Below are 57,671 nucleotides of genomic sequence, written 5' to 3'. Positions count from 1 at the left end.
CGCCAGAACCATTGAGTACCTGTTGCAACACTGACTGCATTGGCAAGGTTTCCAGCCAGTATTCCAGGCCAGGACCACAACTCGGCACCTGATCCGGTGGCAGATTCTGTAACCAGACATGCCGGGCAGCAACGCCCACAGACCATAAAATACTCAGCGAACCTAGCAAGGCATAGAGCCGCTTCATGATATTGGATTTAGGGTTATGCAGACATGCGATGAGTGAGATGATCCCCAGTCCAATTAATCCCACACGCTGAAACACACAGAGTGGACAAGGCGCCAGGCCCTGTACATGCTCAAGATATAAGGCAAATGCCATTCCAATGACAGCAGCCAAAAATAACATACCACTCACGAAGCGATAACCCCATTGCATGGTGAATCCTCTTATTTTTTATCGATATTGGGCTAAATAATCAGCAAAACTGACGCTGCTATCTTGCTCGAGTTGCTGTTGTTGCTGCAATGACTTTTGTGACATTTCTTCAAAATAAGCCAGTGTTTCCGGGCTAAGCTGGTGTGCTTCATAAACACTGCTATGTTGCTGAGCCAGATGCTGGCCAAAGTGCCACATACTGCCTTGAGTGCGTGTATCGCCCACCACCAGGGCAGATAAAGTTGCATCAACTTCATCGACCCGGATCTGCATCATCTTCATGGCATTGCTATACAGGTCGGTTGCATAGGTCTGATTGAGCAGCTCGGCCAGAGGCTGCATGCGTTGCAGATGTATGGCACACCAGTCTTCAATCGGATAGCATTGACCATCTGCCAGAATTGCAGCATTCGGCGCACGGCCACGATTTACCACTTCGGTCTGATTCTGCTCAATGATCTCCTGCTCCTCACCGAAAAGTGCTGGACTGTCCTGCAATAAACAATACAAGGCCACCACTTCCAGGAAGCCGGCGGTGTCTTCATTGATGCCAATCGGGCTATATGGATTGACATCGACTGCCCGCAGCTCGACATAGGCAATCCCGCGATTTTCCAGCGCTTGAGATGGGGTTTCACCCTCTTGTGGCACCTGCTTCGGACGTACCAGACTGTAATATTCATTTTCGATTTGCAGCACATGATCATTGATCTGAGTCGGCTGGCCATCTGCTGCATTTAGTCCAAGACGACTAAAGGGTTTATACGGCGTTTTGACTGCTTTTTGCAGTCCTTCTAGATAGTCTTGCAAGTTATTATAGTGAATGCCGAGCTGTTTCTGGGCTGAGTTCTGGTAGCCAAATCGTCCCATACGCAATGCTGTCGCATAAGGGGTATACAGGGTGCCTTTTACCAAGGGCAATAGATGATGATCACGACCGGTCATAAAGCACTGGCAGACTGCCGGACTGGCACCGACCAGGAACATCACCAGTGGGGTCAGACGAATAAAGTTACGGATCAGCCCCATATAGCGGTGGCTGCGATAATCCTGCAGGCTTAAGTCCTTGAGTGCTTCATCCTGCTCCTGCTGCTGTAAGGCTTCGAACAGATGATCCGGGAAAGACAGGTTATAATGCACCCCTGAAATGGTCTGCATACGGCGACCATAACGCACCCCCAAGCCATGACGATACAAGGTTTTAAATAAGCCGATATTCGAGCTGCCATACTGCGCCAGCGGAATACTTTCATCGCGGCTATCCAGCATGCAGGGCATCGACATCGGCCAGAGTTTTTCCTCATTTTCCAGATGACGATGCACAATCGCGTGAATATCAGTGAGATAGTCCAAGGCTTTTTTGATCGTGTCCTGCGGCGGCGTAATGAACTCCATTAAGGCTTCAGAATAGTCTGTGGTGATATGTGGATGAGTCAAGGCTGAACCCAAGGCACGCGGATGCCCTGCCTGTGACAGGAAACCATCACTCTGCATACGTAAGCTTTCACGCTCAATACCACGCAGCATGCCTTTGATGAGTGACGACTCTACCCAGGTCGGTAACACATTTTGGGAAGTCGGTTCAGGTTGACTCATTACAATCTCGCTTAAAGGGGCTAAACTATTAAATTAAAATCATCAGTTTAATCAGTATACCGTGATTTCATGCCGGCACATGACAGGCCGCCTACTTTTCAGGCAAACTATTGATTTTTAATTTGGCAATTTTTTAACACAAACTTCCTCTATAAGACATGTGAAATTTGTGATTTTATAATTAAATGAGCAGAGGCAAACAATAAAGCATATGAATTATCAAGATTTTTTAGACTTCTGGTTTTCCCCGGCCGCAGAACCGAACTGGTTTGTTAAAAGCGCCGCCTTTGATGCCTTACTGGCTGAAAAGTTTAGTGTCTTGCATCGGCAGGCCGCACAAGGCGAATTATGGACCTGGCGAGAAACGCCAGCAGGCCGGGTGGCCGAAATCATTATCCTGGATCAGTTATCCCGTAATTTATATCGCAACGATCCACGTGCTTTTGCTCAAGATGGTATGGCTTTGGTCCTGGCGCAGGAAATGATCCAGCTAAAACTCGATCAAGCGCTTGATCCAGTCTACCGCCGTTTTTTATACATGCCCTTTATGCACAGTGAGTCAGCACGTATCCATGAAGTGGCATTGCAGCTGTTTGAAGCGCTGGATAATCCAACTGTATTGGACTATGAGCTAAGACATAAAGTGATTATTGACCGTTTCGGACGTTATCCGCATCGAAACCAGCTTTTAGGCCGGGAATCGACCGCGGAAGAATTAACTTTCCTGACCCAGCCAGACAGCAGTTTTTAAGAGTTTTTAAACCCCGCTGTCTGGACTGGATCATTGCATCAGGAGATCGAACATGAAATATACCCTCTGCGGGCTGGGTCTCATTGCGGTAGTGGGTCTGAGTGGCTGTGCAACGACACCCTCAAAGCCTTTAAGCTTTGATCAGTTAGGTCAATATAGTACCACGCCCCTCAACAGCAGCACCTATCGCATCAGCTTTCAGGCTCGTCCCAATATGAGCTTTGGTACTGCTGAAGAAATCACCCTGCTCAAAGCCGCGCAGACCACTGTACAAAATGGCTTTCAGTTTTTCAGGGTACTGAATGATCCAAGTAACCGCACCCAGCAACCACCACGGCAGGCCGTCGTCTATCCGGCACCGAGCTATTATCCCTATGGATATTACCGCCGTTATCCGGGATTCTGGCCAGATCCATTCTTTGATCGGCCTTATACTGTCACCCTGGATCCTGCTCAGGTGGCCTATACCATTGAATGCTTTAAAGCCGGTCAGGCACCCAGTGATGCTTTCGATGCGCGCTTGATTTTACAGTCACTTGGGGCTAAATATGGTCTAAGTCCATCCGGCGCACTGCTGCAACCGCAACCGGCCAATCCCTCTTGACAGGATGATCTATGCAGACAGAGCCTATCTCCCCGAGCTTACAACGCAGTAAACGTTTTGCGACCATCGCGCTGGTGGTCGCGGTACTGATCTGGTTGGCACTCATGCTTGCTGCCAAGCTGCTGCCCGAATATGTCTGGCTGATTCATATCCTGATGCTCTCTGCAGAAGCCGGTGTGGTCGGTGGTCTGGCTGACTGGTATGCGATTACCGTACTGTTCCGTAATCCTTTTGGCCGCTTGCCGATCCCGAAATTTTTACGTGACCATACCGAAATCATTCCCCGCAACAAGGCCCGTATTGCAGAGTCGATGGGCCGTTTTGTGCAGGAAAATTTTCTCTCTCCGCAAATTGTACAGCGCAGTCTGGCCAGTACCGACCTGAGTCTGGCCGCGGGGCGCTGGCTGGCCAATCCACAGAATAATGCCCAGGTCACCCAGGTGATCCAGCAAACCGTGCCTAAAGTTTTTGAATTTGTCGGGCAGGAACAGATTGCCGGATTTATCCAGAATAATAGCGTGCAATGGGTCAAGAACACCCAGATCAATACCCTGGCCAGCGAGATGCTGCGCGCCGTACTCGAAAATGATTTCCATCAGGATGTACTGCAACGCGGCCTAGACGTGGTACATGCCTGGATGACCTTACATCCTGAACAAACCCGCGAGCTGACCCGTAACCTGTTTAAGGAAATGGGCGTGTGGAAATTGGCCAAAGGTGCTAGCTGGATCGGGATTGACGTGCAGCAACGCAGTATTGATTCCGTGATCGGGCGCGTTGAAGCCATGCTGGCCGACCCGGATCATCCTTGGCGGCTTAAAATTGAGGAAACTGGACATCACTGGATGTTGCAACTGGCCGATAATGACAGTGACGCCAGCCAGCGCCTGAATGAAACCAAGGATGCCTTGCTCGATAGTCCGCAAGTGCTGAATTTTATCAGTGGTGCCGTGGTGATTTTATGTGATGCCATTAAAGAGGATTTGCAAAAACCGGATTCCGGTATTGCCGAGAATCTCAGAATTGCGATTCAGCAGGTCGGAGAAAATATTATCTCGAATGCTTCAGTACGTGAGCTGCTGAATAAACGTCTTAGCGGGATCGCGGTGGATCTGAGTGATCAGTACAGTGAAAAAGTGATTCGTTTTATTAGCGAGCGCATTCACGAATGGGATTCGACCGAAATGATCGACAAGATTGAAAATGAAGTCGGTGGTGACCTGCATATGATCCGGGTCAATGGTGTCGTGGTCGGTGCCTGTATCGGTCTGGTGCTCGGGATTATCCGGGCGGCGGTGGAGCATCTGATTTAAAAACCCTTTTCTCTTTGATACAGCTTGGCTCTTCAACAGATTCAGGCTGTTTGGGGACAGAATAAAATCAGCCCAACCTTAAAAATAAAACTTGCCTGCCCTATTTTTACATCGGCGTTTTTAAAAGGCTGAAACCCTTACTATTGTCAGAGTTGTTTTAATCAATCACTTCGGTGCTTGAGGGCCGGACATATCCACCAATAGTCCGGTAAATTTGCGGACAAAAGGTAATAAGGTCACCACGATTGGAAAGGCAATTGCCCAGGAAATCATCCAGTTGTGAAACCAAAGTGGCATGAATCCATCAATCCAGCCTAAATTGCGCAGCATATTGATCATGGAAATGATACCACTCATCAGACCAGACAAGATAAACGGCACAATAATCAGTGCCCATTTCGCCGGAAGTTTAGGAATATTGCCAATAATGGTCGGATGTTGTTGCGAATCCACGGACTGCTCTTTTTCTATATTTTAAGATCACTAATATAAGCCAAATTTTATACTTCTGAAGGTGCATTTTTATTAAAATTGATGTTATTTTCACCCGATTGATCACATTCTCCCAAAGACCAGATTGTAAAAAATCTGTGGGGTGATCGTATAAATTTTATTCCCTAGAAATGCTTTTACCTAAAGAGCATGAAATTTGCTATATTTGCTGTTTTTCTGCGACATTTATTTTCGACTGATTATGAACACGGCAATCCAAGCAGCTCTAGAACATGCAGTGCAATCCCTTCAAGCTGAAGGTGTCCTCCCATCTGACTGGAAAAACAGCAGTAGTTTGACGCGTACCAAAGACCGAACACACGGTGATTTCGCCTCAAATATCGCGATGATTGCCTCTAAAGCTGCGGGTATGAAGCCGCGTGATTTAGCAGAAAAAATGCTTGCTGTTCTTCCTGAAGTGGCGGATATCAGCAAAGCGGAAATCGCAGGTCCTGGTTTTATTAACTTCTTCCTCAATGCAGACCAGCGCTTTGTGGTACTCGATCAAATTCAAGCACAACAAGATGCTTATGGTCGCACCCAGGTCAATGCGGACAAACGCATTCAGGTTGAATTTGTCTCTGCCAATCCGACCTCTAGCCTGCACGTGGGTCATGGTCGTGGTGCCGCGTATGGCATGACCGTTGCCAATCTTTTAGAGGCAACTGGTGCCAAAGTAGATCGCGAATACTATGTCAATGATGCTGGCCGTCAAATGGACATTCTGGCCACTTCAACTTACCTGCGTTATTTAGAGTTAAATGGTCAGGAATTGGTCTTCCCGAAAAATGCTTACCAAGGCGACTATGTCAAAGAAATCGCGCAAAGCATTATTGACCAGGATGGCGATGCTTATGTCCGCCCGGTTGCGGATGTGTATAAAGATGTACCGGAAGATGTACAGTTTGCAGCTGAACTGGATGCAGATGGTAACAAAGTGGTGGTGTCTGGCGACAAAGAAAAGCACATTGATGGTTTGATCTTTAATTCTCAGGCGTTGATTGGTACAGGCTACCGTGTCTTCCTACAGGCAGCACTCAAAGCGATTCTGGATGATATTAAAGATGACCTGGGCGAATTTGGTGTCACTTTCAACCAATGGTTCAGCGAAGAATCATTAACCGACAAAATTGAAGAAGCCTTACAGACCTTAGATCAACGTGGTTTCCTGTACGAAAAAGATGGCAATATCTGGTTCAAGTCGACTGAATTTGGTGATGAAAAAGACCGTGTGGTGAAACGCCGTAATGGCCAGACCACCTACTTTGCCTCTGACATTGCCTATCACCTGAATAAATTACAACGTGGCTATACCGATATTATTGATATCTGGGGTTCAGACCACCACGGTTATATCGCACGTGTAAAAGCAGCGATTGATGCGATGGGCTATGACTCGAAGAAATTAACGGTGCTTCTGGTTCAGTTTGTCAGCCTGTGGCGCGGTGGCGAGATGGTACAAATGTCATCTCGTTCAGGTCAGTTCGTGACCTTGCGTGATCTGCGCAAAGAAGTCGGCAACGATGCTGCACGTTTCTACTATGTGATGCGTAAATCTGAACAACACATCGATTTCGATCTAGACTTAGCGGTGTCGCAAAGCAAAGACAACGCTGTATATTACATCCAGTATGCGCATGCCCGAATCTGCCGTATGTTAGAAAAAGCGGCCTCTACAGGCGTGAATTTTGACGCTGCGGCAGCGCGTACTCTGGCGGCCCGACTCGAGCTGGATGCTGAAACTGAAGTTCTGGCTAAACTGGCTGCCTATCCAGAAATTCTGGTGCGTGCTGCAAACAGCCATGAGCCACATCAAATCGGCAACTACCTGAAAGAGCTGGCAGCCTTGTTCCACGGCTGGTACAACGACAATAAAGTACTCGGTGATGATGCTGAACTGACTCAGGCGCGCTTACTGTTATCAGTGAACGTACGTCAGGTATTGCGTAATGGCTTAGAACTTTTAGGTGTGTCTGCGCCTGAGAGCATGTAAGCAAAGCACCGCTTTGCATGCTCGCAAGGCGAAAGCTTCGCTTGAGTAAGCATGTATAGATTGTTTTGCATGCTCGCAAGACAAAAGCTCTACTCGAGGCCACAACGAAAACTGTTGTTTTAGCTGTTCAAAAAATACCTGGCTAGATTCTGCCAGCTATTTGAAAAAATAGCTCAAGTATAAATCTGGTGTGCAGTTTGATCTAAATAATGACATTTGGATCTTAATCACATAGGATGAAATAATAGTCAGGCATAACCACTGTTATGCCTTTTCTATGAGGCAACCCCATATAGAGGAAATCCCAAGTGTTTGGAAAAACGCAACGCGGTGTATCTGAAAGACCGAATAAGCCTAAAAAGCCACTGATTCCGACCTGGCTCGGCACACTCGTGATCATTTTAATCGTGTTGAGTTTTTTAATGGCACTGATGTTGTGGAAGCCATGGGAACCGGTTAAGCCTAAAACTCAAACGACTGCAGCATCTGTCCAGGAAGAAGACACCAATAAGGATTACCGTTTTTACGATTTGTTGCCACAACAACAAGTAACTCCGATTCCTGAACAGGCGGTACCTGAAGCTAAAAGACAGGATACTGTGGTGATTGTAGAAGCACCTCGACCTGAAGTTCCTGAAGCTGCAGCAAGCACTGAACCTGGCTTAGAAGTCAGCGAAGCACCGGTTGCAGCTTCGGTCAGCTATATTCTGCAAGTACGCAGTTTTGATGATCCGGATCAGGCCGATGCCCGCCGTGCGGAAATTATTCTGAATGGCCTGTCTGCTGATGTGATCAGAAGCGTAGAAAATGGCAAAGTCTGGTATCGCGTGGTCTCAGGCCCTTATGACTCGGCTGATGCGGCACTGATTGCCCAGCAGACCTTGCAACACAGTGGCATTGATTCGATTGTGGTGAAACGCTAAAGATTTAAATGAGAAAAAGCGCCTTATGGCGCTTTTTTTGTATCCTTCCCCCTTTGGAAAAGGGTGAGGAGCATTGCTCCGCAAGGGAGGATTTATATCATTCAGGATTAATCCCCCTCGATCCCCCTTTGAAAAAGGGGGAGGATACAAGAGGCTAAAATCTTTAAACCCTATGCCCCAATGCTTCACCCATATTCACCAAAGAATTGGCCTTGAAAGCGGCATCCCACTGCATTTTATGTTCTTCAAATAAAATCACTGCAGTTGAACCGAGGTAGAACCGGCCCAGTTCCGCACCTTTTTCCAGGAACAGATCATGCTGGTTTAACTCGATCCGACCAGAAGGTTTAACCTTGCCAGTAGCCACCGTTTCGATACCGGCCACAATCATCGCACCAACCAAGACCACGGCCATACGGCCAATTTCAGTATCAAACAGGCAGACCATGCGTTCATTGCGGGCAAACAGACCCGGAATGTTTTCTGCCGTGACCTGATTGACCGAGAACAGTTCCCCTGGTACATACAAAGTTTCAGTCAAAGTCCCTGCAAATGGCATATGCACACGGTGATAATCACGTGGTGACAAATATACTGTCGCAAATTCACCATTCTTGAAGGGTTCAGCCAGTTGCGGGTCAGCAATCAGCGCTTCTACAGTAAATTTTTGACCTTTGGCCTGAAACACATCGCCATTTTCAATTTTACCCAGCTGGGAAATCGCCCCATCTGCAGGTGAAACAATGCTGCTGGCATCTGGATCAACTGCACGAATCCCTTGTTTCAGGGCACGGGTAAAGAATTCATTAAATGATTTGAATTTCAAGGCATTGGCCTGTTCAGCAATCGACATATCAATGCCGTACTGTGCCTTAAAGGCAGTAATTACAGCCGTTTTGATAATCGGGTTTTCGCTGGCAGCAATTTTGCCGACCACACGAGACAGGCGATGTTGCGGTACTAATCGTTGAGCTTTAATAAAAAACTGTTGTTTTAAACGTGATGTGATGCTCAAGATGGCACCTCCCCTGTAGCGATTGGACTATTGAGGCGATTGCCCCATTCACTCCACGCACCATCATAGGCTCGAATTTTCCAGCCCAGTAAACGGCCCAGAATATAGGCCAAACCTGAGCGATGATGGGACTGGCAGTACACCACAACCGGCTGAGTCAAATCAAAGCCCAGTTGTTCCAGACGCTGCTGAGTACGTGGTAAAGGCTGCAATTTTAAATGATTTTGCCGGTTAAGTGCAGTACTCCATTCAAAATGACGTGCTCCCGGAATATGACCGCCGCGGCGCGCTGCCAGACGCAGGCCAGTATATTCATCTTCAGTGCGGCAATCCCACAGTTGAACTTGTTCATTTTCAATGAGCTGGTGTAATTCATCATAGCCAATCTGAAACTCTGATTTTTGCTCGAGATTGACAGGAACTAAATGACTCACCGGGCTAAATATTTCCTGATCGGACGAGGTTGGCAAACCTGCACCTAGCCAAGCATGAATCCCGCCATTCAATAGGCTGGTATTTTCAAAACCCAGACAATGCAGATTCCAGAGTAAACGCCCGGCCCACGCCCCGCCCTCATCATCATAGGCCACCACATGATGCTCAGGCGAAATATTCAGATAAGCAATGAGGGCCTGCAAGCCGTCGATGTCCGGCAATAAGCCCATGCTATGTTCTTCCTGACGAACCAGCAGCTTGGGTTGCAGATGCAGGGCATGCGGAATATGCAGTTGCTCGTATACCGAAGCCCGGCTGAGGTCAACAATACGAAGCTTTTCATGGCCCAGATAGGGAACTAAATCTTCTGCCTCAATCAGCAGGCCAAAATTAAAGGCTGAAGCGGTCATCGGTATCATGGCTATTCTTGGTCAAATTACCTTGATCTTAGCACAGCTCATTTTTAGCTTTATGCGGTTTCTTTTAAGATGATTAGCAAGAATTTAGATAAGCTAGCCCACAAAAACCGTCCGGAATAAAAAAACCGCCTCTACAGAGAAGCGGTTCTAAAATTGCGCATGTCTGAAATAGACTTAGGCAGGTTCAGTAATCTCGAAAACCTGACGCAGATAAGCCAGGAAAGTATCATTATCGGTCATGGTTTTGCCCGGGCTGTCTGAAATTTTTGCCACCGACTGACGGTTACATTCCACCAGTTTCAATACGATATTTAAGGGGGTTTGGCCCATGTCGTTGGTCAGGTTGGTGCCAATCCCGAAACTGACCTGAAAACGGTCTTTAAAGTATTGATGCAGTTTCCAGGCTTTTTCCAGATTCAGGCCATCACTGAAGGTCAGCATTTTGGTTTTGCTGTCAATTTTCAGTTTTTTATAATGTGCATAGGCCTTGTCGCCCCAAACATAGGGATCGCCACTGTCATGACGCAGGCCATCAAACAGTTTGGCAAAATACAGGTCGAAATCACGCAGGAAAGCATCCATACCGACCACATCGGTCAGGGCAATGCCTAAATCACCACGATATTCTTGTACCCAGGTTTCCAGCGCAGATTTCTGGAAATTACGCAGACGTACATCAAGCGCCTGAAATGCTTGCAGGAATTCATGCGCCATGGTGCCAATCGGGGTAATGCCCAGTTCCTTGGCCAACAGCACATTACTGGTACCGCGGAATACATGCGGTGCAGCTTTGTTGAATTCTTCCACCACATGCTTTTGCCATTCGAAACTATAACGGCGACGCGTCCCAAAGTCCGACACCAGAAATGGCGGATCCTGTGGATTTTGCGATGCATCATATTGTTTCAGTAATTGCGTTTTTGCCTGTAAACGGCGCTCACCTTCAGCCATGACTTCAGGGCTACGAATCCGGCTAAAATACAGTTCATTGACAATTGCCAGTACGAAGATTTCAAACATCATCGCCTGAACCATCGGGCCTTCCACTTTAATGTCTAAACGGCCTTCGCTATCGATACTGGCCTGAATGAAACGGCGTTTGAGCTGAAACAGTTCCAGATAGTCGACGAAATCACTCTTGATAAAACGCAGGCTTCTTAAGTATTGCAACTCGTCTTCTTTGAAGTTGAGCTGACACAGCAGATCAAGTTGATGATTGAGATCATCCAGAATATCCGTCAGCGGATAGACCGTGTCTTCCAGATTACGACAACGGAAATGATAGACACTATGCGTTTGCGGAAACTTGTGTAATACCACTTGCAACATGGTGAATTTGTACAAGTCAGTATCTAACAGAGAACGGATAATTGGAGCCATAATTAAGGAAATATCGCTGTGCTTATCTCTGCATTAAAGCATAAAAATTCATGCAATATTGCAGGATTTACGTACAGCCGGCTGAAACTGCGACAAAAGTATCAGGCCATAAACCGTTTTATTTCTGAGGCTGGGCCTGGGTTGTGTCCTGTCCCTGAATGATTTTCTGGAGCTGTTTTTCCTGACCAATCACCCGGGCAAACTCGGCTGTGGTCTTTTGTCCGCTTTTCTCGGCCTGAGCATCACAGTCGACCTGATGCAGCTGTCTGGCAATGGCAAATTCCATTTTAAACAGTGCCCCCATCAATGCGGTATTGCCCTTATTGTCTCGGGCGCAGCGGTCAGCGCCGTGTTTAAGCAAGCTCGTTACAATACTCTGATGTCCATAATAGGTCGCCATCATCAGTGGTGTATAGCCATCACTATTACGCACATCGGCTGGAAAACCGTGCTTTAAAAATTCATTGATCACTTCGTCATTGCCGGTTTTGGCCGCGGCAAAGAACAATGCAACCAATTCCTGTTGCGAGTTCATCGGTGTAGTTGCAACACTTTTAACGGAAGACAGATCTTGTGCGCTGCTCAGGTTTGCAAACATGGCACCCAAGGCAAAAATACTGGCTAAAACTGCATGCTGCATAACTTTCATGATGGACTCCAACAGAAATCGAGTAGAGACATGAATCGAGTCTGATTCAGTTCAAATGAGAGAAAATGAGTAAAACCGGGTGCCTGTAAAACTCCCCCTAGGGTGCAGGAAAGGTTTGGAGTTTTACAGGACTTTCTTGAGGTGACGTGCTAGACCCTAGTCACCAATTTGTCGGACTAATCCAAATTAGTCTTTCAATTGCGCTGCTTTGGCTTTCACAGTCGCAAGATTGCCCTTCACTGCTTTGGTCATACGCGTACCATAATCCGCATCTGCCTTGTAGAAGTAAGACAACATGATGTGCTTGGTTTCAGAATCTTTGACATTGCCAAGATCTGCCGCCAGGTTCATGATTAAATCGTCTTTTTCTTTGGCCGTATATGAACGGTAAAGCTCACCCGCCTGCTTGAAGTTTTGCTCTTTCACACCAATTTGCTGAACTGTGCCGGCAAGTGGGGTCTGAACTGCACGCGCTTTTTCAGTTGCAGCTTTTGGCTCTTTACGGCTTGGTTCGTAGTTCACATCAGAATCACGCTCGCTCACATTCATATAACCTTCCTGGTTGTTGTTGTTCACGGCAACGATTGGACGGTTTACAGGAATTTGCTGGTGATTCACACCTAAACGGTACATTTGTGTATCTGAATAAGAGAAGATACGGCCCTGCAGCAAACGGTCTTCAGATGGTTCGATGCCCGGCACCAGGTTACCCGGTGCAAATGCAGCTTGCTCGGTTTCATTGAAGAAGTTCTTCGGCATACGGTTCAAGGTCAAGGTACCGACTTTGGTTTCTGGAACTAAATCGTTTGGCCAGATTTTGGTTGGATCCAGTGGATCGAAATCAAACTTGCCAAGGTCTTGAGGGTCCAATACCTGGATATAAAGATCCCATTTCGGGAAGTTGCCTTTGTTGATGTTGTTGTAAAGATCATTGGTGAGGTGATTGAAATCTTTACCTTGCTGTTCCGCTGCTTCTTTAACGTTCAGACCTTTGACACCCTGTTGAGAGCGGAAGTTAAATTTAACGTATTTATATTCGCCTTTGTCGTTATACAGTTTGTAGGCATGAACACCAAAACCATCCTGTTCGCGGTAGCTGGTTGGTACACCTTGCTTGCCATACACATAAGTCAACATGTTAGTTGCCCATGGTTGACTAGACAGGAAATCAAACACACGGTTGGCATCTTGAACGTTGTTGACCGGACTTGGTTTCATCGCGTGAATAAAGTCCGGGAACTTGATCGCGTCACGGATAAAGAATACAGGGGTCTGGTTACCAACTAAGTCCCAGTTGCCTTCTTGGGTATAGAATTTGATGGCGAAGCCATGCGGATCACGCAAGGTTTCTGGAGAACCTTTACCGTGAATAACTGTCGACATACGCACAAAGACCGGGGTTTTGGTTCCCGCTTTGAACAATGAAGCAATGGTCAGATCCGACAGATCTTTGGTGGTAACGAATTCACCATAAGCCCCTGTACCACGCGCATGTACCACACGCTCTGGAATACGCTCACGACCAAAACGTTGTAATTTTTGTACCAGCTGAACGTCCTGAAGTAAAACAGAACCATTTGGACCAGCAGTGATCGAGTTTTGGTTGTCACCGACTGGTGCGCCATTGTCTTTAGTCAAAGGAGCCGCTTGTGCAGCTGTAACCGTTGCAAGCATTGCAACCAGTAATGAACGCTTAAACATTTCTAAATCTCTCAATTTATTACCTTTCCTGCATGGGCTAAGATATAGAAAAACCAAATATTGTTAAAACGGATTATTCTCATTACTTTAATCGTTTTATTGAATATATAAAAATTAATCAATTATTTTTCAGGTGTTTGTAGTCCAAAAAATCAGCATTTATTCCTTTAACAGATTGTATTCTTGCTACAATTACGCCCTTCCATAGTCATCAGTAAATATGTGAAATGCGTGCGTTATTACAAAGAGTTTTAGAAGCTAAAGTCGTGGTAGACGGTGCAGTCAGCGGTGAAATCGAAAAAGGCATTCTGGTTTTTTTAGGTCTTGGCAAAGGTGATGACCTGGAAAAAGGCAAAAAACTGATTGATAAGATCTTGAAATACCGATTCTTTGATGATGAACAAGGCAAGATGGGCTGGAATGTCAGTCAGGCCAACGGCGGGTTGTTACTGGTTTCGCAATTTACCCTGATGGCGCAGACTCAAAAAGGCCTACGTCCAGATTTTGGCCCGGCCATGCCGCCGGCTGAAGCAAAAGCCTTGTATGAACAGCTGGTAGAATACGCCCAAAGCCAGTTTGAGCATGTACAAACCGGTATTTTTGCAGCAGATATGAAAGTGCATCTAGTCAATGATGGGCCGGTGACTTTTAATTTAGAAGTTGAATAGCGACACTATTTTCCACATTAAAAAACCCTCAGATTGAGTAATGCAGATCAGACAGGAAACTGTCTGGTTTTTTATTATTGTTATTCATAATGATATGGGGTAGCTGGAAACCTCAACCATAACGGTCTGGGGCATCAGCTGTATTGCACCGCAAGATTAGAAAATAACTGTTTCTGCAAAAGATTTAAAAAATTAAGGAGCTTAGATCTAAACTCCCTAACTGGCTGGCATTACCCAGATTGAAACCGGCTGAATCTGCCCTCAGCCCTCCTTGAAAAAGGCGGGCGAGTCAGGAGCAGCGTTTTATTTGCCTGTTTTCTCTTTAATAAACTGGCGTGCCATTTTAAATTTTTCTTTGACCGGCTTTGGCAGTTTTGGTGGAATCATTTTCGCCACCTGGTTAAACCAGACCAGCAAACCAAAGTCACCTTCCATTTTGATAGTACCGCTTTGCATACCGGTCATAAACGCAGTCGGGTCGCCTTTAACCAGGGTCTTTACGCCCTGCTCACTGTCGGCAAACTGCAACACAAAATCTGCCTTTTCCGCATCGCCTGAAACCGTATCAATCTGGCCATTATTGACAATGATCTGACGCGCCATACCCTCATCTGTGCCAATCTGGATCCGGAATTGACGCTCATGTACCAGTTCAATAAATTTCGGGCTGGTACGTGCCAACTGCTTCATACGTAAAGCTAAACCTGCAACCAGCAAGTCCAGTGGATCAGTGCTCATATCGACTAAAGGAAGTTTTAACACAGGAATGGACGACAGTTTCATGGAGGATGCCTATTCTAATTGTACGAAAATTGATAAATATCCTAGCATAATTCTTGGCTAGGTTGATTAAGCAGTTTGTATCATATTTCTAAGCTAAAAAATGCACCCGTGGGTGCATTTTTTCTTTGCGATTTGTAGACTTAACGGCTCGAAAGCTGCTGCTGGTCATCTTCATAGACTGGCGTATGTTCGATACAACGGCGTTTTGCCAAGGCACGCTCTGCACGACGGTCTTCACGCAATAATAAGAAAGTGACCACCATCATGACTGCTGTCAATGCACTCAGATAACTATAGGTCATTGGCAGATCAAACCAGGCTTGTGTGCCTACACGAATCATCTCAATCAAGCCCCAGACCAACATCCCGGCTGCCATAAAACTCAACCAGCGACGATAAGGCGAGAAGAACACAGCAACTACAGCTGCAGCGACTAAACTGAAGCCCACGATCGTTGCTAAATTCGCTGTTACCATATAAACCCCTCCATCCAAATAGATAGTTTGCCTGTTTGATATTGCAACGGTTCTATCTATTGAATTTCGTTCAATCAATAAAATGGAATCTGTTGATTTGTATCTCTATGCCTGCATTATGCTGAGTTTTTTGCATAAAAAAAGTCCTGTGATCTGGTCTCACGACATACTTTGTCGCGATATTATATTGTCATTACATTTTTTGCTTTTGGCATTTTTGTGGATCAATGACTGCGTCAATGTTGGCGTGTCATTACAAAATTATCAGGGCTGTTATTGACTGAAAAAATTATTTTTCCGTTTAAGATGATCGATGTTTTTATAGTCAACCTTATCTGCTGGCTTGGTCACCTTGGTCCAAAGGCAATCAAAAAACGCGACCCTGAGGTCGCGTTTATTCTATCAAAAAGAGTGTTTATGCCTGATTCAGGTCTTTATCGTGTACCCCGAGCAGATACAGTACCCCGTCCAGTCCCACACTGGAAATCGCCTGAGTGGCATTTTGACGCACCAGTGGCTTGGCACGGAAAGCCACACCGAGTCCTGCAATCGATAACATTGGCAAGTCATTGGCACCATCACCGACTGCAATGGTCTGTTCCAGGGAAATTCCCATCTCTTTGGCAATTTCGCCAAGCAATAAAGCTTTACGCGCGCCATCAACAATATGACCTTTGACTTCACCCGTGACTACGCCATCCTGAACATCAAGCGCATTGGCATGTACTTCATCAATATCCAGTTTGCCTTGCAGATATTCGGCAAAGTACTGAAAACCACCCGACAGAATTGCAGTACGGTAACCCAATGCTTTTAAAGTCGAAATCAGGCGTTCAGCACCCTCGGTAATGGTCAGGCGCTCGGCAATTTTCGGCAGTACCGATGCATCCATGCCTTTCAATAAAGCCACACGGGCACGGAAACTGGCCTGAAAATCAAGTTCACCTTGCATGGCGCGTTCGGTGATTTCAGCAACCTGCGCACCGACTCCTGCTTCAATCGCCAGTTCATCAATCACTTCCTGTTCGATCAGGGTCGAGTCCATATCAAAACAGACCAGACGGCGGTTACGGCGATAGGCATTGTCTTCCTGAACCGCAACATCGACATTCAGTTCACTGGACAAACGCAAACAGGCAGCACGCATGGCTGCGGCATCCAGCATTTGTCCTTTTAAACCAAATTCGATACAGGCACGTTTCGGACCGGTACTGCTGCCATCCAGGGCCGGACGGCCAGACAGACGGGTTACGGTTTCAATATTAAAACCCTGAGCCGAGACAATCTGGGTCACGGCCTGCAAATGAGAGGCATTTAATTCAGGGGCCAATGCCGTTACGATATAACGTGTGCGCCCACCCTCTTTGACCCACTGATCATATTCAGTCGCAGAGATCGGTTTAAAGCGCACAGTTAACCCGATATCATGTGCTAGAATCAGGATTTCCTTCATGGCTAATGCTGTCGCCGTCTGGTCATCAGACGCTACAACAATACCTAAGGTTAACTGATTATGAATAACCGCTTGCCCCACATCTAAAATCTGTAGGGAATGGGCGGACAAAACCTGCATTAATCGTGTAAATTGATTAGGCTGGTCAGGTCCTAAAAATGATATAAGAATGATTTCTCGCATGAATTGACTCGGGTCTGAGCTACAACTATTGTTAGAATCATAATCGAAATTGAACAGAATTGCCTTGGAAGTTTACGTTGAATGCGCCTAGACAAGGGCTATTTGCTAGCCTATTGATTGTAAGTTTTGCTCTGCATACCTTTTTACTGGTATTGGCAACCACTCACCAACTGAATGAAAACCGCACCAGTCAGGGGCAGCTGATCACCAGTCAACTGGTGACAGACAGCCTGTCTGAGCTGGAACCGGCCAATCGTGTTTCTCTGGCTTTGCTGGCAAATCGTTATGCGACCAACCCGAGTGTGGCTTCGATTCGAATTCTGGATGCGAAAGGTCAGGTTTTAGCAACCGGCGGACTGACCAAAACTCGCGATGGTGAAGTTTTTGTCCGTGATGCACTGCAAAACGAGAAAAAAGTTGGTCTGATTGAAATCACCCTGATTGAGCCAAGTATGGGTGAAATTCTGCGGACGCAATGGCTGGCGATTCTGTTCTCTTTCATTATTCATGCTTTGATTTGGGTGGCATACCGCGCGATCGCGCGTCCTAGCCGAACCGAATATCTGGCACGCATTAACAATGAATCCCGTTTAAAATTCGAGATTCAGACCCTGACCCAAGCTCTGGAACAGGAAAAGCACAATGCTGCGCTGGCCATTGCCCAAGCCCAGCAGGCAGTAAAAAATAAAGCCAAAGAAAAAGAACATAAGCCAGCTGTACTGGAAAGCGATAGCCTGAGCTTGAATATCCAGTTCTATGATCCAAAACAGTTACTCGATAGCGTGAATAAAACCGTATCGGTGCCTTATTTCAACCTGTGTCAGATTTTCCTGAATAAAGCCACTGAACTCTGTGTGCAGCGCTACAAACTGAATGGCAGTGATATTAGTACTGTGCATAAATTTGATGAAAAAGGTGCCACTATCAGCATTGCGGCAGACAAGCCAAATGCCTTGGCCTGCCTGACCATGATCAGTGCGGTATTCCAGTTACTCTCGGAGGTACTGTATAAACGCTATCGTGAAGAAAAACGTTTTGTACTGCAAACCCGTAGTGCAATTGCGTCTAAAGTCGAGGAGATGCAGCTCAGCTCGGTGCAGGCCTCTGAGCGTCTTAGCCAGCACCTGGTCGCAAAAGAAAGTGCCTTACATGTCCCGAATAGCTTGCTGAAAGATGTGAGCGAACATTTCCAGCTGGTCAGTATGCCGAATCCAACCAATGTCCTGACCCGTCATGCCTTTGTGGTAAATGGCATGGATGCAGAAACGGCTGAACTGGCACAGACTTTTAGAACCGAGATTTTAAAATCCAAACAGTCCAAAGCCTCATAAAGGTTGTACAGTACAAAGCCCGACTTTAAATCGGGCTTTTTTATGCGCAGAATTTTTAAGCTGTTACTCGTCAAGTTCTATTATTCAGCGCCTTGCAGCAATTAAAATCACTGCCGCATTTTAAAACTCTAGCTGTCTGTATCCAGATTTTGCTTTGGCTCTAATGTCGTTACCCTGCTTTTGGCTGCCCAATAGGTGGCCAGAGCTGGCCCTGAAATATTGTGCCATAAGCTAAAGATTGCACTGGGCAAAGCCGTAAGTGGAGAAGCTGCAAAATGGGTCGCAGCCAAAGCCACACCCAGACCCGAATTCTGCATTCCCACCTCAATCGATACCGCACGACAGTCTATTTCCGCCAGCTTAAAGATACGACTGGCCCAATAACCCAGCAAATAACCGAGACCATTATGCAAGACCACAATCCCCAAGATCAGTAGTCCAGATTGCAAAATCTGAGCTTTGCTGCCGGCAATAATTGCTGCCACAATCGCGACAATGGCAATCACAGAAATCAGCGGCATCACCTGAATATAGGCATTTACTTTTTGCTTGAGCAGACTCCGTACAATCAAGCCCAGAAGAATTGGAAATAGCACCACTTGTAGAATCGACACCAGCATGGATAAGGCATTGATCTCGATCCATTGGCTGGCCAAGAGATAAAAAATCGCAGGGGTCAGAATCGGAGCCAATAAGGTTGAGACGGAAGTACAGGCCACAGACAGAGCAGTATTGCCTTTGGCCATATAGGTAATGACATTGGAGGCAGTACCACCCGGACAGCAACCGACCAGTATCACCCCGATCGCAATTTCCGGCGGCAACTGGAACAATTGACACAAGAGAAAAGCCAGACCCGGCATCACTACAAACTGGGCCACGACCCCAATCCCGACAGCTTTCGGACTTTGTAGCACACTTTTAAAATCGCCTACGGTCATGGTCATGCCCATACCAAACATGATGATGCCCAGCATCCATGGAATATAAGCGCGTAACCAGACAAAGCCCTCGGGCAGCATTAAGGCAATGCCGGAAAACAGCAGCACCCATAAAGCAAAGGTTTTTTGGACAAATTGGCTAAACTGGAGCAAGGCTGACATGGGGTTCATCCAGGGGTACAAAGGGAGAATAATAACAAGATAAAACAGGCATCTCTCAATACCAGAAATCTGAAGATTTAAATGCGCCGAAGATCAAATAAATATCCGAAGCGCATCATGATAAAATTTTAAACCGGCTGAACGATATCTTTGGTATAGATGCGTTTTACCCCATGCGCCAGCATATCTTGCCAGGCATGTTGCAAGGAACCATTCAGATCAATGCCCTTGCTGGCATCGGCAATGACATAGGTCTTAAAGCCCAGTTTGCAGGCATCGATGGCGGTCCAAGCCACACAGAAATCGGTAGCAATCCCAACCACAAATACCGTATCAATACCACGTTCACGCAGATAGCCGGCCAAACCGGTTGTGGTTTTCTGATCTGCTTCCATAAAGGCGGAATAACTGTCAATCCGGGAATCAAAACCCTTGCGGATAATCAGTTGCGCTTGCGGTAAATTTAAATCCGGATGCAACTCGGCATCTACTGTCCCCTGCACACAATGCTTTGGCCATAAAACCTGAGTGCCATAATCCAGCTGAATGCTGTCATAAGCCGCTTTAGCGGGGTGATTGTCTGCAAAAGAAATATGGTTTTCTGGATGCCAGTCCTGCGTCAGGATAATATTTTGAAAATACTGCCCCAATAAATTGATATTGGGGATAATCTGGTCAGCATTGGCCACTGCCAGATTACCCCCTGGGGTAAATCCTCTTTGTACATCTACGACCAGCAAAGCGATATTATTTTGCATGTATTTTCATCCATTGAAATCTCGATTTATGTCCAAGCATAGCGCAAATTGTTATCGGATTTTTAGAGCGACTGCTAAAAACCCTGTGACTGCATATTCTGATTCTGCCTGTTTTTAACCGCACTGCGGATTTGATTCCTTGAATTTTAAACACAAAAAAGCCTGCAAAAGCAGGCTTTTTCAAATCTTGGCCTATTACACTTTGGTACGGTTCACCAGGAATAGCATACACAGTGCAGAAATGATGATACATGGGATTGCGGCTGTAATTACCCCTGCGGCACCAAAACCTGCCACCAGGAGCTGACCTGCGATGACTGGGCCTAGCATGGCACCAATACGACCGACTGCAGAAGCAACACCGACACCGGTACCGCGCACTTCTGTTGGATACACGATACTACCGAAGGCATAAAGTACACCCTGACAGCCAATTACGAAGGCACCTGCCAATGCTGCTGCCATATACATCTGGTTCAGTGAGCTTGCACCATTTAGTGCCAATAGACCTGCAAGAATACCGCCGTACATCAACAGGATCACATACGCTTTTTTCCAGCGATCGGTCAGCATACCCAGGATAATTGTACCAATCGTCGCCGTGACCATGAAGTAGAACTGTGCGGTTGAACCATCCTTACGGCTAAAGCCAAGTTCCATAAACAATGAGGGTAACCAGCTCAACATGATGTAAACCACCATCAGCGTAAAGAAGTAGCTGATCCAGATGCACATGGTACGTAACAGGTTGTCCGAATTAAACAGGTCCTTAAATGAACCTTGTGGTGCAACGGCAAGTTCTGCTGCAGTTTTGTTCTGTGTTTTCAGGTATTCCTTCGATTCAGGCAAAAATAGCATCATCAATGGAATTGCAAAAATCGGTAACAAGCCGCCCAGATAGAAAACATTTTTCCAGTTGGCACCAAATTCAGTCGCAGCAATTAAAGATAAAATCGCAGCACCCACAGGCATACCGCAATACATCAAGCCGACTGCACGACCACGATTTTGCGGCGATACCGCTTCAGAAGCGAGTGTGATGAGAATCGGCATCGCACCGCCCAGACCTGCTCCGGCCAGAAAACGTACTGCCAGCAGACTGTTAAAGCTATTGACCCAGACTGTACATAAAGTGAATATGGCAAATGTTGCTGTCGACCAGATCAACACTTTCTTACGGCCGATACGGTCTGCAAATCGACCGCCGATCAGTGCACCGGGTAATAAACCCAGAATCCCTGCACTAAAAAACACACCCAACTGGGAACTATCGAGACCGAAGTGCTCACGCACACCGGCTGCAGCAATACCAGCAGCCTGAATATCCAAGCCTTCAATCACCGCTATCAGAAAACAGATCGCGACCGTGACGATAGCATGCTTATTGTCTGATTTTTCCATTGGATTATCCTTGTTCAATCAGCGTTACAAAAGAAAGACCATCATCTATGAGCCTGAGCGCAGAAATAACTATCAATAAGTTGAACGTTTTACTTGGATATCCCCACAGCAGCTGAAGCAGCTCCATCTAACAGACCTTGCGATAAAGTCGCAAAAGCAATTAATCAAAAAGTTTTAAAATTCAAAATTTATACTTTAAGACTTATACATCAAGTTAAAAAACCAACCGATTAGAAAAATATCATGCAATTCATTGATATTAAAAAAAGATTAATCGATTCAATTTTTCAATCTGTTTACATCAGCTTAGCCCCCAGACAAAGATGTTTTACATATAGGTCCATCCAATAAAAATATTAATTCAGCAGCTAAAGACAACGAAATTCACGACTTGGCCGAGATTTTTACTCAAATCGAGCTAATTTTGCAGACAAAATTCCATAATATCTTGCTGAGCCGGGACTTAAGTCGCAGTTTGACCACAGTATTTCGCCGGATAAATCATCTAATTTATTACTTGATTGTTTTCAAAAGGCTTTGTATAAAGAATTGAGTGGCTTTGACTAAAGCATATTGTTCTTATGCGTTTGATCAGTCATAATTTGCATAAGCAATCTTCAATTCAGCGCAAGTCCATTGAATTTGCTATAAATCAAAATACAAATCCATCCCAATTTATGTTTTCTCATTCCTTTCGGATGGACAAATAGGATAGTTTTTTAAAATGACTCAGCAAGCACAGACCATTCAAGGTTCCATAGTCGCAATCGTCACCCCTATGTTTGAAGATGGCAGCGTAGATTGGAAGGGTCTCGAGAAGCTGGTTGAATGGCATATTGCAGAGGGCACCAACAGTATTGTTGCCGTTGGAACGACAGGCGAAGCCTCGACCCTGAGCATGAGTGAACACACCCAGGTGATCAAAGAAATCATTCGTGTGGCCAACAAACGTATTCCTATTATTGCCGGCACAGGCGCAAACTCGACCCGTGAAGCCATCCAACTTACCCGTGAAGCCAAAGAACTCGGCGCCGATGCTGCTCTTCTGGTGACGCCTTATTATAACAAACCGACCCAGGAAGGCCTGTACCAGCATTATAAAGCTGTGGCTGAAGCGGTTGATCTTCCGCAGATTCTGTATAATGTCCCTGGCCGTACCGGTGTCGACATGCTGAATGAAACCGTGATTCGTCTGGCCGATATTCCACAAATCGTCGGGATTAAAGATGCGACGGGTGATGTACCGCGTGGTGCTGAACTCTTGCAAGGTCTGAAAGACAAAGACATGGTGGTCTACTCAGGTGATGATGCAACGGCATATCAGCTGATGGGTCATGGCGCCAAAGGCAATATCTCGGTCACAGCGAATGTGGCTCCGAAAGCCATGAGTGAAGTGTGTGCCGCTGCCATTACAGGTAATGCTACAGACGCTGAACAGTTAAATGCTCAGGTTGCAAATTTACACAATATTTTATTTTGCGAATCAAACCCAATTCCTGTGAAATGGGCACTCCATGACATGGGCTTAATTGGTACTGGCATTCGCCTTCCATTAACACCACTTGCAGAACAATATCGCGCTCCGCTTCATGAAGCACTGGTCGAAGCGGGCGTTATTAAATAAAAGAGCACAAGATTATGCAATTACGTTTAGGACTTAGCCTTACACTTTCAGTATTCAGTTTGGCAGGTTGTAGTTCAATGGCCTTTAATAACGGCACTTTAGACTATAAAGAAACTACAACTCTGGACGCTTTACAATATCCTGAAGGCGCCATGGTACGTCCTGCAACGCCATTGTATCCTGCTCCAACAGTCGATCCGCTTGCAATTGAAAATGCACCGAAGCTTGAAAACCAGCGTGGCAACCGTTTTGCCTTGCCACGCCCTCAGGCCCAGACTGAAAACACCGCTCAAGCTGAGCTGACTGAAAGCAATGCTGTTGGTAAACCACAGTTGGTCACAGACGGAAATCTTAATCCGCTGCTTAAAATTGACGGAAATTCTGCTACAATTTGGCAATATACGCTTGCCACCCTCAGCAGCCTGAATCATAGCATCGTTGCGCAGAACAAAAATCGTTACGAAGTCACGATTCGGGTCGACCAGCAAACCTATCTATTAAGATTATCTTCTGTCGGTTCAAGTAATAACCTCGCTGTGTTCAATGCCGATAACAGTTTTGCCGACCGTGAAAAAGCCGCAGAACTGCTCAACCAGATTTACCAAAATTGGCCAGCCTAGACATTTCTAGGCATTTTTTTTTGTAAAAGGTTCCCTCATGTTAAAACAAACCTTGCTCTATACTGGTAAAGCGAAATCTGTCTACACCACAGACAGTTCAGACCATCTGATTTTAGTCTTTCGAGATGATGCCTCTGCATTCAATGGCGAAAAAATCGAGCAACTAGATCGTAAAGGCAAGGTGAACAACCGTTTTAACGCCTTCATCATGGAAAAGCTGGCAGAAGCGGGTATTGAAACTCACTTTGAAAAGCTGCTGACTCCAAATGAAGTGCTGGTGAAAAAACTGGATATGATCCCGGTTGAATGTGTGATTCGTAACTATGCAGCAGGTTCTTTATGCCGCCGTTTAGGTGTTGAAGAAGGTAAAGAACTGACTCCATCTACATTCGAATTGTTCTTTAAAGACGATGCGCTTGGCGATCCAATGGTCAATGAATCGCAAGCGATTGCTTTAGGTTGGGCGACTGCTGAGCAACTGGAAAAAATGAAAGAATTGACTTACCAAGTCAATGATGTGCTAAAAGCATTGTTTGATGCCGGCAACATGATTCTGGTCGACTTCAAACTTGAATTCGGTGTATTCCATGACCGTATCGTTTTGGGTGATGAATTCTCTCCAGACGGTTGCCGTCTATGGGACAAAGACACCAAGAAAAAACTGGACAAAGATCGTTTCCGTCAAGGTTTAGGCGGTGTGGTTGAAGCCTATGAAGAAGTTGCGGGCCGTTTAGGTATTAACCTCGACAATATCTAATGGCATAGTCCATTGCTTCAAAAAAACCGAGCTCAACAGCTCGGTTTTTTATCCCTGATTTTTTGTGGCTGGGCCAGATTGACCTTTTAAGCTTTAATCGAAAAAACAAATATTACAGATGAAAATGATCGTTTTTACATTGGAAAGCCTATGGCTTAATATCATCACATACCAGGCAAATCAGTGAGCTGATTGATTTAACTCAAGGTTTGCCGACCAGATTGATCGGCTACCCTCTAGGATGTTCTCTCCCTTAAAAAACATCCTAATTTCTGCCCAATTCGCCTTGAATTGGGCTTTTTTTTGCTTGAGTTTAATCTATTTGTGTACTGATATTATTGCTGCTGTTGCTGTTGCTGTTGTTGCCAGCGGCGTTGCTGTAAGCGCTCTCCTTCAACTTCACGTTTATTGCGTGCCGACTCATACAGTTTGGTATCTTTCAGTTCTGGCGGCATATAGTCTTGCAGCACAAAATGCTCAGGATAATGATGCGGATACAGATAATCCACCCCGTAGCCCTGTTCTTTCATCAGCTTGGTCGGTGCATTTCTCAAATGCAAAGGCACCGGCAAATTCGAGGTTTTATCTGCAAGCTCCATTGCCTTGTTAATTGCCAGATAGGTGCTGTTACTTTTGGCACTGGTGGCTAAATACACCGCACATTGTCCTAAAATAATCCGGCATTCCGGCATGCCGACGGCCTGCACCGAACGGAAACATTCACCCGCCAGCAATAAGGCATTCGGATTGGAATTACCGATATCTTCAGAAGCTGCAATCAGCATACGGCGGGCAATAAATACCGGATCTTCACCGCCTTTGAGCATGCGTGCCATCCAGTACAGCGCTGCATCGGGATCACTGCCGCGAATTGATTTTATAAAAGCCGAGACCAGATCATAATGCTGTTCACCGGACTTGTCATAACGGGCAATATTTTGCTGTGCCACTTTCACCACCCCTGCATTGGTGATGATATTTTCCATATCCGGTTCAAAAGTACTGGCAATCAGATCAAGTAAATTCAATGCTTTACGGGCATCACCTGCTGCGAACTGCACCAAGGCATCAAATTCTTCAATCAGGATATGTCGTTCCTGCAAAAAACGGTCATTTTGCAAGGCTTGTGTGAGCAGAGTCTGAATCGATTCCGCACTCAACGCATTCAGGCTATACACCTGACAACGTGACAATAAGGCACTATTCACTTCAAAAGACGGGTTTTCGGTAGTGGCACCAATTAAGGTAATTTTCCCTTTTTCGACCGCATTTAACAGTGCATCCTGCTGGGATTTATTAAAGCGGTGAATTTCATCAATAAACACCACTGGCGTCAGCAGATCACCACCATCGGCAATCACTTCACGCAGCTCTTTCACTCCGGTATTCAGGGCAGACAGACTGATAAAAGGCCGATCTACCGCTTGTGCCAACAGTAAGGCAATGGTGGTTTTTCCAACGCCGGGTGGTCCCCAGAAAATAATCGACGGTAGATGACCCTGATCAATCATCTGGCGTAAGGGTGCCTGTTCCCCCAGCAAATGTTCCTGCCCGATAATCTCTGCAAGGTCACGTGGTCTTAAGCGTTCTGGAAGCGGGATATGACTATCTGACATGTTATTATTGGCTCAAACTAAATTCTGATCTCATTCTAACACCAGCAGTTTTGATTCCAAGATTGCAAACATAAAGCATAAAAAATTAATTTATGTAGAAATCCTCTATTTTTTTAATTCTGAATGAATTAATCTTCATAAAAGCAAGTAATTTGAACATGATTAATTGTGAATTAATTACAGTGTAATTTTCATATTGTTTATTTTAATTAAAAGAAACTTATGTCGCCCCCTTGGGCATTTTTGGGTTGTATTGGTGAATGCATGAAGCATGATAAATTTGAACAGGGAGCTGTGAGTCAGTCGGAACCTCTGCTGGCAACATCACTGAGTTCAACCCCTGTTCATCTGTCTGAATTAATTCAGCTTCAAAAACTGATTGATGCCTTACCCCAACCTCTCTGGGTCAGTAGCAAAACACATCTGCACTATTTTAACGCCGCCATGACCGATTATCTTGGTGTGAACCTGAATGAACCGGGCAATATATCGTGGCAGAGTTTCATTCATACCGAGGACTTACAGCTGTTTTCGAAGCTGTGGCATGCGGCACTGGATCAGCATCAGAATTTTGAAACCCAGTGCCGGATTAAACGCAGCGATACTCATTATCGCATGTGTACGCTGGCGGTAAAATTTCATCATGATCCGGAAGATGTGTTGCAGTGGGCGGTTTCACTGACCGATGTACATGATTATTTTGAAATCCAGCAACAACTGTCTCAAATCGTTTCAACCCAGGAAAATATGCTGGATGCCAGCGCAGACTGCATCCATATTGTCAGTTCTGAAGGTCAAATTCGGCATAGTAACCAGTGCTGTGGCCTGATTGCGGAAACCGAAACCGTCGCGCAGGCTCAGGAAAGCTCATTGTCCTGGTTGAACCGTTTAGCACCTGAAGCCCGAAAATCCGGACAACGCGCACTGAAACAGGCAGCCCTAGGCTTAAATAGCCGTTTTTCTAGTAAAACTCAGAGCAAAGACCAGCCAATCCAATATTGGGATCATCTGCTGACCCCAATTCTGGATCAGCACAATATTACCCAAAGCATCCTCTGTGTCTCACGCAATATCAGTCAGCAAAAAATTGCAGAAACCCGCTTAAAAGAAGCCATTAAACGAGATGAACTGACTGGTCTGTATAATCGCAGTACCTTCTATAAAACCTTTAAACAGGTGCTATTAAAAGCGCAACAACAGCAGACCAAGGCGGGTCTACTGCTGATTGATCTGGATTATTTCCGGCACATCAATGACACCTTGGGCCATATTGCTGGCGATCATCTACTCCATGTTCTGGGTCAGCGTTTCCAGGCCTGTTTCGGCCCGAATACCATTGTGGCCCGTTTGGGTGGAGATGAATTTGCTGTTCTGGTGAAAAATCTGGAAAGTGAAGAACAGCTGCTGGCCACGGCGCAACTGGCCTATAGCCAGCTGGATCAACCGATCAATTATATTGGCGACAGTATCAGCAGTGCCATGAGTATTGGCTGTGCTATCTATCCACGTGATGCATTAAATACTTCGAACCTGTTGAAATGTGCCGACATTGCCTTAAATGATCTGAAAAATAGTGGACGTGGTGGCATTCGCATGTTTAGTCAGGACATGTGCGGCTCACTGGAAAATATGACCAGGCAGCTGACCCTGGCACGTAAGATTATTCTGGCCGATCAGATCATTCCCTACTATCAACCCAAAGTTCGTCTGTCTGATGGTGTGGTGATTGGTTTTGAAGCGCTGTTACGCTGGCAAGATCAGGATCAGCAGGTGCAACTGCCTTCCGAGATTTTTGGTGCCTTTCAGGACTATGAGCTGGCCTCACGTATCAGTGAAACCATGCAGCTGAAAGTCTTTGCCGATATGAGTCGCTGGCAGGCCCAAGGACTGGATCTGTTGCCGATTTCAATCAATGCCGCACCGGTTGAATTTTTGCGCGATGACTATGCTGAAAAAATGTTGGCCCGCCTGTCCAATTTTGATATTCCTGCGCATAAGGTGGAACTGGAAATTACCGAACAGAGTCTGTCCGAGCATGGTGCCAATTATGTGATCCGGGCCCTGAACCTGCTGAAACAGGCCGGAATCCAGATCTCACTGGATGATTTCGGCACCGGGCATTCTTCACTAACCCGTTTACAAGACTATCCGGTAGATTGCATCAAAATTGACCGCAACTTCGTCGAGCGTATGAACAGTGACCCGTCCGCCTTGGCGATTGTCAAAGCCATTACCCAGATTGGTTCCAGTATTGCTTTGGATGTTCTGGTCGAAGGCATCGAAAATACCGAACAACTCGATACCCTGATCCATTGTGACTGTCAGATTGGACAAGGCTTTTATTTCTATCGTCCGATGGCCGGTGCTTCGGCTCAGGCCCTACTGCAGCCGGCAAATCAATAGCTACTTATCGCGGCAAATTAACGCACCCAACGCACGATATAGTCTTCGATGTCGTCTTCAGGAATGTCGGCTTCACTCAGGCAGCGCCCTGCTGCCGACTTGCGTGCCTGAATCACACTTTCCCGTGAACCGCTGATCAGATAATGCCAGGATGGCAGGCTTTTGCCCTGCTCGACCCGGCGATAAGCACAGCTTGAAGGCAACCAGTGAATCGTTTCCAATTTTTCTGGCGTGAGCTGAATACAGTCTGGCACATAGTGCAAACGCTCTGGATAATTGGAGCAACGCGCAGTCGTACAATCCAGCAGTTTGCAGGCCACTTTGGTATAAGCGACTTCCTGGGTATCTTCATCTTCCAGTTTAATCAGGCAACAGAGTCCGCAACCATCACACAAGGCTTCCCACTCGGCTTGCGTGAGTTCGGCAAGGCCATAGTTTTTCCAAAATTCGGGACGTAAAGTATCGGTCATGATCAGGTCGGCGCACTCAAAAATCAGCTGATTATAGCAGCCCAAACCGCGCAGACCTACCGCTCAAATTCTTATTACCATCACGTAAACTATTGTTAAATCATAGACAGTTCGTCAACAAAACACTAACAGTCGCTGGAATCGTTTATTTCTATACTAAATTTGAAAATAAAAACACATGGAGAATATATATGTTTCGCTGGGCTATTATTTTTGCTGTTATTGCATTAATTGCGAGTCTACTTGGTTTCGGTGGAGTAGCAGGCTTATCTAAGGATTTTGCAATTATCTTGTTAGTAATTGCGGTGATTCTTGCGATCGTTGGATTTCTTTCCCGCGGTAAGGTCTAGATTCAGTTTAGATTGAGTCGAAGCAAGTATGATCCTTCGAAAAAAACAAGAGCCTTCTGGCTCTTGTTTTTTTATGGCTTTATTAAGCGAATATCAAGTTCAATATTCACTTAAGGTTTTAAATGATGCGGTCTAAAACCTGCCACCAGCAAGGCCGCCAGATAGGCCACCACACCAATGACACACAAGATGAGTACTTCTGCGACACGCATCCATTGCGACACATCGGCATTATACCAACTTAAGGCATAAGCCAAAGCTGCGATCATCACCACATTGGCAAACATGAATTGCAGGAAGATTTTTTTCCAGTGCGGGCCAAAGCGGAAAATATGACGCTTATGCAGATAGTAATAAAGCAGGCCGGCATTCACCATGGCTGAACCGGTCGATGCCAGTGCCAGTGCCATATGTTCTGCTTCCCAGTCAATCAACTTGAAGATACCGATAAAAATCACGTTCAGGATTGCATTGGCAGCCACAGCCATCAGACCGACACGCACCGGTGTTTTGGTATCCTGCTGTGCATAGAAACCCGGGGCAAAGACTTTAATCAACATAAAGGCAATCACACCACCGCTCATACATTGCAGCGCCAGAGCCGTCATTTGGGTATCTTCAAAGCTGAACTGACCACGTTCAAACAGGGCCTGAATGATCGGGGTCGACAGCATAAACAAGGCAATACTGGCCGGTAAACCTGCCATTACAATCACTTTAGCGGCCCAGTCCATCATGCCGCGGAATTTTTCCGGATTCTGCTCGGTATGTCGTGCCGATAAAGATGGCAAAATGACAGTACCAATTGCTACACCAATCAGGCCAAGCGGCAACTCGGTCATGCGCTCAGCACTATACAGCCAGGACACCGAACCATCCTGCATAAATGAAGCCCAGATGGTATTCAGCAGCAGGTTAATTTGCGTGACGGATACACCAAATAAAGCCGGCAGCATCAACTTCATGATGCGATCCACGCCTTCATGCTTGAAGTCAATTTTAGGTGGGATCAGCAGGTTTTTACGCCACAGTTCAGGAATCTGAATCGCCAGCTGTAAAATACCGGCAATGATGACTGCCCAGCCCAGTGCCATAATCGGCTCTGCCATATGCGGAGTCAGCCAGAGCGCACCAGCAATCATGGCGACATTGAGCAAGACCGGTGCAAAGGCCGGTGTACTAAAAGAACCATAACTGTTCAGAATACTGCTGGCAAAAGCCGTCAGTGACATGAACAGTAAATAAGGAATGGTCAGGCGGAACATGTCAGTCGCCAAGGCGAATTTCTCAGGATCGCTATGGAAACCGGGCGCATAGATATACATGATCAACGGTGCAGCAATCACTGCGAACATGGTCAGCAGACTCATTACCGTTGCCAGACAGCCAAAGACCCGGCTAATCAGAATCTGCACTTCGGCATGGGTACGACTGGTTTTGTATTCGGTCAAAACCGGAATAAAGGCCTGTGAGAATGCCCCTTCGGCAAATAATCGCCTGAAAAAGTTTGGAATACGAAATGCGACCACGAAGGTATCGAAGTCCTTACCCGCACCAAAGACATTCAGTAAAACAATATCTCGAACCAATCCCAGTACACGTGACAACATGGTCATCGCACTGACAATGACGGTCGAACGCCAAAGCGCCATCCTATTCACCTAATGTATAAATTTGTGGCTATTGTAATGAAACCTCTGTCAGAAGTTCATTGCTTAATTGCATCCCTCAAGCGAGGTTGAGGTATTTTTATAATGCTGTAACTGGCAACGAAAATCAGCCCAGTTAAAATACGGTCCCGGATCGGTCTTACGGCCCGGGGCAATATCCGAATGTCCGGCAATATGCTGCTGAATTTTAGGATAATAATCTTGCAAACAGGCAGTGACTTTGATCAAGGCTGCATACTGTACCGGTTCAAAAGGCAAGTCGTCACTGCCTTCCAGCTCGATGCCAATCGAATAATCATTACATTCTTTTTTACCCAAATAGGTCGAACGTCCAGCATGCCAGGCACGGTCATTAAAATTGACGAATTGCAGTACCTCACCAGAACGTAAAATCAGCAGATGGGTCGAAACCTGCATCCCTTCAATGCTTTGAAAATAGGGATGGACTGACCAATCAAGTTGATTCTGAAAAAACTGTTCAATATAACCGCCGCCAAACTGTGAGGGTGGCAGACTGATGTTATGCACCACAATGAGCTGAATCTCGGTATTGTCCGGACGCTGGTTAAAATTGGGAGAGGGAATGTGACGTGCGCCCATCAGTTGTCCATTCTTAACCTGAAACTCGGCTGCCTGTTGCATAAAACCATTCTCTCCAAAAATAAAATCTGCACGATCAGGGTTGCAGCCGGCTTCATGCTAAAACTTTCAGGCACAAATCTCAATTCATCCCGGCAGACTGTAGGAAAAATCGCTCATTTTTTATGTAACAGTGCTAAGATAATGCGCAATTTTCACGGCTTAAAAGATACGGAAATACTCATGCGCATATCTCAAGCGTTGCTAGACCAGTCGATTCAGATCAATATCCAACAGGCACTTTCAGAAGATATTGGTGACGGTGATATTACTGCCCTGCTGACCCCTGAAGATGAACAGGCCACTGCCACGATCATCAGCCGTGAAGATATGGTACTGGCCGGGCAACCTTGGGTGAATGCCTTGATTCAGGCCTATGATCCAAGTGTTGAAGTGATCTGGCTAAAAAATGAGGGGGATCAGGTTCAAGCCAATGAAACTTTCCTGAAACTGGCCGGTTCTGCACGCAGTTTATTGACTGTGGAACGTCCTGCGCTGAATTTTGTCCAGACACTGTCTGCCGTTGCGACCAAAACAGCGCATTATGTCAAACAATTGGATGGCTTAAATACCAAGCTGCTGGATACCCGTAAAACCCTTCCTGGCCTGCGTATTGCACAAAAATATGCCGTTGCCATTGGTGGTGGGCAGAATCATCGTCTGGGTTTATTCGATGCCTTTTTGATTAAAGAAAATCATATTATGGCCGCTGGCGGAATTGTTCAGGCGATTGCCAAGGCACACCAGATTGCGCCGGGCAAACCGGTCGAAGTGGAAGTGGAAACCTGGGATGAACTCAATCAGGCCTTAGAGGCCAATGCGGATATCGTGATGCTGGATAATTTCAGCCAGCAGCAAATGATTGAGGCAGTACAGCATGTGGCCGGACGTTGCAAACTGGAAGCATCTGGCAATATCACGATCGAAAATTTACGTGAAGTTGCCAGTAGCGGTGTCGATTATATTTCGATGGGTGTTTTGACCAAAGATGTCAAAGCTGTGGATTTATCGATGCGATTTAATGCTGAAGCCTAAATTCGATAGATGACCATTGAGGGTGCGAAGCACCCTTTTCTGATTTTTAGAAATTTTTTTTGCATATATTTTGCTCAATTTTCTATTTTAGACCTTAATCATCATCGTCGTCCCGATTACCTCGACGATCGCGGTCATCATCGTCACCATCACGGTCGTTATATCTCCCATTATCCTCATCACGATCCCGATTTAACACTGAACGCTCGTCATCTTCACGATTATTGCCCCAGTCACAGGCGCTTAGTCCAAACATTCCCAGCAAAGACATTGCACAAATCCACTGTTTCATCTCGCATTCCTCATGGTGATATCGTTTGAATATCGGGGTAAAATAGCTCTGGATCTAGCCGATTCATGTCGGAATTTTGTCAGGAAGTTTTGTGCTGCATTTTCAATGGAGCTGTATTCTGAAATTTCCGGCATAAAAAAACGCATCCTGAGATGCGTTTTATATTTGGCAGGAATGAATTACCAGCCCAAAGCTTGTTGCTGTTTTTTTACCAGCTCCTGAATGCCTTTCTCGGCCATTTCCAGCATGGCATCCGATTGGGCACGGGTAAATGGCTTGTCTTCCGCAGTGCCCTGAATTTCAATAAATTCACCGGCCTGTGTCATCACCACGTTCAAATCGGTTTGACAGTTCGAATCTTCTTCATAGCAAAGATCCAGTAATACTTCATCTTTGAAAATACCAACAGAAACCGCAGCCACCAAACCTTTTAATGGGTCATGTTTGATTTTCTTTCTTTCCAGCAAAACATTCATGGCATCAACCAGCGCCACCGCAGCACCGGTAATCGCTGCAGTACGGGTACCGCCATCAGCCTGAATCACATCACAGTCAATGGTAATGGTATTTTCACCCAGCTTTTTCAGGTCAACCATTGAGCGCAAGCTACGACCGATCAGACGCTGGATTTCCTGGGTACGGCCACTCTGTTTGCCACGTGCCGCTTCGCGGTCGCTACGGGTATGGGTTGAACGTGGCAACATGCCATATTCAGCCGTCACCCAGCCCTGGCCCTGACCTTTCAGGAAACGTGGAACAGAACTCTCTACACTGGCAGTGCACAGTACTTTGGTATGACCAAACTCAACCAATACCGAGCCTTCCGCATAACGTGTATAGTTACGGGTAATTTTCACTTCACGTAATTGATCTAATGCTCGTTGGTCGATACGCATGATAAGTCCTGTATAGGCTAAAAATAATTGCGGCTCAGTATAACAGAAGCCTTTGCCAAGATTGGTCAGCCGGATGATTGATTTACAAAATCGATGCATCAGAGTGCGGTTAAATGTCGAAATTCTGCCGACCTGTGGCGCTACGATTTGCCTTAATTTTTGCTAGACTAAATCTCCCCTTGAGGAAACCCGTTTATGTCCTTACGTGAAGATCGCAAGCAACAAAGCCATCAGGCGCTACTGGATGCCACACTGGCCTTGAGCAGTCAGGGTCGCGCTTTTAGCACCATCAGTCTGCGTGAAGTCGCGCATGCCGTTGGACTGGTGCCCACGGCATTTTATCGGCATTTTCAGGATATGGAGCAGTTGGGACTAGAGCTGCTGGATCAGGTCGCGATTCATCTCAAGGGAGTGCTGAATCAACTGGGACAGGCCTATCTGTATCAGCCCAACACCCGGACTAAAACCGGAATTGAGCTATTTTTTCAGGCAGTCGAATACCATCCTGAACCCTGGATTTTTTTTGTTGCAGAACGCTGGGGGGGCTCGGCAGTGTTACGTGCCGGAATAGAACGGGAAATTCGTTTTTTGACTGAAGATGTCATGCATGAACTGGAAAAAATGCAAGCCGCCCAGCATATCCAGTCCTCACAAGATTTGCAGGCACTGGCACAGATGCTGATTGATCTGTCGCTGAACTGGGCCATGGGCTGGATTCATCTGCAACATCAGGCTGATCCAGAGCTACGCCGCACCCAATCCAATGTCTTTAAAACCCAAAGCGTGCTACAGATGCAGCTTTTATTGCGAGGGATTTTGCACTGGCATCGAATTCCGACAAAAACAGCAGATCCGTCAATCAATACAGAAACAAGTACTCCCCCCATCTGAATAAAAAAACCTGCATTATTGATGCAGGTTTTTTACGGATACTCGGTTATTTCTTATTTGGCTTTACGCTCTTTTTCAATCAGGTAATTCACCACCTGAATTACTTTGGCATCATTGCCCTGCACAATATATTTACCATTGACAGTCACCGCCGGTACGCCGCTTAACTGATATTGAGCAGCCAGATTTTTGGCCTGCGCAATTTTTGACGAAATCGGGAATGATTTATAAGTCGTGTTAAATTTTGCTTCAGAAATACCATAACGGGTATAGAACTTGGCCAGTTGTGCCTGTTCTAAAATTGGACGCTGCTTGTCATGAATATCATGGAATAACTGCAAATGGGCTTTTTGACGCACACCCAAGGCTTCAGACACATAATAAGCACGCGCTGCCTGTTCCCAGAGTGGATTCATTGCAGCAGGCGTACGCACAAAACGCACATCTTTTGGTAATTTTTTCAACCAGCTTTGCATATGTGGCTCAAGCGTGAAACAGTGGCCACAGCCATACCAGAAGAATTCACGTACTTCAATTTTGCCCGGTTTTTCGACTTTGACTGGTTTTGCGACCACCTGATAGTCCTGACCTGCCACAAAATTGGCCATCGCACTGCCAGAAAAGGCCAAAACAGATGCGGCAACAGCGCCTAAAAGGAATTTTTTCATTGGGATTATCGTCCTCTAAATCATTATGTTTAGTGTATGGGTTCACTATAAATCAATTATGCCGATTTCGTTTTCATTCTGTGAACTTTTTTGCTGCTTTTATCGCTTTTTCTGCCAGAAACGCTACACTAAAGCATCGGACTGATTTTCAAGGTTAAATCAGTTTCTCTGGCCATTTGGCCTCTATATTTTTAGCTAATCACAACTGATTGAGGTGACCACGATGTCGCAATTGAATGTTGATCCACAAGAAATTGCCAAGTTTGAAGCATTTGCAGCTATATGGTGGGATCAGCATTCCGAGTTCCGCCCCTTGCACATGATTAATCCACTACGTTTAAACTGGATTGATGAACATGCGGGTGGCCTGAGCGGCAAGAAAATCCTCGATGTTGGTTGTGGCGGTGGCATTCTGGCCGAAAGCATGGCGCGTCGCGGTGCCGATGTACTGGGGATTGATATGGGTGCTGCGCCGCTGAATGTGGCGCGGATTCATGCCGAACAGGAAGGCGTGACCAATATCGAATATCGTCAGATCCCGGTTGAACAACTGGCCGATGAACAGGCTGGCCAATACGACATCGTGACCTGTATGGAAATGCTGGAGCACGTACCCGATCCGGCCTCGATCATTCAGGCCTGTCACAAGCTGGTCAAGCCAGGCGGCCATGTGTTCTTCTCGACCATTAACCGCAATCCAAAATCGTATTTATTTGCCATTATTGGTGCAGAATATGTGCTGCGGATGCTGGCCAAAGGCACCCATGATTACAGCAAATTTATCAAGCCCTCCGAGCTGGCGCACGATATTCGCAATGCCGGCTTGAAACTCAAAGACATGACCGGTCTGCACTACAATCCGCTGACCAAACGCTACTGGCTGGCACCGAATGTCGATGTCAACTATATGGTCTATACCGTGAAAGATAGCGCAGCAGAGACCACAGCATGAAGGCCGTTCTGTTTGACCTCGATGGTACCCTGATTGATACCGCAGCCGATTTTATCCGGATTATCCAGCAGATGTGCCGTGAAGAAGGCCGGATGCCGGTCGAACCCGAGCTGATCCGGACGCAGGTCTCCGAAGGCGCGCGCGCCATGGTGAAACTGGTCTATCCGGAACTGGAACTGGAAGATCCGGTATTTCTGCAACATCGTCAGCGCTTTCTGGACAGGTACGGCGCAGATATTGCAGTCGATACCGATCTGTTTGACGGCATGTATCCTTTACTGGAACAACTGGAAGCACAGGATATTCCCTGGGGTATCGTCACCAATAAACCACGCTGGCTCAGTGAGGCTTTACTGAAAGCACTGAATTTAAGTGAACGCTGTGCCGTGCTGGTCTGTCCGGAAGATGTCACCCGAACCAAGCCTGATCCTGAACCGATGTATCTGGCTGCCAAGCAACTGAATCTTGCGGCTGAAGACTGTATTTATATCGGCGATCATCCGCGCGATATTGATGCGGGGCGCCATGCCAAAATGCCTACCATTCTGGCAGCTTACGGTTATTTACCACTGCAATACAAAGATGACTTAACAGCCTGGCAAGCCGACTATATAGTGAACACGGTGGCAGAATTACAACAGCTGATTCAGACCTTACTACGCAAACAGCAGACTGCAGTATCTTGAACGCTTAAAACTGAACAATAACAAATAAGGAGGTAGATAATGAAATATTCAGCCTATCAACCTCGCCCCGATCTGCTCAAGGATCGTATTATCCTGATCACAGGTGCGGGCGATGGCATTGGACGTGCGGCAGCAATCAGTTATGCCTTGCATGGTGCAACCGTGGTGCTGCATGGACGTACCCTGAATAAACTGGAAGTCATCTATGATGAAATTGAAAGTTTAGGTGCACCGCAACCTGCCATCTTGCCGCTACAGCTCTCCAGTGCTTCGGAACAGGATTATGAGCTTCTGCTCGACACCCTGGACCGTCAGTTTGGCCGTCTGGATGGGATCTTGCACAATGCCGGCATCCTTGGTGAGCGTACAGAACTGGCGCATTATTCGCCTGAGGTCTGGGATGATGTCATGGCAGTCAATCTGCGGGCGCCTTTTGTCATGACCCAGGCGCTATTACCGCTCTTATCCAAATCTGAACATGCTTCGGTGGTATTTGCCAGCTCGGGTGTAGGCCGCGAAGCCCGGGAACGCTGGGGTGCATATTCGGTATCTAAAATCGCGATTGAAGCCGTAAACCAGTTATTTGCCAAGGAACAGGTACATCCGAATATCCGCTATAACTGCATCAATCCCGGGGCAACACGGACTGCCATGCGTGCCAGGGCCTATCCCAATGAAGATCCCAAGACCCTGCCAACACCAGATTCGATTATGCCGGCCTATCTGTATCTGATGGGCGATGACAGCCTGCATATGAATGGTCAGAGTATCGATGCCCAGGATTAAGCTTATTCAGGTTGAACTAAGGGAGCGATAGCTCCCTTTTTCTATGCATGTACGTCTTAAACAGCGCCTCAATCTGGAGTAATGCTGGCCAGATCACATTGAATTTCACCCAAATTACCGCATACTAAGCCCCAACAAATTTCACTCGAGTGCATCATGACTGAATTAAACAATATTACGGTGACCAACTTAGACGATGGCATGGTGTCACTGCTGATCGATCAGCAGCCGATTTCAGAAAAATACGGTACCAAGTTTGAAGCCAGCATTGTGGAAGACCTCAAGGCACTCGAAAATGGTCATAAACTCAAATTATTCGAGCAGTTCGTTTTTTCACATACGGATCTGAATTTTGAACATGCCTATTATTATGTGACCGGCATTGAAAAACTGGACGATAGCTACCGCCTGGCCAAGCATTTTGTTTATCGCATTAAAATCGAAGGACAACCGGAAATCGAACATATCATCAGTAATCAGGGCAAAGCCATGACTACCGAAGACGTGCGTAACTTTATCCAGGCACATGTACAGAAAGCCCTGAATGATTATACCGATCTGAATTACGCTTATTAATAGCCGGGCTATGGAGATCTTTAGGGCACATGTTAACAGGTGCCCTTTTGAGCCGTGTGCTCTTGACAGAATCTCAAATCGGATTTACTTATCAAAATTATAAAATTATTCGGTTTTTTAAATAACTTGTTTTGCACTATGCTGTGCTGATTCCCATACACCAAGATCAGGAGCACAGCATGGCTGACCATAAACGTAAAATTGACACCATTCGCCGGATTGAGCATTTGCAATTGTCCGAAGCCTTGATTGTGGCGCTAGATGATGCAGTTCAAGCCGAATCTGTGGCGGCAGCAATCCAGTCCTTGCAAGGTTTGACCGAACAATGGAATTAAGCTTAAAAGCTCTTTAACATGGTCTGCGCTTTAAGCGGGGCATCCATATTTTGCTGGCGGTCTCAATGCTGCTTTTTTGAGCGATATCATCGATTTTAGCTTGCATGTTGAGCCTCACTTTGATGAGATAAGAACCAAGCTCGGCATGCCGGGCCATAAGGTACATGCATAGTCTAAGGTCATGTAAAATCATGACATAATCATAATATCTCTGCATTTGTTATAAAAATTGTGCCTGTTCTTCACAGTTTCTCTGTAATCTTTCCGTATATTGGATACAGTAGAAATTGAACAATTTAATGAGGGTTCAACATGAAAAAGGTTTTGGTGGCATTGGCGATCTCCTGCAGTACATTCATGCTGAGTCAGGTTGCAATCGCGGCCCCTTATTTCCATGATGAATCACAAATGGATAGCCGTCAGGGACATGGCAAGAAAGGCCGTGAGTTCCGCGAAAAGGATCAGGACCAACACGATAATCGCCGTATGCGTGAGGAACGTGGAGTGAAGCGCCTGCAACAGCTCAGATGGCAGCCGGGCTATGTGATGCCGCAGCATTATCGGGGTAATGGCTATAAAGTCGAATACAAAGAACATAGCCTGCCTCGACCTGACCGCAAACAGCAATGGTATAAAGTCAATAATGACTATATTCTGGTTAATTCTGAAACCAATAGTATTATCCGCATTGTCGGCGATTAATTTGTCCGCCTCTTTACCGACCTGAAGCCCTGATAGACTCAACCCTGGTTGAGTCTTTTTTATTTAAATCATCAAAAATTCGCCAAGTGCAGCGCTGGCTGCTATTCCAGTTTTTAATTGAAGTGATGCATCTTCTAAATTTCTTCATAAATTTAACAATTTAACTAAATAGCCCCCACGCTTTCTATCTACTTATTGGCTAATTTAGTCTCATCAAATACAGATCTACATTTTAGGTGAGAGCCATGAAAAAAGTCCTAACTACAATTGCGTTATCCCTAAGTGCTTTGTTGGCTACTTCTGCCATGGCAGCGCCACAGCATGATCCACGCTATAACCATAATCCGCATAAACCGGCACCGCACTGGAATGCCAAAGATAGTAAAAAATGGAATGATGACCGTCGTCATAACAACCGTGAGGTCAATCCAAGCCGTGACTGGCGCTCAGGACAAGTTCTGCCGGGTCAATACGATAACAAACGTTTTAAAGTGAGTGATCGCGAAGCACGCCGTTTACCAAATACCGGCCGTTTCCAGCAATGGTACAAAGTCAACAATGACTACGTTCTGGTCAATGATCGTACCAATAAAATTGTACGCATCATGAACTAAGCTTTCTCCATTACTGCTCGTCTTGCAGACACCTGAAGTCCCCTTCAGGTGTTTTTTTATATCTGCACTTCCACTTGCGTTTTTTTTCATTAGAATCAAAGCTGGATCTCCAATCATTGAAATAGGCACAGCATGACTTCAGCAGAAACGTCACAAAGCACAACCTTGCAATATGTGCACTGGTTTCGCCATTCTGCGCCTTATATCAATGCGCACCGCAACAAAACCTTTGTCATCATGTTTGATGGTGAAGCCGTATTAAATGACAACTTTCAGCATATTATTCACGATATCGCCTTATTGCATTCTTTGGGCATTCGGCTGATTCTGGTACATGGTGCACGTCCGCAAATTAACCAGAATCTGGCTCAAAGCCAGATTACGACGCCTTTTTACCAGCAGCGCCGGGTGACCACACGTGAATCTTTAAGCTGTGTGATGAATGCCGTCGGCTCAATCCGCCTGCAAATTGAAGCACTGCTGTCTATGGGACTGGCCAACTCGCCGATGTATGGTGCCAGGATTGATACCGTTTCAGGGAATTTTATCACTGCAAAACCTTATGGCATTCGTGATGGGGTTGATTTTCAGCTCACCGGCGAAGTCCGTGCGGTCGATACTGACGCCATTCAGCGCCATCTGGACAGTCATAATATTGTGGTGCTTGGTCCGACCGGTTATTCCACTACCGGAGAAGTCTTTAATCTGCTGGCTGAAGAAGTCGCGACCAAAACTGCGATTCGCCTCAAGGCAGATAAACTGATTTTCCTGGGCAAGCAGCATGGTCTGATGGACAGTAACGGTCAGCTCAAACGTGAAGTGACACCGCAACAACTGGATAATTTTATTCCGGTCGAGCAAGATGCACTGGAAAGAGGACTACAGTTAAAAGCCGCACAGGAAGCCTCCATGAACGGCGTACATCGGGTGCATCTGATTTCTTATACCTATGATGGTGCCCTGCTGGAAGAACTGTTTACCCGAGATGGTTCCGGCACCTTGGTCACTGACGCGCATTATGAAGAAGTGCGAATGGCAGATATTCAGGATGTCGGTGGCCTGATCGGCTTGCTGCGTCCATTAGAAGAAGAAGGGATTCTGGTCTATCGTTCCCGTGAACGTCTGGAAAATGAAATTAACCAGTTTGCCGTGATTGAACGGGATGGCATGATTCTGGCCTGTGCAGCCCTTTACCCGATTCCGACCACGGGCGATGAATTACGTTCTGCAGAAATTGCCTGTGTCGCAGTGCATCCAAGTTATCGCCAGTCCAATCGCGGTAGCCAGATCTTGCATTATCTTGAAGAAAAAGCCAAAAGCATGCAGATTCAGCAGCTGTTTATTTTAACCACGCGTACCGCGCACTGGTTTCTGGAACAGGGCTTTGAACCAACTTCAGTCGATGACCTGCCGGATGCGCGTCAGGCATTTTATAATTATCAACGCAATTCAATCGTTTGTAAAAAGTCACTTTAAGGTGACTTTTTCTTTGAGTGCCTTAGCTTAATTTCAGATAAAGATATCTGACAATTCCAATTTAAATTTTAAAATGCCATTGCTGCTTTTTAGCTAAATATATCAGCAGATTGAATTTATAAAAATAAATATATATTTCATAAGCTTGATTAATTTTATTGGCAGATCTTCATTGTCATATAAATCACTTTTTCGCATAAGTTTTGCGTTTTTTTATTTATCTTTTTTCTTCATTAGAAATTCCTGAATAGTTATTTTTTTAGAAAAACAAAAACGATTAGCGTGTGTCTAGGTTTTATTCGCTAGTTTTCACTTTCGGGAGTTTTGCTTCATGCGCCAATCTAATGTTCAGTTTTTAGCAAAAACTGCAGTACTCGGTACTGCAATGGCTGGCGTCATGATGCTTTCTGGCTGTTCAAAACAGGAAGATACCACCACCCTAAACATTGGTTTCCAAAAATACGGCGTACTGCCAATTTTAAAAGAACGCGGCACGCTAGAAGCCTCATTAAAAAAACAAGGCGTAAATGTGAAATGGGTGGAGTTTCCGGCTGGCCCACAGTTACTTGAAGGCCTGAATGTCGGCAGCGTGTCTTTTGGTGAAGCAGGTGAAGCACCCCCCATTTTTGCCCAGGCAGCGAACTCAAATCTGGTCTATGTCGCAAACCAGCCACCAGCGCCTAAAGCCGAAGCCCTAATTGTACCGAAAGACTCCCCGATTCAATCGATTCAGGATCTGAAAGGCAAACGTGTGGTCTTGAACAAAGGTTCCAACGTGCATTATTTACTGTTGAAAGTTCTTGAAGCCAACAATCTGAAACTCAGCGATATTGAAGTGATTTACCTGCCACCCTCTGATGCACGTGCTGCCTTTGAACGCGGTGCAGTCGATGCCTGGGTGATCTGGGATCCGTTCTTTGCTGCTGCTGAACACCAAATTGGCGCGCGTGTGATTGCCACAGGTGAGAACATCGTCAGCAATCACCAGTTCTATCTGGCAGATCGCAAGTTTGCAGAAAGCCATCCTCAGGTCGTGGAAGCGGTGGTGAATGAACTTAACTTGACCACAGAGTGGGTAGCACAAAATCAGGATGAAGCAGCCAAACTTCTGGAAAAACCGACAGGTCTGGCTTTTGATGTCCTGAAAACTTCGATTTCCCGTATGGGCTTTGGAGTCAAACCTTTATCTAACGATGTCATCCAAAAACAACAACAGGTGGCAGATGCTTTTTATGGTCAGCAACTGATTCCACAGAAGCTGAATATTGATGCAGCGATTATTAAATAACGCCAGAATAATTCGAGAATAAAGATGAGTAATTTAAAAACGGTTTCCTCTATCAGTTTAGCGTTATTGGGCTTTGCTTTGATCGGTTGCCAAAAACAGGAGCCACAGCAAAACACTGCTGCAGAAACTGCAGTACCACCACAGGTTCAAACTATTGCCATTGGTTTTCAAAAATCGGCTTTAAATCTGCTGGTTGCGCGTGATGAAAAACTGATGGAACAGCAGTTTCCAAATACCAAAATTGAATGGAAGGAATTTCCTGCCGGTCCGCAAATGCTGGAAGCTCTAGCAGTGGGTGCGGTCGATTATGGTTATGTCGGCAATACCCCACCCATCTTTGCCCAGTCAGCAGGTAAAGACCTGAATTATGTCGGCTATGAAGTTTATTCAGATCACTCTTTAGCCCTCGTGGTACCTCAGCACAGTAAAATTCAGAACATTACCGATCTGAAAGGCAAACGTGTTGCCCTGCAAAAAGGTTCTAGTGCACATGAATTCCTGTCCAAGATTCTGCTAAAAGCCGGTCTGAGCTGGACGGATATTCAACCCATCTGGTTACCCCCTGCGGATGCCCGTGCTGCATTTGACAAGCAATCTATCGATGCCTGGGCGATCTGGGATCCCTTCTTGTCGGCTGCTGAATTACAAGGCCAGGCACGTAGCATCACCAGAACCGGTGATTTCGATAAAACCTATACCTACTATGTGGCCAATCCAAAATTTGTAAATACCTATCCTCAAGCCACCGAAGGTGTACTCAAGGCGTTGAATCAGGCAGATCAATGGATTGTCAAAAATCAGACTCAGGCGTTGCAGATTTATCAAAAGAATACCGGCCTGCCAGTAGAGGTTGCACAAAATGCGTTTGATCGCCGCATCAAGCCATCTCCTGTGCAGCCTCTGACCGCAGAAACGATCCAGTCGCAACAAACGATTGCAGATCAGTTCCATCAACTGGGATTGATTCCAAACAAAATTAATGTCCAACCCGTGGTATGGACAGCAACTTCACATTGATGACCGAGCTCAATCTTTTTTAAATTAAGGACACAAGACATGAAAATTTTCTGGTTTATCCCGACTCATGGCGACAGCCGCTACCTAGGTACCAGCAAAGGTGCCCGTCAGGTTGATCATGCCTACATGAAGCAGATTGCTGTAGCAGTCGATAACCTGGGCTATGAAGGGGTGCTGATTCCAACAGGTCGTTCATGTGAAGATCCTTGGTTAACTGCAGCCAGCCTGATTGATGCCACTAAAAAATTAAAATTCCTCGTTGCGCTACGTCCGGGGGTAACCACGCCGGCACTGGCTGCACGTATGGCAGCAACCTTTGACCGTTTATCAGGTGGCCGTGTCTTGCTGAATCTGGTCACCGGTGGTGATGAACAGGAACTGAAAGGCGACGGTGTCTATGAAGATCATGCCACTCGCTACAAGACTGCCACCGAATACACCACCATCTGGCGTGAAATCCTGAAACGCTCTCATACCGGTGAAAGCTTCACTTTCCATGGCGAACGCCTAAGTGTTGATGATGCAAAATTGCTGTATCCACCGGTACAGGAACCACATCCTCCACTGTGGTTCGGCGGTTCATCAGATGATGCGATTGAACTGGCCACCGATCAGGTGGACACTTACCTGACCTGGGGTGAACCACCAGCAGCAGTCAAAGAAAAAATTGAAAATGTCCGTGCCAAGGCAGCCGCTAAGGGTCGTGAACTGAGCTACGGTATCCGTCTGCACGTGATTGTGCGTGAAACCAATGAACAGGCTTGGGCGGCAGCGGAAGAACTGATTCAATATGTCGATGATGCCACCATCGCTGCGGCCCAAGCCAAGTTCAAATCTATGGATTCGGTCGGTCAGCGTCGTATGGCTGAATTGCACAACGGCGACCGTAGCAAGCTGGAAGTATCGCCAAACCTCTGGGCCGGTGTAGGACTGGTGCGTGGTGGCGCAGGGACTGCATTGGTCGGTGACCCGGAAACTGTCGCAGCACGTATTCAGGAATATGCGGACTTAGGAATTGATACTTTCATTTTTTCTGGTTACCCGCATCTGGAAGAATCCATCCGTTTTGCCGAACTGGTGTTCCCATTCCTTCCACTGGAAACCCAGAAAAAATTGGCTCAACCAAACTTGACGGGTCCATTCGGTGAAATCGTAGCGAATAACTACACACCGGATGAGAACAAGCAGGCTGAGAAAATTCAGGAGTCTGCTTAATGTCGAAAGTCGTTTCCGTTGAAACCCTCTTAGAAAAGCAGGTTTCACGTGGAACAATTCTGGGGCGGCATTTGCTGCCCTGGCTGGTTCCAGTTGTATTGATTGCCATTTGGCAAATTGCTTCCAGCACAGGTCTACTGGAAAGCCGGATTTTGCCTGCACCCAGTGCAGTGATTTTGGCCTTCTGGAATTTATTGCTCAGCGGCGAGCTCCAGACCCATGTACAAGTCAGCGCAGGACGTGCCATCAGCGGCTTATTGGTCGGTGGTGGTTTGGGCCTGTTATTGGGTCTGTTAAATGGTTCATCCAAAATTGCTTCTACCCTGCTCGACACCACCTTGCAGATGATCCGCAACATTCCGGCGCTTGCGCTGATTCCATTGGTGATTCTCTGGTTCGGGATTGATGAATCCGCCAAACTGTTTTTAGTCGCGATCGGGGTATTTTTCCCGATTTATATCAATACCTATCACGGAATTCGCTCAGTCGATCCACAATTGATCGAGATGGGTAAAAGCTATGGCCTCACGCGTTGGCAGCTGTATAAAGAGATTATTCTCCCGGGAGCAATGCCTTCCATTTTAGTGGGACTACGTTTTTCTCTAGGGCTGGTCTGGGTGCTTTTGATTGTTGCTGAAACGATTTCTGCCCAGTCCGGTATTGGCTATATGACCATGAATGCACGCGAATTCCTGCAAACGGATATCGTCCTGGTCGGTATTTTACTCTATGCCCTGCTCGGTAAACTGGCCGACGTGCTGGCAGTCGCCTTAGAACGATTCCTGCTGCGTTGGCATGCCGGCTATCAAAAATAAATTGAAATGAGGAGCATGTAATGACTGATCTGAGTTTAGGGCGTCATGTCAATGACCCGATTGCACCACCCGAGCAACCTGCGAAAGATATCAATCCGAATGCAGCCCTTGGTGCCGAAATCATTATTGAACAATTGCACAAATTTTATGGTTCAGTCAAAGTTCTGGAAGATCTGGATCTGCATATTCAACCGGGCGAATTTCTAGCGATTGTCGGTCGTAGTGGTTGTGGTAAAAGTACCCTTTTGCGCCTGATTGCTGATCTGGAAAAACAGAGTTATGGCGAAATCAAGTTTAAATCCGCACGGCATATCCGTGAAGGAATTACTGCAGATGATATTCGGGTGATGTTTCAAGACCCGCGCCTGCTGCCATGGCGTAGCATCGAACAGAATGTACAATTAGGCCTCGGCAAAGAGCAACATGCCAAAGCTTCACACATGCTGGAAAAAGTGGGCTTAAAAGAAAAAGCCGGGCTGTGGCCATCACAGTTGTCTGGCGGTCAACGTCAACGGACTGCCCTAGCACGTGCATTATCGCATCAGCCCCGTATTCTGCTGCTGGATGAACCACTCGGCGCCCTGGATGCCCTGACACGTCTGGAGATGCAAAACCTGATCGAACGCTTATGGACCGAGCAAGGCTTTACCGCGATTCTGGTGACTCATGATGTCAGTGAGGCAGTGCAACTGGCAGACCGGATTATCCTGCTGGATAAGGGTCATATTGCCAAAGAGTTTCGGGTTGGCTTGCCACGTCCACGGCAAAAAAGTCTGAAATTTGCAGAACTGGAACAGCAAGTCTTACAGGCAGTTTTGGCCACCTAAATATCCGATGAAGCCCAGAATAGGCGAGTTTTGGGTTTCATCTTCAAGCCAAGTCCTGAGCTGAATTTAAAACTGCAGGCTAATCTTAATCATAAAAGCATTCATTTTCTGACTCTATTTCAAAATAAAAATATTTCAATAATTTAAGTATTTTCATAAACTTGCATTTTTTGCTCTGGCTTGATGCATTTAAGCCATTTTAAATATTGATCTAGAGAATAAATCATCATTATTCAAAAAATTAGCCATGGACTGTGTGCACAAATCTGATGATTTGCCGTACAATTGAGGATTCCCATTTTTTCATTGTTTTTTATATTTGCTAATGGAACAAAAAAAGAGTACTCAAAAACGCAACCAGCTGCTGAATGCTGCACTAGATGTATTTTCCCTGTACGGTTTTAATGGGGCGAGTCTAGATGAAATTGCACAGATTGCAGAAATGCATAAGTCGAATATTTTCTATTATTATGAAAATAAAGAAGCCCTCTATGTAGAGGTATTGACCACCGTTCTACAAAAATGGCTGGCACCTTTACAAACCCTTGAGGCCGAACTTGAGCCTGAAGAAGCGATTACCAACTATTTAATGCAAAAAATTGAAGTATCGCGTACCCAGCCTAAAGCATCTCGTTTGTTTGCTTTAGAGGTGATCCAAGGCGCACCGCATATACTGGAAATTTTAAAAGGCCCACTAAAGAAACTGGTGAAGCGTAAAGCCAAAGTCATTTCTAACTGGCAGGAACAGGGCAAGATTTCAGCAGATATCGATCCTGAATTGCTGATTCTGAATATTTGGGCCCTTACCCAGAACTATGCAGACTTTTCGACCCAGATGGAAATGGTGACAGGGAAAACCTTGCGTAACCGCAGTATGCAGCAACGCATTATCCAGCATACGGTCAATATGATGTTATACGGCGTGATTCCACGTACGGATAAATAAGCAAGCGCTTCTGATTGGCATACGACCATAGCTGCTATGGTCGCCGAGCAAACTTACCCTTCTCTCTTATTTTACCATTCGATATAAATCTAATAACTTTTTCGCACCCAGTAACAGGTTTTCTTCCCAGTCCAGATGCGCAGTCTCATTGGCCCCATCCGTAATATACTTGACTGAAATCAGGCGAACACCGAGCTTCTTACACACTTTTGCCAAGGCATAACCTTCCATATCGACCAGATGACATGGCACTTTCGCACTACCGGTTTCAAAACTGTCGCCTGTCCCGCAAATTCCTTTGGGTAAATGTTCAAAGAAAGCCTCCAGTTCAATCGCGGCAGGATAATCCTGATCCATGGGTGTTACGCCGACTTCAAAACCGAGTGGTGAAACATCCATATCACGCTGTACAAACTGACTGACTTCAATCAGGTCATGAGCATTAAAATGCGAGCTGCCGGCTGTACCCAAATTCAGCAAGGTTTTGCAGCCCGTTTTTTGAATCACCTCGAAGGCTTTAAAGGCTGCGTTCACTTTACCAATTCCGCTGTAATGCACATTTATGCCTTGAGCTTCAAACAAGCCTTTTGATTCATTGGGTAGCGCCATGATGAGTGCCAGATTGGACATTTGAAATACCTGATACAAAGAAAAATACAAAGAAAAGCGCTGACATTAGAAAGCAAAATTCGCTGAATGAAAAGCAGGAATGCGCTGATCGGATCCATTTAAAGCGTCGAAAAACAATCTGATTTGATATTCAGGAAAATGAATTTTCAAGAAAAATATTGCATAAAAACACAACAACAAGACGAAACGGCGAGATTATGGCAATATATAGCCTCTCGATATTTCAAAGCACTTGATTTGCCCATGCAGCTGCTCCGTCTAAATGCTTTAGCATCTCATTCTGAACTACCCAAAACGGCCTTGACGATCGGCAATTTTGACGGCGTGCATTTAGGTCATCAGGCGATGATCCGTCAGCTGCAACAGGTGGCTGAAGCACAGGGTTTAAAATCTGTTGTAATGATTTTTGAGCCGCAACCGCTTGAATATTTTAAGGGTTATGAAGCCCCACCGCGGATTTCTTCCTTACGTGAAAAAGTCGAATACCTGACTGAACTCGGTGTGGACTATATTGCGGTGGCGAAATTCGATCATACTTTTCGCAGCCTGACTGCAGAAGCCTTTGCCGATATTTTAAAAGAAAAACTCAATGCACAGCATCTGGTTTTAGGTGATGACTTTCACTTCGGTAAAAACCGTCAGGGCAATAGCGAATTCCTGCGCAATTATGGTTTCCAAGTCACCAATTTAAGCACCATTGCTTTAGAGGGTGAACGGGTCAGTTCAACCCGGATTCGTCAAACTTTACAAGCAGGCGATTTAGCCCTTGCTGCCAAATTACTCGGCCGGCCCTATAGTATTACCGGACGGGTGCAATACGGCGACCAGATTGGCCGAACCATTGATTTCCCAACCATTAATGTACGACTAAACCGGCATAAGCCCTGTCTGAATGGCATTTATGGGGTTGAAGTCATCTGTGAAACTGAATCCCTCAGGGATAAAGTAAAACATGATCATACTACTAAAACAGGCATTGCGGGTTATGACCCCACTGCCCTGTTTGGTGCGGGTCATGTGGGAACACGCCCAGCCATCAAACAAGCCCATCCAGAATGGCGATTAGAAGTACATTTTCCAGATGTTTCTGCTAATCTGTATGGCCTGTTAATGCGGGTGACGTTCTTAAACTATTTACATGGCGAAAAGGACTATCCTTCGCTTGAAGCGCTAAAAGCCGGAATTGATGATGATGTCGAGAAACTGCTGGAGTTTCGTCGAAATCATCCTACATTTCCCTTTTAATATCCCATATTTTTATTGTAAAACGTGTCAGTAACATAACTGATTAGATTGGAAGACGACTTGCATGAGCGATAAGCAAACTCCTGAAAATGCAGTGGACTATAAAGCCACGCTAAACCTCCCAGGTACTGAATTTGCAATGAAAGCAAATTTGGCAGTACGTGAAGCGAAATGGTTAGAAGAGTGGTATGCCGACAACATTTATCAGCAGATTCGTGCGTCGCGTATTGGCAAGAAAAAATATGTACTTCATGACGGCCCTCCCTATGCAAATGGTCAAATCCATTTGGGTCATGCGGTCAATAAAGTATTAAAAGACATCATCATCAAAAGCCGCGTGATGGATGGTTTTGATGCACCCTATGTACCGGGCTGGGACTGTCACGGTCTGCCAATCGAACTCAAAGTTGAAGAAAAAGTCGGTAAAGTCGGCGTCAAGGTAGATGCTTCTACCTTCCGTAAAGCCTGCCGTGAATATGCCTACACCCAAGTTGAACTGCAAAAGAAAGACTTCGTGCGTATGGGTGTATTCGGTGATTGGGACAACCCTTACCTGACCATGAACTTCAAACAGGAAGCCGACATCGTACGTTCATTGGGTGCGATTGCCAAAGCCGGTCATATCGAGCCGGGTCTGAAACCGGTGAACTGGTGTCTGGACTGTGGTTCGTCGCTCGCTGAAGCTGAAGTTGAATATGAAGATAAAAAATCAGATGCCATTGATGTCGGTTTTACGGTGGTTGATTTAGCGGATTTATCTGCACGTTTGGGTGTAACTGTTAGTGATTCAACAGACATTGTCATCTGGACCACCACGCCTTGGACACTACCTGCCAACCAGGCAGTTGCTGTACATGCCGAAATTGAGTATCAACTGGTTAAAGCGCGTGGCGAAGAAAAGCCGGTGCAAAACTTTATCCTGGCCAAAGATCTGGTGGAATCTGCAACTGAGCGTTATGGTTTTACTTCATTCGAAGTAATTGCAGGCTTTAGCGGTAGCAAACTTGAACACCTTGTTCTGCAACATCCTTTAATTAGCGATCGTCAGGTACCGGTCATTTTGGGCGAGCACGTGATTGCCACCAGTGGTACTGGTGCAGTACATACGGCTCCGGGTCATGGTGTGGACGACTATAAAGTGGGCTTATTGTACAACTTGAAAGTTGACAATCCAGTCGGCGGAAATGGGGTGTATTTACCGACTTCGCCACTGTTTGCGGGTGAGCACATTTATAAAGCCAATCCACAAATTATTGCGGCGCTGGGTGAAGCCAATAAGCTGTGGGCACATAAGCCAATCAAGCATAGCTACCCACATTGCTGGCGTCATAAAACCCCGATTATCTTCCGTGCCACACCACAATGGTTTATCAGCATGGATGCCAAAGGCCTGCGTCAGGGCGCGTTGAATGCGATTGAAAATGACATCCAATTCGTTCCAGATTGGGGTAAAAACCGAATTCAGGCCATGATCGAAGGTCGTCCGGACTGGTGTATTTCACGTCAACGTACTTGGGGCGTGCCAATTCCGTTCTTCGTACATAAAGACACCAATGAATTGCACCCACGTACACCTGAATTAATCGAAATCGTAGCAAAACTGATTGAACAAGAAGGCATTGATGGTTGGTACAACCGTGATGCATCTGAATTCATCGGTGCGGACGCGGAGCAATACAATGCTGTACGCGATACGCTAGACGTTTGGTTCGACTCTGGTACCACCCATTATGCGGTACTGCGTGAACGTGAAGACTTAACTGATCCTGCTGATTTGTATCTTGAAGGTTCAGACCAGCACCGTGGCTGGTTCCAGTCATCGTTATTGACCTCGATTGCCATCAATGAACGCGCACCGTATAAAGGCTTGCTGACTCACGGTTTCGTGGTCGATGAAAAAGGCCGCAAGATGTCGAAATCAATCGGTAATGTAATCACACCGCAAGACATCATTAAAGATATGGGGGCAGACGGCTTGCGTTTCTGGATCGCCTCTGCGGATTACCGTTATGAAATGACCGCGGGTAAAGAAATCTTCAGCCGTGCATCCGATGGTTATCGTCGTATCCGTAACACGCTACGTTTCTTGTTAGCGAACTTGAATGGCTTCAAACCTTCAACAGATGCATTACCAGTCGATCAGTTGATTGCACTGGATCAATACATCCTGCAACGTGCAGCGGAAGTTCAGAAAACCGTTCAGCAAGCTTATGAAGATATGAACTTCCATATCGTGACTAGCGCATTAACTAACTTCTGTATCAACGACCTCGGTGGTTTCTACCTCGACATCATCAAAGACCGTCAATACACCACCAAAGCGGACTCAAAAGCGCGTCATTCTGCACAAACTGCGTTGTATCATCTGGTACAGGCCTTTGTGCGCTGGATGGCACCGATCCTGAGCTTTACTGCACAAGAAGCATGGCCACTGATTCCTGAGCAATCAGAGAAATATGTATTCACCACTGAATGGTATGACATTCCGGTCGCGTCTACAGCCAACGTGATTTCAGAAGCAGAATGGCAAACCCTGATTGCGGTGAAGTCGGCCGTGAACAAGTTTATTGAAACTGCACGTGGTGCCAAAACAGTCGGCTCGAACCTGTCGGCGAAAGTTGAACTGTGGGCAACAGCAGAACTGAAAACCGTACTTGACCGTCTCGATGATGAATTACGCTTCGTTCTGATTACCTCGCAAGTGATCGTGAACGAGTTTGAGGCTACACAAGGTGAAGCCTCAGATCTTGAAGGGCTTAACGTGAAAGTCTCTGCGGCAGATGGCGAGAAATGTGTACGCTGCTGGCATGTGCTTCCGGATGTAAATACACATAGCTCACATCCAGGACTCTGTGGCCGTTGTATTATTAACCTTCCTACAGGCCAAGGCGAAGAGAGAAAATATGCCTAATACCCAGACTAAAAAGGGCTTATTCCAGTTCTATCCACATAATTTATGGTGGATTGGGCTGGCCATTGTGGCGATCATTCTGGATCAATGGACCAAATGGATTGCAGTGACGAATCTGAACTATGCAGATCCTATCCCTGTGCTGCCCTTTTTAAATTGGACACTATTGCATAACTATGGCGCTGCCTTTAGTTTTCTGTCCGATGCGGGTGGTTGGCAACGTTATTTCTTTACTTCACTGGCAGGGATTGTGTCTGTGATCTTTGTTTTTTGGCTGATGCGTATGCCAAAAAACATGAAGGTTTTACCGCTAGCAATTGCCCTGATTTTGGGTGGTGCAATCGGTAATTTAATCGACCGGGTCAGTCTCGGCTATGTGGTCGATTTTATTCATGTGTATTACCAGAACAGCCACTTCCCTGCTTTCAATATCGCAGACAGTGCCATCACGCTTGGCACTATTCTGATGCTAATTGATACCTTTTTCTTAGAAAAACATCGAATTCAACGGGCGCAAGCACAACATGACTGATTTTATTCATCCTAATGAAGAAACCCGGGTTGCAGACGGCTCTAAGGTCGAGCTGCATTTTTCTGTCGCGATCGAAAATGGCGTAGAAATTGACAATACCCGTAGCCGTGAAGCCCCGGTCAGCCTCACGATTGGCGATGGTAATTTATTGCCAGGCTTTGAAAAAGCACTGTTTGGTTTACGTGCCGGTGACCGTCGTACTGTAAGTCTGCCTCCGGAAGATGCTTTTGGTCCGTGGAATCCGGAAAACATCCAGAAGTTCGATACGGTGAAGTTTGGAGAACGTCCGATCGAGGGTCACATGATCGAGTTTGAAGATAAAGCCAAAGCAACCTTGTATGGTGTGGTTCGTTCAGTCAATGATGACATCACCGAAGTGGACTTTAACCATCCACTGGCAGGCAAGAACATCACCTTTGAAGTGGAAATCTTTAAAGTAACCCCTGCCGGTCAGCAAGGCCTAAAGTTGATGTAAAACATCTGCTAATCGCATGATTTTTAAAAGCTCCTTCGGGAGCTTTTTTATACTCAGGATACAAATCATCTCTAGTCACCTCTCTGAAATCTGATTAATTTAATTGGATGATAAGAAACCCAGAAAGGAATAGGTATGAAAATTTATATTGTGGTCGGCAGTGTACGTGAGGGGCGTACCGCGCTTAAAGTGGCGCACTGGGTACTACAGGAAATTAAAAGCTATGGTTTTAGTACGCTTGAAATTGAAATTGTCGATTTAAAAGAATGGGCTCTTCCACTCTTTAGCGGTGCTCATCCGCCACTGACCGGGATCTATGATCAGCCCAAACAGCAAGACTGGGCAGACAAAATTGCGCGCGGCGATGCCTTTATTTTTATCACACCTGAATATAATCATGGCTACAGCCCTGCGCTAAAAAATGCGCTGGATTACCTTGCCAAGGAATGGCAAGGCAAACCGGCAGCCTATATTGGTTATGGTGTCACCAACGGTTCACGTTCAATAGACCAGATTCGTCAGGTCGGGACTCAACTTGGACTGATCGATACCAATGCCGTGATTGAAATCCGTGACATCTTCGCAAGAAATAAGGATTATTCGTTCCAGGGCAATGAATTTGATACTAAAAATCTAAAAGTAGTAGTAGATAAATTAATTCAGTATGTCAGTGCTTGAGACTTTAGCCGACAGCATCGTAGGTTTTCGCCTACAGCGACCGCTGCATATAGCGGCTATGTACTACGCTTAGTTAGGACTATAGTCACTACATAGACAGACAGGACGTCTGCAAAGCGATACGACAACAATAACAAGCGCAAATCAACAGGACGTTGACAGATTAGACAGGAGTCAGATCTGAGAAGCAAATCCAGAAAAGCCTCAACAGGATGTTGAGGCTTTTTTGTTTTTAAGCTTAGATCGTGATCTGTATGCATCAAAATATGATTTGCAAGAATAGTTAACCTGAGTTCGACATAAAAAATAAATAAAAAAAAGCCTTAGCATCTGTAATATCTTGGTTACGAAGACAAAACATTTCAGAGCAAGGCTTTTTCATGGACTATATTACCGAATTATTTTGTATCTTGGATGATTTCTGCAAAAAGTTTAATGAATCTTTAGAGAAAGCTCTAATTTCTGATCAAAAAACAACAATGAAAAAGTCAGCTTTAAGCCTGTCTGAAGTTATGACTATTGTCATTTTATTTCATAAATCTGGATTTAGATTTTTCAAATATTTTTATTGCCAAATGCTCGTTCCATTTTGGAAATCAGCTTTTCCCAAGCTTCTTAGCTACAATCGTTTCATTGAAATAATGCCGCGTTGTTTGCAAGCTTTGAGTAGTTTCTTCCATCAAGTTAAAGGAGAAGATACCGGAATTTGTATTATTGATTCGACTAAATTGGTCGTTTGCCATAATCTTAGAATTAAAAGACACCGTGTATTTAAAGGCTTAGCTGGTCGTGGTAAAAGTAGCACAGGTTGGTTTTATGGATTTAAAGTCCATATTGTTATCAACAACTTGGGTGAAATTATTAATCTCAAGATTACATCGGGAAGTGTTCATGATGTTGCTGTACTTGAATCTTTAACCCAAGAGTTAAAAGGTATTTTACTGGGCGATAAAGGCTATCTGAGTAAAGCAAAAACTGAAGCTTTAGCAGCAAGGGGGCTCAGACTATTAACCCCGTCACGCAAGAATATGAAAAATAAACCCATCCAAACTGAAGAAGAAAAACAATTGCTTTGCAGAAGAGGATTGATCGAAACAGTGAATGATCAGTTAAAAAACTTACATCAAATTGACCATTCACGTCATCGTTCGGTGAATAACTTTATGGTGAATATTATGGCTGCTATAGTGGCTTATTGCTTAAATCCAAATAAGCCAACTTTCCAAAACTTGCTAAAAAGCTAAAATATTTCATCGAACTCAGGTTAGTTATTTCCCCTAGACTTTTTATAATCTGCTGATACAGAGTAGGCTTAGTATTCAGGATCTGGCTAGTCAAAAATTTATCCTGATCAAGAGAAATATTCAGGTTGTATTCAATGATTCATTGAATAAAAATAATAATCATTCTTTCACTGCTATTTTTGAAATTCACCTGTCAGCTTTGACCTATAATCGATGCAGTTAAATGCCCTATTGGGCTACACTACTTCGGGCTATATTCGAGTCATACCAAGACAGGCAGTCTTATCAGAAAAATAAAAATATTCACCAAGCAGGATGCTGATCGGTGTAACAGACATTATACCTTTGCCAGAATATGAAAAGGCCTTCACAGAATGTCGAGGCCTTGTTCTTTCATATCAGGATCATCTTTAAAAAAAATTTATTCAGATCGTCAGCAGATCATGAGCATTCTGCCTCGCTCGATATTTCATGTTCAAATGCAGCCTTTCAAACAAAGGATTAAGGTGCGGTCATTTTTAATAACTTGGCTTGCGTGCCATCCTGAATTATCCAAAGCGTACCATCACTGGCCTGAATCGCGCCACGAATCCGCTCCTTCATATCCACACGCTGGACTTCTTTGACCGGATTCTGTGTCGTATCCACAATCACAAGCGCCTTGGAAGACAAACCAGTCGTGATCGCTTTATTTTTCCATTGTGGAAATACATTTCCTGTATAAAACAACAGATCTGAAGGAGAAATGACCGGCGTCCAATCCAGTGCTGGCGCTTCAAATTCCGGGCGAGTAGCATGGTCGGGAATGGGCTTGCCATCATAATGATCACCATTTGACACCACTGGATAACCATAATTTTTAGCTTTGATGATCTTATTCAGCTCATCCCCACCTTTGGGACCCATTTCAATCACCCAGAACTGCCCCTGTGGATCAAAAGCCATGCCTAAAGGATTACGGTGTCCAAGACTCCAGATCTGCTGGGCAATTTTACCCTGATTCATAAAAGGATTATCAGCAGGAATTGAACCGTCATCATTTAAACGAATAATTTTACCGGCATTGGACTGCATATCCTGTGCTGGAGTAAATTGCTGCCGTTCCCCTGAACTGATCCAGAGCTTACCATACGGTCCAAATACAATCCGGTGTGCATAATGTCCCTGCCCTGAAAATTTAGGGACTTGAGTCCAGATCCGTTCAATTTGAGTCAATTGAGGGGCAGTCTGGTTTAAATCCAGTTTGCCACGGATCACCACTGCGCCATAGCCACCCTGACCTTGTTCAGCATAGCTGAGATAGACCCACTGATTGTTTGCAAAATCCGGATGTAAAGCGACTTCACCCAAGCCTCCTTGGCCACCATAGGCAACTTGAGGTATGCCTTTAACTTCAATTTTTTTCTTGGTTTTTGGATCAAAGAGCTGCAATTTTCCTTTGCGCTCAGTAATCAATAGTCGGCCATCATTTAAAGTAGTAATCGCCCACGGCTCATTAAATTGAGCGATCTGTTCAGCTTTATATTTTTGCAAGTTAGAAGAGACTGCATCCGATTTGGCAGCTGATGTAGAGGCCTCTTGAGTACTTCTAGAGGATGAATTCTCTGCATGACAGGCAGTAAATACCAAAGCACAACAACTGAGTAAAATTTTTATTCTAAATTTCGACAACATCCTCTTCTCCATACTGATTTATTGTTCAAATTAACATCAAGATACAGAATTTCTAATGTGAATTCAGCAGAGAAAGGTAAATAGATACATTTTAAAAGCTAGAAAACGAGTTAATTTTGAAGTTTTATTTATAATTTTTGCACATAAAAAAACACCCCCTATCAAATGACAGGGGGTGTTTAGGAATAATGAGCTGGCGATGACTTACTCTCACATGGGTAACCCCACACTACCATCAGCGCAAAGAGGTTTCACTTCTGAGTTCGGGAAGGGATCAGGTGGTTCACTCTTGCTATTGTCGCCAGCACAA

Annotated in this window: 57 protein-coding genes and 1 rRNA gene (1 of these 58 running past the window's edge); 34 read left to right on the top strand and 24 right to left on the bottom strand. The window is 45.6% G+C overall.

The window, feature by feature from the left end:
* Nucleotides 1–379, bottom strand: partial view of a disulfide bond formation protein B gene (locus tag FTT75_RS09945; protein WP_005094960.1) — the 5' portion only. Its footprint begins 149 nt before the window's first position; the window shows 379 of its 528 coding nt (coding positions 1–379); it begins with the start codon at nucleotides 377–379; the stop codon falls past the left edge of the window.
* A gap of 18 nt (nucleotides 380–397) precedes the next feature.
* The gene (gene gshA / locus FTT75_RS09940) at nucleotides 398–1,975 is read right to left on the bottom strand and encodes a glutamate--cysteine ligase (protein ID WP_074383841.1); all 1,578 of its coding nucleotides are present in this window, start codon (nucleotides 1,973–1,975) and stop codon (nucleotides 398–400) included.
* Nucleotides 1,976–2,186: 211 nt separating this feature from the next.
* Between gshA and FTT75_RS09935 the strand changes: the two genes are divergently transcribed.
* From FTT75_RS09935 to FTT75_RS09925, 3 genes are read left to right on the top strand one after another with little or no spacing between them, the layout of a single operon-like run.
* Nucleotides 2,187–2,726, top strand: coding sequence for a DUF924 family protein (locus tag FTT75_RS09935; RefSeq protein ID WP_180040755.1), 540 nt, complete (start codon nucleotides 2,187–2,189; stop codon nucleotides 2,724–2,726).
* Nucleotides 2,727–2,778: 52 nt separating this feature from the next.
* Nucleotides 2,779–3,330: a hypothetical protein gene (locus tag FTT75_RS09930; protein ID WP_180186349.1), complete on the top strand. Its 552-nt coding sequence runs from the start codon at nucleotides 2,779–2,781 to the stop codon at nucleotides 3,328–3,330.
* An 11-nt stretch (nucleotides 3,331–3,341) separates the two neighbouring features.
* Entirely contained in the window at nucleotides 3,342–4,643 is a 1,302-nt protein-coding gene (locus tag FTT75_RS09925; protein ID WP_180186348.1) for a DUF445 domain-containing protein, read from the top strand.
* 165 nt (nucleotides 4,644–4,808) lie between these two features.
* Here the strand turns inward: FTT75_RS09925 and FTT75_RS09920 are convergent, their stop codons facing one another.
* Entirely contained in the window at nucleotides 4,809–5,096 is a 288-nt protein-coding gene (locus FTT75_RS09920) for a DUF2798 domain-containing protein (protein WP_180186347.1), read from the bottom strand.
* Between the two features lie 241 nt (nucleotides 5,097–5,337).
* On the opposite strand from FTT75_RS09920, the gene argS reads away from it, so the two are divergent.
* A complete protein-coding gene (argS, locus tag FTT75_RS09915) occupies nucleotides 5,338–7,128 on the top strand; it encodes an arginine--tRNA ligase (protein ID WP_005173319.1) in 1,791 nt (596 codons plus the stop codon).
* Nucleotides 7,129–7,436: 308 nt separating this feature from the next.
* Nucleotides 7,437–8,051 (top strand): SPOR domain-containing protein, encoded by a 615-nt coding sequence (locus FTT75_RS09910; protein WP_180186346.1) that lies wholly within the window; start codon nucleotides 7,437–7,439, stop codon nucleotides 8,049–8,051.
* A gap of 163 nt (nucleotides 8,052–8,214) precedes the next feature.
* Here FTT75_RS09910 and asd read toward each other — a convergent pair whose 3' ends face one another.
* The 5 genes from asd to FTT75_RS09885 form a co-directional block, all read right to left on the bottom strand.
* Complete coding sequence (gene asd / locus FTT75_RS09905) at nucleotides 8,215–9,066, bottom strand: archaetidylserine decarboxylase (protein ID WP_180186345.1); 852 nt, start codon at nucleotides 9,064–9,066, stop codon at nucleotides 8,215–8,217.
* On the bottom strand, nucleotides 9,063–9,911 hold the full coding sequence (locus tag FTT75_RS09900; protein WP_180186354.1) for a sulfurtransferase: 849 nt from the start codon (nucleotides 9,909–9,911) through the stop codon (nucleotides 9,063–9,065). Before FTT75_RS09900 ends, asd begins: the two co-directional genes overlap by 4 nt.
* Nucleotides 9,912–10,094: 183 nt before the next feature.
* Nucleotides 10,095–11,300 carry a nicotinate phosphoribosyltransferase gene (pncB, locus tag FTT75_RS09895; RefSeq protein ID WP_100329534.1) on the bottom strand — a complete coding sequence of 402 codons (1,206 nt, stop codon included), beginning with the start codon at nucleotides 11,298–11,300 and terminating at the stop codon, nucleotides 10,095–10,097.
* Nucleotides 11,301–11,418: 118 nt separating this feature from the next.
* A complete protein-coding gene (locus FTT75_RS09890) occupies nucleotides 11,419–11,949 on the bottom strand; it encodes an ankyrin repeat domain-containing protein (RefSeq protein WP_180186344.1) in 531 nt (176 codons plus the stop codon).
* Between the two features lie 186 nt (nucleotides 11,950–12,135).
* Nucleotides 12,136–13,650 carry a catalase gene (locus FTT75_RS09885; protein WP_180186343.1) on the bottom strand — a complete coding sequence of 505 codons (1,515 nt, stop codon included), beginning with the start codon at nucleotides 13,648–13,650 and terminating at the stop codon, nucleotides 12,136–12,138.
* A gap of 227 nt (nucleotides 13,651–13,877) precedes the next feature.
* Between FTT75_RS09885 and dtd the strand changes: the two genes are divergently transcribed.
* Complete coding sequence (gene dtd, locus FTT75_RS09880; protein ID WP_180186342.1) at nucleotides 13,878–14,318, top strand: D-aminoacyl-tRNA deacylase; 441 nt, start codon at nucleotides 13,878–13,880, stop codon at nucleotides 14,316–14,318.
* 303 nt (nucleotides 14,319–14,621) lie between these two features.
* On the opposite strand, the gene FTT75_RS09875 is transcribed toward dtd, so the two are convergent.
* From FTT75_RS09875 to serB, 3 genes are all read right to left on the bottom strand, one after another.
* A complete protein-coding gene (locus tag FTT75_RS09875) occupies nucleotides 14,622–15,101 on the bottom strand; it encodes an SCP2 sterol-binding domain-containing protein (RefSeq protein WP_180186341.1) in 480 nt (159 codons plus the stop codon).
* A 140-nt stretch (nucleotides 15,102–15,241) separates the two neighbouring features.
* Complete coding sequence (gene aciT / locus FTT75_RS09870) at nucleotides 15,242–15,577, bottom strand: ciprofloxacin tolerance protein AciT (protein WP_074383829.1); 336 nt, start codon at nucleotides 15,575–15,577, stop codon at nucleotides 15,242–15,244.
* A gap of 415 nt (nucleotides 15,578–15,992) precedes the next feature.
* Nucleotides 15,993–17,213 (bottom strand): phosphoserine phosphatase SerB, encoded by a 1,221-nt coding sequence (serB, locus tag FTT75_RS09865; RefSeq protein WP_074383828.1) that lies wholly within the window; start codon nucleotides 17,211–17,213, stop codon nucleotides 15,993–15,995.
* Between the two features lie 77 nt (nucleotides 17,214–17,290).
* On the opposite strand from serB, the gene FTT75_RS09860 reads away from it, so the two are divergent.
* On the top strand, nucleotides 17,291–18,544 hold the full coding sequence (locus tag FTT75_RS09860) for a hypothetical protein (RefSeq protein WP_005173336.1): 1,254 nt from the start codon (nucleotides 17,291–17,293) through the stop codon (nucleotides 18,542–18,544).
* A 128-nt stretch (nucleotides 18,545–18,672) separates the two neighbouring features.
* Here FTT75_RS09860 and FTT75_RS09855 read toward each other — a convergent pair whose 3' ends face one another.
* The 3 genes from FTT75_RS09855 to mhpT all read right to left on the bottom strand — a co-directional run bounded on the left by FTT75_RS09855 (nucleotide 18,673) and on the right by mhpT (nucleotide 21,806).
* Nucleotides 18,673–19,647: a bile acid:sodium symporter family protein gene (locus tag FTT75_RS09855; protein WP_005173337.1), complete on the bottom strand. Its 975-nt coding sequence runs from the start codon at nucleotides 19,645–19,647 to the stop codon at nucleotides 18,673–18,675.
* A 128-nt stretch (nucleotides 19,648–19,775) separates the two neighbouring features.
* Nucleotides 19,776–20,405: a bifunctional nicotinamidase/pyrazinamidase gene (pncA, locus tag FTT75_RS09850; RefSeq protein WP_005173338.1), complete on the bottom strand. Its 630-nt coding sequence runs from the start codon at nucleotides 20,403–20,405 to the stop codon at nucleotides 19,776–19,778.
* A gap of 195 nt (nucleotides 20,406–20,600) precedes the next feature.
* Nucleotides 20,601–21,806: a 3-(3-hydroxy-phenyl)propionate transporter MhpT gene (mhpT, locus tag FTT75_RS09845; protein WP_005173339.1), complete on the bottom strand. Its 1,206-nt coding sequence runs from the start codon at nucleotides 21,804–21,806 to the stop codon at nucleotides 20,601–20,603.
* 724 nt (nucleotides 21,807–22,530) lie between these two features.
* Between mhpT and dapA the strand changes: the two genes are divergently transcribed.
* From dapA to purC, 3 genes are read left to right on the top strand one after another with little or no spacing between them, the layout of a single operon-like run.
* Entirely contained in the window at nucleotides 22,531–23,430 is a 900-nt protein-coding gene (gene dapA, locus FTT75_RS09840) for a 4-hydroxy-tetrahydrodipicolinate synthase (protein ID WP_005173340.1), read from the top strand.
* Between the two features lie 14 nt (nucleotides 23,431–23,444).
* Entirely contained in the window at nucleotides 23,445–24,050 is a 606-nt protein-coding gene (locus FTT75_RS09835; protein WP_180050745.1) for a lipoprotein-34 precursor (NlpB), read from the top strand.
* A gap of 37 nt (nucleotides 24,051–24,087) precedes the next feature.
* On the top strand, nucleotides 24,088–24,807 hold the full coding sequence (gene purC, locus FTT75_RS09830; RefSeq protein WP_005173343.1) for a phosphoribosylaminoimidazolesuccinocarboxamide synthase: 720 nt from the start codon (nucleotides 24,088–24,090) through the stop codon (nucleotides 24,805–24,807).
* A 335-nt stretch (nucleotides 24,808–25,142) separates the two neighbouring features.
* Here the strand turns inward: purC and FTT75_RS09825 are convergent, their stop codons facing one another.
* Nucleotides 25,143–26,423, bottom strand: a complete 1,281-nt coding sequence (locus tag FTT75_RS09825) for a replication-associated recombination protein A (protein ID WP_180186340.1) — start codon at nucleotides 26,421–26,423, stop codon at nucleotides 25,143–25,145.
* Nucleotides 26,424–26,687: 264 nt separating this feature from the next.
* Between FTT75_RS09825 and FTT75_RS09820 the strand changes: the two genes are divergently transcribed.
* Entirely contained in the window at nucleotides 26,688–28,826 is a 2,139-nt protein-coding gene (locus tag FTT75_RS09820) for an EAL domain-containing protein (protein ID WP_180186339.1), read from the top strand.
* A 17-nt stretch (nucleotides 28,827–28,843) separates the two neighbouring features.
* Here the strand turns inward: FTT75_RS09820 and FTT75_RS09815 are convergent, their stop codons facing one another.
* Complete coding sequence (locus FTT75_RS09815) at nucleotides 28,844–29,299, bottom strand: YcgN family cysteine cluster protein (protein WP_171063370.1); 456 nt, start codon at nucleotides 29,297–29,299, stop codon at nucleotides 28,844–28,846.
* A gap of 188 nt (nucleotides 29,300–29,487) precedes the next feature.
* Here FTT75_RS09815 and FTT75_RS09810 point away from each other — a divergent pair, with 188 nt between their 5' ends.
* Nucleotides 29,488–29,646: a DUF1328 domain-containing protein gene (locus tag FTT75_RS09810; RefSeq protein ID WP_004647174.1), complete on the top strand. Its 159-nt coding sequence runs from the start codon at nucleotides 29,488–29,490 to the stop codon at nucleotides 29,644–29,646.
* 110 nt (nucleotides 29,647–29,756) lie between these two features.
* Here the strand turns inward: FTT75_RS09810 and murJ are convergent, their stop codons facing one another.
* Nucleotides 29,757–31,307 carry a murein biosynthesis integral membrane protein MurJ gene (gene murJ / locus FTT75_RS09805; RefSeq protein WP_180001045.1) on the bottom strand — a complete coding sequence of 517 codons (1,551 nt, stop codon included), beginning with the start codon at nucleotides 31,305–31,307 and terminating at the stop codon, nucleotides 29,757–29,759.
* A 54-nt stretch (nucleotides 31,308–31,361) separates the two neighbouring features.
* The gene (ampD, locus tag FTT75_RS09800) at nucleotides 31,362–31,958 is read right to left on the bottom strand and encodes a 1,6-anhydro-N-acetylmuramyl-L-alanine amidase AmpD (protein ID WP_005173355.1); all 597 of its coding nucleotides are present in this window, start codon (nucleotides 31,956–31,958) and stop codon (nucleotides 31,362–31,364) included.
* Nucleotides 31,959–32,138: 180 nt separating this feature from the next.
* On the opposite strand from ampD, the gene nadC reads away from it, so the two are divergent.
* Nucleotides 32,139–32,990 carry a carboxylating nicotinate-nucleotide diphosphorylase gene (gene nadC, locus FTT75_RS09795; RefSeq protein ID WP_180001046.1) on the top strand — a complete coding sequence of 284 codons (852 nt, stop codon included), beginning with the start codon at nucleotides 32,139–32,141 and terminating at the stop codon, nucleotides 32,988–32,990.
* 94 nt (nucleotides 32,991–33,084) lie between these two features.
* Here the strand turns inward: nadC and FTT75_RS09790 are convergent, their stop codons facing one another.
* Both FTT75_RS09790 and rph read right to left on the bottom strand, forming a co-directional pair.
* On the bottom strand, nucleotides 33,085–33,246 hold the full coding sequence (locus FTT75_RS09790) for a hypothetical protein (RefSeq protein ID WP_180186338.1): 162 nt from the start codon (nucleotides 33,244–33,246) through the stop codon (nucleotides 33,085–33,087).
* A 215-nt stretch (nucleotides 33,247–33,461) separates the two neighbouring features.
* On the bottom strand, nucleotides 33,462–34,178 hold the full coding sequence (gene rph, locus FTT75_RS09785; RefSeq protein ID WP_005173362.1) for a ribonuclease PH: 717 nt from the start codon (nucleotides 34,176–34,178) through the stop codon (nucleotides 33,462–33,464).
* Nucleotides 34,179–34,373: 195 nt separating this feature from the next.
* Between rph and FTT75_RS09780 the strand changes: the two genes are divergently transcribed.
* Complete coding sequence (locus FTT75_RS09780) at nucleotides 34,374–35,069, top strand: TetR family transcriptional regulator (protein ID WP_100357012.1); 696 nt, start codon at nucleotides 34,374–34,376, stop codon at nucleotides 35,067–35,069.
* A 53-nt stretch (nucleotides 35,070–35,122) separates the two neighbouring features.
* Here FTT75_RS09780 and FTT75_RS09775 read toward each other — a convergent pair whose 3' ends face one another.
* Nucleotides 35,123–35,737, bottom strand: coding sequence for a thiol:disulfide interchange protein DsbA/DsbL (locus FTT75_RS09775; RefSeq protein WP_180040723.1), 615 nt, complete (start codon nucleotides 35,735–35,737; stop codon nucleotides 35,123–35,125).
* A gap of 223 nt (nucleotides 35,738–35,960) precedes the next feature.
* Between FTT75_RS09775 and ubiG the strand changes: the two genes are divergently transcribed.
* The 14 genes from ubiG (at nucleotide 35,961) to FTT75_RS09705 (ending at nucleotide 47,972) form a co-directional block, all read left to right on the top strand.
* On the top strand, nucleotides 35,961–36,689 hold the full coding sequence (gene ubiG, locus FTT75_RS09770) for a bifunctional 2-polyprenyl-6-hydroxyphenol methylase/3-demethylubiquinol 3-O-methyltransferase UbiG (protein WP_180040721.1): 729 nt from the start codon (nucleotides 35,961–35,963) through the stop codon (nucleotides 36,687–36,689).
* Complete coding sequence (locus FTT75_RS09765; RefSeq protein ID WP_180186337.1) at nucleotides 36,686–37,375, top strand: HAD family hydrolase; 690 nt, start codon at nucleotides 36,686–36,688, stop codon at nucleotides 37,373–37,375. The genes ubiG and FTT75_RS09765 overlap by 4 nt, the downstream gene beginning before the upstream one ends.
* Nucleotides 37,376–37,414: 39 nt before the next feature.
* The gene (locus FTT75_RS09760; protein WP_005173370.1) at nucleotides 37,415–38,161 is read left to right on the top strand and encodes a YciK family oxidoreductase; all 747 of its coding nucleotides are present in this window, start codon (nucleotides 37,415–37,417) and stop codon (nucleotides 38,159–38,161) included.
* Between the two features lie 156 nt (nucleotides 38,162–38,317).
* Complete coding sequence (locus FTT75_RS09755; protein WP_100329550.1) at nucleotides 38,318–38,737, top strand: hypothetical protein; 420 nt, start codon at nucleotides 38,318–38,320, stop codon at nucleotides 38,735–38,737.
* A 179-nt stretch (nucleotides 38,738–38,916) separates the two neighbouring features.
* The gene (locus FTT75_RS09750) at nucleotides 38,917–39,072 is read left to right on the top strand and encodes a hypothetical protein (protein ID WP_179999540.1); all 156 of its coding nucleotides are present in this window, start codon (nucleotides 38,917–38,919) and stop codon (nucleotides 39,070–39,072) included.
* 312 nt (nucleotides 39,073–39,384) lie between these two features.
* The gene (locus FTT75_RS09745; RefSeq protein ID WP_074383816.1) at nucleotides 39,385–39,774 is read left to right on the top strand and encodes an RcnB family protein; all 390 of its coding nucleotides are present in this window, start codon (nucleotides 39,385–39,387) and stop codon (nucleotides 39,772–39,774) included.
* Nucleotides 39,775–40,019: 245 nt separating this feature from the next.
* Complete coding sequence (locus FTT75_RS09740) at nucleotides 40,020–40,388, top strand: RcnB family protein (RefSeq protein ID WP_074383815.1); 369 nt, start codon at nucleotides 40,020–40,022, stop codon at nucleotides 40,386–40,388.
* 132 nt (nucleotides 40,389–40,520) lie between these two features.
* Nucleotides 40,521–41,864, top strand: coding sequence for an amino-acid N-acetyltransferase (gene argA, locus FTT75_RS09735; protein ID WP_180186336.1), 1,344 nt, complete (start codon nucleotides 40,521–40,523; stop codon nucleotides 41,862–41,864).
* A gap of 331 nt (nucleotides 41,865–42,195) precedes the next feature.
* Entirely contained in the window at nucleotides 42,196–43,152 is a 957-nt protein-coding gene (locus tag FTT75_RS09730) for a sulfonate ABC transporter substrate-binding protein (RefSeq protein WP_180186335.1), read from the top strand.
* A 24-nt stretch (nucleotides 43,153–43,176) separates the two neighbouring features.
* The gene (locus tag FTT75_RS09725) at nucleotides 43,177–44,169 is read left to right on the top strand and encodes an aliphatic sulfonate ABC transporter substrate-binding protein (protein ID WP_180186334.1); all 993 of its coding nucleotides are present in this window, start codon (nucleotides 43,177–43,179) and stop codon (nucleotides 44,167–44,169) included.
* A gap of 39 nt (nucleotides 44,170–44,208) precedes the next feature.
* Entirely contained in the window at nucleotides 44,209–45,384 is a 1,176-nt protein-coding gene (ssuD, locus tag FTT75_RS09720; RefSeq protein ID WP_180186333.1) for an FMNH2-dependent alkanesulfonate monooxygenase, read from the top strand.
* A complete protein-coding gene (gene ssuC / locus FTT75_RS09715; protein ID WP_159138953.1) occupies nucleotides 45,384–46,199 on the top strand; it encodes an aliphatic sulfonate ABC transporter permease SsuC in 816 nt (271 codons plus the stop codon). Before ssuD ends, ssuC begins: the two co-directional genes overlap by 1 nt.
* 20 nt (nucleotides 46,200–46,219) lie before the next feature.
* A complete protein-coding gene (locus FTT75_RS09710; protein ID WP_100329557.1) occupies nucleotides 46,220–47,026 on the top strand; it encodes an ABC transporter ATP-binding protein in 807 nt (268 codons plus the stop codon).
* A gap of 325 nt (nucleotides 47,027–47,351) precedes the next feature.
* Complete coding sequence (locus FTT75_RS09705) at nucleotides 47,352–47,972, top strand: TetR family transcriptional regulator C-terminal domain-containing protein (protein WP_005173402.1); 621 nt, start codon at nucleotides 47,352–47,354, stop codon at nucleotides 47,970–47,972.
* Nucleotides 47,973–48,038: 66 nt separating this feature from the next.
* Here FTT75_RS09705 and FTT75_RS09700 read toward each other — a convergent pair whose 3' ends face one another.
* Nucleotides 48,039–48,602, bottom strand: a complete 564-nt coding sequence (locus FTT75_RS09700) for a 5'-methylthioadenosine/S-adenosylhomocysteine nucleosidase (protein WP_005173404.1) — start codon at nucleotides 48,600–48,602, stop codon at nucleotides 48,039–48,041.
* A gap of 243 nt (nucleotides 48,603–48,845) precedes the next feature.
* Between FTT75_RS09700 and ribF the strand changes: the two genes are divergently transcribed.
* The 6 genes from ribF (at nucleotide 48,846) to FTT75_RS09670 (ending at nucleotide 55,687) form a co-directional block, all read left to right on the top strand.
* Nucleotides 48,846–49,847 carry a bifunctional riboflavin kinase/FAD synthetase gene (gene ribF, locus FTT75_RS09695; protein ID WP_180186332.1) on the top strand — a complete coding sequence of 334 codons (1,002 nt, stop codon included), beginning with the start codon at nucleotides 48,846–48,848 and terminating at the stop codon, nucleotides 49,845–49,847.
* A 64-nt stretch (nucleotides 49,848–49,911) separates the two neighbouring features.
* Nucleotides 49,912–52,758: an isoleucine--tRNA ligase gene (gene ileS / locus FTT75_RS09690; RefSeq protein ID WP_180186331.1), complete on the top strand. Its 2,847-nt coding sequence runs from the start codon at nucleotides 49,912–49,914 to the stop codon at nucleotides 52,756–52,758.
* Nucleotides 52,751–53,290, top strand: coding sequence for a signal peptidase II (lspA, locus tag FTT75_RS09685; protein ID WP_074383807.1), 540 nt, complete (start codon nucleotides 52,751–52,753; stop codon nucleotides 53,288–53,290). Before ileS ends, lspA begins: the two co-directional genes overlap by 8 nt.
* The gene (locus tag FTT75_RS09680; RefSeq protein ID WP_100354970.1) at nucleotides 53,283–53,765 is read left to right on the top strand and encodes a peptidylprolyl isomerase; all 483 of its coding nucleotides are present in this window, start codon (nucleotides 53,283–53,285) and stop codon (nucleotides 53,763–53,765) included. Before lspA ends, FTT75_RS09680 begins: the two co-directional genes overlap by 8 nt.
* A gap of 135 nt (nucleotides 53,766–53,900) precedes the next feature.
* A complete protein-coding gene (locus tag FTT75_RS09675; RefSeq protein ID WP_100354971.1) occupies nucleotides 53,901–54,443 on the top strand; it encodes an NADPH-dependent FMN reductase in 543 nt (180 codons plus the stop codon).
* A 380-nt stretch (nucleotides 54,444–54,823) separates the two neighbouring features.
* Entirely contained in the window at nucleotides 54,824–55,687 is an 864-nt protein-coding gene (locus FTT75_RS09670; RefSeq protein ID WP_180186330.1) for an IS982 family transposase, read from the top strand.
* Nucleotides 55,688–56,188: 501 nt separating this feature from the next.
* On the opposite strand, the gene FTT75_RS09665 is transcribed toward FTT75_RS09670, so the two are convergent.
* Complete coding sequence (locus tag FTT75_RS09665; RefSeq protein ID WP_180186329.1) at nucleotides 56,189–57,361, bottom strand: PQQ-dependent sugar dehydrogenase; 1,173 nt, start codon at nucleotides 57,359–57,361, stop codon at nucleotides 56,189–56,191.
* 191 nt (nucleotides 57,362–57,552) lie between these two features.
* A 5S ribosomal RNA gene (gene rrf / locus FTT75_RS09660) occupies nucleotides 57,553–57,667 on the bottom strand.
* Nucleotides 57,668–57,671: the final 4 nt, after the last annotated feature.

The organism is Acinetobacter sp. YH01008, from assembly GCF_013420435.1.
In the GTDB taxonomy this organism is placed as follows: domain Bacteria; phylum Pseudomonadota; class Gammaproteobacteria; order Pseudomonadales; family Moraxellaceae; genus Acinetobacter; species Acinetobacter pseudolwoffii.
The sequence above is the reverse complement of the archived record's forward strand: the minus strand, read 5'-3'. Positions and strand labels throughout refer to the sequence as shown.

Coding starts and splice junctions, on each gene's coding strand:
- pncB (WP_100329534.1), bottom strand. CDS start 11,300: ATGGCTCCAATTATCCGTTCTCTGTTAGATACTGACTTGTACAAATTC.
- FTT75_RS09740 (WP_074383815.1), top strand. CDS start 40,020: ATGAAAAAAGTCCTAACTACAATTGCGTTATCCCTAAGTGCTTTGTTG.
- aciT (WP_074383829.1), bottom strand. CDS start 15,577: ATGGTAACAGCGAATTTAGCAACGATCGTGGGCTTCAGTTTAGTCGCT.
- FTT75_RS09890 (WP_180186344.1), bottom strand. CDS start 11,949: ATGAAAGTTATGCAGCATGCAGTTTTAGCCAGTATTTTTGCCTTGGGT.
- rph (WP_005173362.1), bottom strand. CDS start 34,178: ATGCGTATCGACCAACGAGCATTAGATCAATTACGTGAAGTGAAAATT.
- FTT75_RS09780 (WP_100357012.1), top strand. CDS start 34,374: ATGTCCTTACGTGAAGATCGCAAGCAACAAAGCCATCAGGCGCTACTG.
- lspA (WP_074383807.1), top strand. CDS start 52,751: ATGCCTAATACCCAGACTAAAAAGGGCTTATTCCAGTTCTATCCACAT.
- FTT75_RS09755 (WP_100329550.1), top strand. CDS start 38,318: ATGACTGAATTAAACAATATTACGGTGACCAACTTAGACGATGGCATG.
- FTT75_RS09730 (WP_180186335.1), top strand. CDS start 42,196: ATGCGCCAATCTAATGTTCAGTTTTTAGCAAAAACTGCAGTACTCGGT.
- ssuD (WP_180186333.1), top strand. CDS start 44,209: ATGAAAATTTTCTGGTTTATCCCGACTCATGGCGACAGCCGCTACCTA.
- FTT75_RS09745 (WP_074383816.1), top strand. CDS start 39,385: ATGAAAAAGGTTTTGGTGGCATTGGCGATCTCCTGCAGTACATTCATG.
- nadC (WP_180001046.1), top strand. CDS start 32,139: ATGCGCATATCTCAAGCGTTGCTAGACCAGTCGATTCAGATCAATATC.
- dtd (WP_180186342.1), top strand. CDS start 13,878: ATGCGTGCGTTATTACAAAGAGTTTTAGAAGCTAAAGTCGTGGTAGAC.
- FTT75_RS09790 (WP_180186338.1), bottom strand. CDS start 33,246: ATGTTTGGACTAAGCGCCTGTGACTGGGGCAATAATCGTGAAGATGAC.
- argA (WP_180186336.1), top strand. CDS start 40,521: ATGACTTCAGCAGAAACGTCACAAAGCACAACCTTGCAATATGTGCAC.
- FTT75_RS09765 (WP_180186337.1), top strand. CDS start 36,686: ATGAAGGCCGTTCTGTTTGACCTCGATGGTACCCTGATTGATACCGCA.
- ribF (WP_180186332.1), top strand. CDS start 48,846: ATGCAGCTGCTCCGTCTAAATGCTTTAGCATCTCATTCTGAACTACCC.
- gshA (WP_074383841.1), bottom strand. CDS start 1,975: ATGAGTCAACCTGAACCGACTTCCCAAAATGTGTTACCGACCTGGGTA.
- FTT75_RS09680 (WP_100354970.1), top strand. CDS start 53,283: ATGACTGATTTTATTCATCCTAATGAAGAAACCCGGGTTGCAGACGGC.
- FTT75_RS09825 (WP_180186340.1), bottom strand. CDS start 26,423: ATGTCAGATAGTCATATCCCGCTTCCAGAACGCTTAAGACCACGTGAC.
- argS (WP_005173319.1), top strand. CDS start 5,338: ATGAACACGGCAATCCAAGCAGCTCTAGAACATGCAGTGCAATCCCTT.
- ileS (WP_180186331.1), top strand. CDS start 49,912: ATGAGCGATAAGCAAACTCCTGAAAATGCAGTGGACTATAAAGCCACG.
- serB (WP_074383828.1), bottom strand. CDS start 17,213: ATGCGAGAAATCATTCTTATATCATTTTTAGGACCTGACCAGCCTAAT.
- purC (WP_005173343.1), top strand. CDS start 24,088: ATGTTAAAACAAACCTTGCTCTATACTGGTAAAGCGAAATCTGTCTAC.
- FTT75_RS09675 (WP_100354971.1), top strand. CDS start 53,901: ATGAAAATTTATATTGTGGTCGGCAGTGTACGTGAGGGGCGTACCGCG.
- dapA (WP_005173340.1), top strand. CDS start 22,531: ATGACTCAGCAAGCACAGACCATTCAAGGTTCCATAGTCGCAATCGTC.
- ubiG (WP_180040721.1), top strand. CDS start 35,961: ATGTCGCAATTGAATGTTGATCCACAAGAAATTGCCAAGTTTGAAGCA.
- FTT75_RS09700 (WP_005173404.1), bottom strand. CDS start 48,602: ATGTCCAATCTGGCACTCATCATGGCGCTACCCAATGAATCAAAAGGC.
- FTT75_RS09760 (WP_005173370.1), top strand. CDS start 37,415: ATGAAATATTCAGCCTATCAACCTCGCCCCGATCTGCTCAAGGATCGT.
- FTT75_RS09835 (WP_180050745.1), top strand. CDS start 23,445: ATGCAATTACGTTTAGGACTTAGCCTTACACTTTCAGTATTCAGTTTG.
- FTT75_RS09710 (WP_100329557.1), top strand. CDS start 46,220: ATGACTGATCTGAGTTTAGGGCGTCATGTCAATGACCCGATTGCACCA.
- FTT75_RS09925 (WP_180186348.1), top strand. CDS start 3,342: ATGCAGACAGAGCCTATCTCCCCGAGCTTACAACGCAGTAAACGTTTT.
- FTT75_RS09935 (WP_180040755.1), top strand. CDS start 2,187: ATGAATTATCAAGATTTTTTAGACTTCTGGTTTTCCCCGGCCGCAGAA.
- FTT75_RS09885 (WP_180186343.1), bottom strand. CDS start 13,650: ATGTTTAAGCGTTCATTACTGGTTGCAATGCTTGCAACGGTTACAGCT.
- FTT75_RS09750 (WP_179999540.1), top strand. CDS start 38,917: ATGGCTGACCATAAACGTAAAATTGACACCATTCGCCGGATTGAGCAT.
- pncA (WP_005173338.1), bottom strand. CDS start 20,405: ATGCAAAATAATATCGCTTTGCTGGTCGTAGATGTACAAAGAGGATTT.
- FTT75_RS09705 (WP_005173402.1), top strand. CDS start 47,352: ATGGAACAAAAAAAGAGTACTCAAAAACGCAACCAGCTGCTGAATGCT.
- FTT75_RS09855 (WP_005173337.1), bottom strand. CDS start 19,647: ATGTCAGCCTTGCTCCAGTTTAGCCAATTTGTCCAAAAAACCTTTGCT.
- FTT75_RS09810 (WP_004647174.1), top strand. CDS start 29,488: ATGTTTCGCTGGGCTATTATTTTTGCTGTTATTGCATTAATTGCGAGT.
- FTT75_RS09670 (WP_180186330.1), top strand. CDS start 54,824: ATGGACTATATTACCGAATTATTTTGTATCTTGGATGATTTCTGCAAA.
- FTT75_RS09665 (WP_180186329.1), bottom strand. CDS start 57,361: ATGTTGTCGAAATTTAGAATAAAAATTTTACTCAGTTGTTGTGCTTTG.
- FTT75_RS09875 (WP_180186341.1), bottom strand. CDS start 15,101: ATGAAACTGTCGTCCATTCCTGTGTTAAAACTTCCTTTAGTCGATATG.
- ssuC (WP_159138953.1), top strand. CDS start 45,384: ATGTCGAAAGTCGTTTCCGTTGAAACCCTCTTAGAAAAGCAGGTTTCA.
- FTT75_RS09820 (WP_180186339.1), top strand. CDS start 26,688: ATGAAGCATGATAAATTTGAACAGGGAGCTGTGAGTCAGTCGGAACCT.
- FTT75_RS09725 (WP_180186334.1), top strand. CDS start 43,177: ATGAGTAATTTAAAAACGGTTTCCTCTATCAGTTTAGCGTTATTGGGC.
- mhpT (WP_005173339.1), bottom strand. CDS start 21,806: ATGGAAAAATCAGACAATAAGCATGCTATCGTCACGGTCGCGATCTGT.
- FTT75_RS09900 (WP_180186354.1), bottom strand. CDS start 9,911: ATGACCGCTTCAGCCTTTAATTTTGGCCTGCTGATTGAGGCAGAAGAT.
- FTT75_RS09930 (WP_180186349.1), top strand. CDS start 2,779: ATGAAATATACCCTCTGCGGGCTGGGTCTCATTGCGGTAGTGGGTCTG.
- FTT75_RS09775 (WP_180040723.1), bottom strand. CDS start 35,737: ATGAAAAAATTCCTTTTAGGCGCTGTTGCCGCATCTGTTTTGGCCTTT.
- ampD (WP_005173355.1), bottom strand. CDS start 31,958: ATGCAACAGGCAGCCGAGTTTCAGGTTAAGAATGGACAACTGATGGGC.